Origin of the sequence: Planococcus rifietoensis (assembly GCF_001465795.2) — a bacterium.
Lineage (GTDB): Bacteria > Bacillota > Bacilli > Bacillales_A > Planococcaceae > Planococcus > Planococcus rifietoensis.
On sequence record NZ_CP013659.2, the window covers coordinates 934,648 to 992,318 of the forward strand.

At 48.8% G+C, this 57,671-nt stretch carries 45 protein-coding genes, 20 tRNA genes, 3 rRNA genes, 1 riboswitch and 1 other annotated feature (2 of these 70 only partly in view); of the genes, 51 read left to right on the forward strand and 17 right to left on the reverse strand.

What is annotated here, in order from left to right; all coding sequences use genetic code 11:
* Together AUC31_RS04475 and AUC31_RS04480 are read right to left on the reverse strand one after the other, a co-directional pair.
* On the reverse strand, nt 1–369 hold the 5' end (the start) of the coding sequence (locus AUC31_RS04475) for a Na+/H+ antiporter subunit A (RefSeq protein ID WP_058381183.1). 2,046 nt of this gene lie to the left of the window's left edge; the window shows 369 of its 2,415 coding nt (coding positions 1–369); its start codon is at nt 367–369; its stop codon lies off the left edge, out of view.
* Between the two features lie 234 nt (nt 370–603).
* On the reverse strand, nt 604–1,836 hold the full coding sequence (locus AUC31_RS04480) for an MFS transporter (protein WP_058383663.1): 1,233 nt from the start codon (nt 1,834–1,836) through the stop codon (nt 604–606).
* A 131-nt stretch (nt 1,837–1,967) separates the two neighbouring features.
* Between AUC31_RS04480 and AUC31_RS04485 the strand changes: the two genes are divergently transcribed.
* Nucleotides 1,968–2,663, forward strand: coding sequence for a peptidylprolyl isomerase (locus AUC31_RS04485; protein ID WP_058381182.1), 696 nt, complete (start codon nt 1,968–1,970; stop codon nt 2,661–2,663).
* A gap of 49 nt (nt 2,664–2,712) precedes the next feature.
* Here the strand turns inward: AUC31_RS04485 and AUC31_RS04490 are convergent, their stop codons facing one another.
* Nucleotides 2,713–3,882, reverse strand: coding sequence for a MalY/PatB family protein (locus tag AUC31_RS04490; protein ID WP_058381181.1), 1,170 nt, complete (start codon nt 3,880–3,882; stop codon nt 2,713–2,715).
* Nucleotides 3,883–3,957: 75 nt separating this feature from the next.
* On the opposite strand from AUC31_RS04490, the gene AUC31_RS04495 reads away from it, so the two are divergent.
* Nucleotides 3,958–4,218, forward strand: coding sequence for a DUF1871 family protein (locus AUC31_RS04495; RefSeq protein WP_058381180.1), 261 nt, complete (start codon nt 3,958–3,960; stop codon nt 4,216–4,218).
* Nucleotides 4,219–4,262: 44 nt separating this feature from the next.
* On the opposite strand, the gene AUC31_RS04500 is transcribed toward AUC31_RS04495, so the two are convergent.
* Both AUC31_RS04500 and AUC31_RS04505 read right to left on the reverse strand, forming a co-directional pair.
* Nucleotides 4,263–4,478 carry a helix-turn-helix domain-containing protein gene (locus AUC31_RS04500; protein WP_171900955.1) on the reverse strand — a complete coding sequence of 72 codons (216 nt, stop codon included), beginning with the start codon at nt 4,476–4,478 and terminating at the stop codon, nt 4,263–4,265.
* 101 nt (nt 4,479–4,579) lie between these two features.
* Nucleotides 4,580–5,917: a sodium-dependent transporter gene (locus AUC31_RS04505; RefSeq protein WP_058381178.1), complete on the reverse strand. Its 1,338-nt coding sequence runs from the start codon at nt 5,915–5,917 to the stop codon at nt 4,580–4,582.
* A 196-nt stretch (nt 5,918–6,113) separates the two neighbouring features.
* Here AUC31_RS04505 and AUC31_RS04510 point away from each other — a divergent pair, with 196 nt between their 5' ends.
* Together AUC31_RS04510 and yugI are read left to right on the forward strand one after the other, a co-directional pair.
* The gene (locus AUC31_RS04510; RefSeq protein WP_157073459.1) at nt 6,114–8,609 is read left to right on the forward strand and encodes a hypothetical protein; all 2,496 of its coding nucleotides are present in this window, start codon (nt 6,114–6,116) and stop codon (nt 8,607–8,609) included.
* Between the two features lie 86 nt (nt 8,610–8,695).
* Nucleotides 8,696–9,070, forward strand: a complete 375-nt coding sequence (gene yugI / locus AUC31_RS04515; RefSeq protein WP_058381176.1) for a S1 domain-containing post-transcriptional regulator GSP13 — start codon at nt 8,696–8,698, stop codon at nt 9,068–9,070.
* A gap of 24 nt (nt 9,071–9,094) precedes the next feature.
* Here yugI and AUC31_RS04520 read toward each other — a convergent pair whose 3' ends face one another.
* On the reverse strand, nt 9,095–10,405 hold the full coding sequence (locus tag AUC31_RS04520; RefSeq protein ID WP_058381175.1) for a sigma 54-interacting transcriptional regulator: 1,311 nt from the start codon (nt 10,403–10,405) through the stop codon (nt 9,095–9,097).
* 139 nt (nt 10,406–10,544) lie between these two features.
* Between AUC31_RS04520 and pruA the strand changes: the two genes are divergently transcribed.
* The 4 genes from pruA to AUC31_RS04540 all read left to right on the forward strand — a co-directional run bounded on the left by pruA (nt 10,545) and on the right by AUC31_RS04540 (nt 16,036).
* A complete protein-coding gene (pruA, locus tag AUC31_RS04525) occupies nt 10,545–12,089 on the forward strand; it encodes an L-glutamate gamma-semialdehyde dehydrogenase (protein WP_058381174.1) in 1,545 nt (514 codons plus the stop codon).
* Between the two features lie 153 nt (nt 12,090–12,242).
* Nucleotides 12,243–13,436 carry an ornithine--oxo-acid transaminase gene (locus AUC31_RS04530; RefSeq protein WP_058381173.1) on the forward strand — a complete coding sequence of 398 codons (1,194 nt, stop codon included), beginning with the start codon at nt 12,243–12,245 and terminating at the stop codon, nt 13,434–13,436.
* Nucleotides 13,437–13,517: 81 nt separating this feature from the next.
* Entirely contained in the window at nt 13,518–14,762 is a 1,245-nt protein-coding gene (locus AUC31_RS04535; RefSeq protein WP_058381172.1) for a Glu/Leu/Phe/Val family dehydrogenase, read from the forward strand.
* Between the two features lie 110 nt (nt 14,763–14,872).
* A complete protein-coding gene (locus AUC31_RS04540) occupies nt 14,873–16,036 on the forward strand; it encodes an iron-containing alcohol dehydrogenase (RefSeq protein ID WP_058381171.1) in 1,164 nt (387 codons plus the stop codon).
* Nucleotides 16,037–16,078: 42 nt separating this feature from the next.
* On the opposite strand, the gene AUC31_RS04545 is transcribed toward AUC31_RS04540, so the two are convergent.
* Together AUC31_RS04545 and AUC31_RS04550 are read right to left on the reverse strand one after the other, a co-directional pair.
* Nucleotides 16,079–17,068: a cation diffusion facilitator family transporter gene (locus AUC31_RS04545; protein WP_058381170.1), complete on the reverse strand. Its 990-nt coding sequence runs from the start codon at nt 17,066–17,068 to the stop codon at nt 16,079–16,081.
* A gap of 13 nt (nt 17,069–17,081) precedes the next feature.
* Complete coding sequence (locus tag AUC31_RS04550; protein ID WP_058381169.1) at nt 17,082–17,813, reverse strand: MgtC/SapB family protein; 732 nt, start codon at nt 17,811–17,813, stop codon at nt 17,082–17,084.
* Between the two features lie 94 nt (nt 17,814–17,907).
* On the opposite strand from AUC31_RS04550, the gene AUC31_RS04555 reads away from it, so the two are divergent.
* The 24 genes from AUC31_RS04555 (at nt 17,908) to AUC31_RS04670 (ending at nt 25,840) form a co-directional block, all read left to right on the forward strand.
* Entirely contained in the window at nt 17,908–18,810 is a 903-nt protein-coding gene (locus tag AUC31_RS04555; RefSeq protein WP_058381168.1) for a DMT family transporter, read from the forward strand.
* Nucleotides 18,811–19,088: 278 nt separating this feature from the next.
* Nucleotides 19,089–20,639 (forward strand): 16S ribosomal RNA (locus AUC31_RS04560).
* Between the two features lie 189 nt (nt 20,640–20,828).
* Nucleotides 20,829–23,761 (forward strand): 23S ribosomal RNA (locus AUC31_RS04565).
* Between the two features lie 137 nt (nt 23,762–23,898).
* Nucleotides 23,899–24,014: ribosomal RNA gene (rrf, locus tag AUC31_RS04570) — 5S ribosomal RNA — on the forward strand.
* Together the 16S, 23S and 5S rRNA genes with 20 tRNA genes alongside form the textbook arrangement of a ribosomal RNA operon.
* A gap of 8 nt (nt 24,015–24,022) precedes the next feature.
* Nucleotides 24,023–24,098: transfer RNA gene (locus AUC31_RS04575), tRNA-Val, on the forward strand.
* 12 nt (nt 24,099–24,110) lie between these two features.
* Nucleotides 24,111–24,186 (forward strand) — tRNA-Thr (locus tag AUC31_RS04580).
* A gap of 9 nt (nt 24,187–24,195) precedes the next feature.
* Nucleotides 24,196–24,271, forward strand: a tRNA-Lys gene (locus AUC31_RS04585).
* Nucleotides 24,272–24,292: 21 nt separating this feature from the next.
* Nucleotides 24,293–24,377 (forward strand) — tRNA-Leu (locus AUC31_RS04590).
* Between the two features lies 1 nt (nt 24,378).
* Nucleotides 24,379–24,453 (forward strand) — tRNA-Gly (locus AUC31_RS04595).
* A 23-nt stretch (nt 24,454–24,476) separates the two neighbouring features.
* Nucleotides 24,477–24,565: transfer RNA gene (locus AUC31_RS04600), tRNA-Leu, on the forward strand.
* A gap of 25 nt (nt 24,566–24,590) precedes the next feature.
* Nucleotides 24,591–24,667: transfer RNA gene (locus AUC31_RS04605), tRNA-Arg, on the forward strand.
* A gap of 25 nt (nt 24,668–24,692) precedes the next feature.
* Nucleotides 24,693–24,769, forward strand: a tRNA-Pro gene (locus tag AUC31_RS04610).
* A gap of 6 nt (nt 24,770–24,775) precedes the next feature.
* Nucleotides 24,776–24,851 (forward strand) — tRNA-Ala (locus AUC31_RS04615).
* Between the two features lie 21 nt (nt 24,852–24,872).
* Nucleotides 24,873–24,946, forward strand: a tRNA-Met gene (locus AUC31_RS04620).
* An 8-nt stretch (nt 24,947–24,954) separates the two neighbouring features.
* Nucleotides 24,955–25,031: transfer RNA gene (locus tag AUC31_RS04625), tRNA-Ile, on the forward strand.
* A 15-nt stretch (nt 25,032–25,046) separates the two neighbouring features.
* Nucleotides 25,047–25,139 (forward strand) — tRNA-Ser (locus tag AUC31_RS04630).
* Nucleotides 25,140–25,180: 41 nt separating this feature from the next.
* A tRNA-Met gene (locus tag AUC31_RS04635) sits at nt 25,181–25,257 on the forward strand.
* Nucleotides 25,258–25,260: 3 nt separating this feature from the next.
* Nucleotides 25,261–25,336, forward strand: a tRNA-Asp gene (locus AUC31_RS04640).
* A 15-nt stretch (nt 25,337–25,351) separates the two neighbouring features.
* Nucleotides 25,352–25,427 (forward strand) — tRNA-Phe (locus tag AUC31_RS04645).
* 4 nt (nt 25,428–25,431) lie between these two features.
* A tRNA-Gly gene (locus tag AUC31_RS04650) sits at nt 25,432–25,505 on the forward strand.
* A gap of 5 nt (nt 25,506–25,510) precedes the next feature.
* Nucleotides 25,511–25,587 (forward strand) — tRNA-Ile (locus tag AUC31_RS04655).
* 4 nt (nt 25,588–25,591) lie between these two features.
* Nucleotides 25,592–25,666 (forward strand) — tRNA-Asn (locus AUC31_RS04660).
* Between the two features lie 4 nt (nt 25,667–25,670).
* Nucleotides 25,671–25,762 (forward strand) — tRNA-Ser (locus AUC31_RS04665).
* A gap of 6 nt (nt 25,763–25,768) precedes the next feature.
* Nucleotides 25,769–25,840, forward strand: a tRNA-Glu gene (locus tag AUC31_RS04670).
* A gap of 11 nt (nt 25,841–25,851) precedes the next feature.
* On the opposite strand, the gene AUC31_RS04675 is transcribed toward AUC31_RS04670, so the two are convergent.
* The gene (locus AUC31_RS04675; protein ID WP_058381167.1) at nt 25,852–26,832 is read right to left on the reverse strand and encodes a DMT family transporter; all 981 of its coding nucleotides are present in this window, start codon (nt 26,830–26,832) and stop codon (nt 25,852–25,854) included.
* A gap of 139 nt (nt 26,833–26,971) precedes the next feature.
* A complete protein-coding gene (locus tag AUC31_RS04680; protein ID WP_058381166.1) occupies nt 26,972–27,886 on the reverse strand; it encodes a 1,4-dihydroxy-2-naphthoate polyprenyltransferase in 915 nt (304 codons plus the stop codon).
* Nucleotides 27,887–28,046: 160 nt separating this feature from the next.
* On the opposite strand from AUC31_RS04680, the gene AUC31_RS04685 reads away from it, so the two are divergent.
* The 6 genes from AUC31_RS04685 to menC all read left to right on the forward strand — a co-directional run bounded on the left by AUC31_RS04685 (nt 28,047) and on the right by menC (nt 35,337).
* On the forward strand, nt 28,047–29,438 hold the full coding sequence (locus AUC31_RS04685) for an isochorismate synthase (RefSeq protein WP_058381165.1): 1,392 nt from the start codon (nt 28,047–28,049) through the stop codon (nt 29,436–29,438).
* Nucleotides 29,425–31,122 (forward strand): 2-succinyl-5-enolpyruvyl-6-hydroxy-3-cyclohexene-1-carboxylic-acid synthase, encoded by a 1,698-nt coding sequence (menD, locus tag AUC31_RS04690; protein WP_058381164.1) that lies wholly within the window; start codon nt 29,425–29,427, stop codon nt 31,120–31,122. The genes AUC31_RS04685 and menD overlap by 14 nt, the downstream gene beginning before the upstream one ends.
* Entirely contained in the window at nt 31,119–31,940 is an 822-nt protein-coding gene (gene menH / locus AUC31_RS04695) for a 2-succinyl-6-hydroxy-2,4-cyclohexadiene-1-carboxylate synthase (RefSeq protein WP_058381163.1), read from the forward strand. The genes menD and menH overlap by 4 nt, the downstream gene beginning before the upstream one ends.
* 1 nt (nt 31,941) lies before the next feature.
* Nucleotides 31,942–32,763 carry a 1,4-dihydroxy-2-naphthoyl-CoA synthase gene (menB, locus tag AUC31_RS04700; RefSeq protein WP_058381162.1) on the forward strand — a complete coding sequence of 274 codons (822 nt, stop codon included), beginning with the start codon at nt 31,942–31,944 and terminating at the stop codon, nt 32,761–32,763.
* A 91-nt stretch (nt 32,764–32,854) separates the two neighbouring features.
* The gene (locus tag AUC31_RS04705) at nt 32,855–34,285 is read left to right on the forward strand and encodes an o-succinylbenzoate--CoA ligase (protein ID WP_058381161.1); all 1,431 of its coding nucleotides are present in this window, start codon (nt 32,855–32,857) and stop codon (nt 34,283–34,285) included.
* Complete coding sequence (gene menC / locus AUC31_RS04710; RefSeq protein ID WP_058381160.1) at nt 34,276–35,337, forward strand: o-succinylbenzoate synthase; 1,062 nt, start codon at nt 34,276–34,278, stop codon at nt 35,335–35,337. Before AUC31_RS04705 ends, menC begins: the two co-directional genes overlap by 10 nt.
* A gap of 29 nt (nt 35,338–35,366) precedes the next feature.
* Here menC and AUC31_RS04715 read toward each other — a convergent pair whose 3' ends face one another.
* Both AUC31_RS04715 and yidD read right to left on the reverse strand, forming a co-directional pair.
* The gene (locus tag AUC31_RS04715; protein WP_058381159.1) at nt 35,367–36,392 is read right to left on the reverse strand and encodes a metal ABC transporter solute-binding protein, Zn/Mn family; all 1,026 of its coding nucleotides are present in this window, start codon (nt 36,390–36,392) and stop codon (nt 35,367–35,369) included.
* A gap of 108 nt (nt 36,393–36,500) precedes the next feature.
* Nucleotides 36,501–36,731 carry a membrane protein insertion efficiency factor YidD gene (gene yidD, locus AUC31_RS04720; protein ID WP_058381158.1) on the reverse strand — a complete coding sequence of 77 codons (231 nt, stop codon included), beginning with the start codon at nt 36,729–36,731 and terminating at the stop codon, nt 36,501–36,503.
* A 111-nt stretch (nt 36,732–36,842) separates the two neighbouring features.
* Here yidD and AUC31_RS04725 point away from each other — a divergent pair, with 111 nt between their 5' ends.
* The 3 genes from AUC31_RS04725 to AUC31_RS04735 all read left to right on the forward strand — a co-directional run bounded on the left by AUC31_RS04725 (nt 36,843) and on the right by AUC31_RS04735 (nt 38,614).
* The gene (locus AUC31_RS04725; protein WP_058381157.1) at nt 36,843–37,289 is read left to right on the forward strand and encodes a Dps family protein; all 447 of its coding nucleotides are present in this window, start codon (nt 36,843–36,845) and stop codon (nt 37,287–37,289) included.
* Nucleotides 37,290–37,356: 67 nt separating this feature from the next.
* Entirely contained in the window at nt 37,357–37,809 is a 453-nt protein-coding gene (locus tag AUC31_RS04730) for an NUDIX domain-containing protein (protein ID WP_058381156.1), read from the forward strand.
* A gap of 10 nt (nt 37,810–37,819) precedes the next feature.
* Nucleotides 37,820–38,614, forward strand: a complete 795-nt coding sequence (locus AUC31_RS04735) for an alpha/beta hydrolase family protein (protein ID WP_058383662.1) — start codon at nt 37,820–37,822, stop codon at nt 38,612–38,614.
* 75 nt (nt 38,615–38,689) lie between these two features.
* Here AUC31_RS04735 and pckA read toward each other — a convergent pair whose 3' ends face one another.
* A complete protein-coding gene (pckA, locus tag AUC31_RS04740; RefSeq protein WP_058381155.1) occupies nt 38,690–40,279 on the reverse strand; it encodes a phosphoenolpyruvate carboxykinase (ATP) in 1,590 nt (529 codons plus the stop codon).
* A gap of 237 nt (nt 40,280–40,516) precedes the next feature.
* A riboswitch (SAM riboswitch) is annotated at nt 40,517–40,627 on the forward strand.
* 204 nt (nt 40,628–40,831) lie between these two features.
* On the opposite strand from pckA, the gene metK reads away from it, so the two are divergent.
* A complete protein-coding gene (gene metK, locus AUC31_RS04745) occupies nt 40,832–42,028 on the forward strand; it encodes a methionine adenosyltransferase (RefSeq protein WP_058381154.1) in 1,197 nt (398 codons plus the stop codon).
* A 33-nt stretch (nt 42,029–42,061) separates the two neighbouring features.
* On the opposite strand, the gene AUC31_RS04750 is transcribed toward metK, so the two are convergent.
* The gene (locus AUC31_RS04750) at nt 42,062–42,571 is read right to left on the reverse strand and encodes a gamma carbonic anhydrase (RefSeq protein ID WP_058381153.1); all 510 of its coding nucleotides are present in this window, start codon (nt 42,569–42,571) and stop codon (nt 42,062–42,064) included.
* 99 nt (nt 42,572–42,670) lie between these two features.
* Between AUC31_RS04750 and AUC31_RS04755 the strand changes: the two genes are divergently transcribed.
* From AUC31_RS04755 to AUC31_RS04770, 4 genes are all read left to right on the forward strand, one after another.
* Nucleotides 42,671–43,471, forward strand: coding sequence for an alpha/beta hydrolase (locus AUC31_RS04755; RefSeq protein ID WP_058381152.1), 801 nt, complete (start codon nt 42,671–42,673; stop codon nt 43,469–43,471).
* 48 nt (nt 43,472–43,519) lie between these two features.
* The gene (locus tag AUC31_RS04760; protein WP_058381151.1) at nt 43,520–44,530 is read left to right on the forward strand and encodes an LLM class flavin-dependent oxidoreductase; all 1,011 of its coding nucleotides are present in this window, start codon (nt 43,520–43,522) and stop codon (nt 44,528–44,530) included.
* A gap of 120 nt (nt 44,531–44,650) precedes the next feature.
* Nucleotides 44,651–46,249, forward strand: coding sequence for a pyruvate oxidase (locus AUC31_RS04765; RefSeq protein WP_058381150.1), 1,599 nt, complete (start codon nt 44,651–44,653; stop codon nt 46,247–46,249).
* Between the two features lie 60 nt (nt 46,250–46,309).
* Nucleotides 46,310–47,332: a zinc-binding alcohol dehydrogenase family protein gene (locus AUC31_RS04770; protein ID WP_083509227.1), complete on the forward strand. Its 1,023-nt coding sequence runs from the start codon at nt 46,310–46,312 to the stop codon at nt 47,330–47,332.
* Nucleotides 47,333–47,688: 356 nt separating this feature from the next.
* On the opposite strand, the gene mnmM is transcribed toward AUC31_RS04770, so the two are convergent.
* Complete coding sequence (gene mnmM / locus AUC31_RS04780) at nt 47,689–48,249, reverse strand: tRNA 5-(aminomethyl)-2-thiouridylate-methyltransferase MnmM (protein ID WP_058381147.1); 561 nt, start codon at nt 48,247–48,249, stop codon at nt 47,689–47,691.
* Nucleotides 48,246–49,199, reverse strand: coding sequence for a tRNA modification radical SAM protein MnmL/YtqA (gene mnmL / locus AUC31_RS04785; protein ID WP_058381146.1), 954 nt, complete (start codon nt 49,197–49,199; stop codon nt 48,246–48,248). Before mnmL ends, mnmM begins: the two co-directional genes overlap by 4 nt.
* Before the next feature lie 173 nt (nt 49,200–49,372).
* Between mnmL and AUC31_RS04790 the strand changes: the two genes are divergently transcribed.
* The 3 genes from AUC31_RS04790 to leuS all read left to right on the forward strand — a co-directional run bounded on the left by AUC31_RS04790 (nt 49,373) and on the right by leuS (nt 53,466).
* Nucleotides 49,373–50,059, forward strand: coding sequence for a CoA transferase subunit A (locus tag AUC31_RS04790; protein WP_058381145.1), 687 nt, complete (start codon nt 49,373–49,375; stop codon nt 50,057–50,059).
* A gap of 18 nt (nt 50,060–50,077) precedes the next feature.
* Nucleotides 50,078–50,731: a 3-oxoacid CoA-transferase subunit B gene (locus AUC31_RS04795; protein ID WP_058381144.1), complete on the forward strand. Its 654-nt coding sequence runs from the start codon at nt 50,078–50,080 to the stop codon at nt 50,729–50,731.
* Between the two features lie 44 nt (nt 50,732–50,775).
* Nucleotides 50,776–50,970: a binding site (T-box leader), on the forward strand.
* Between the two features lie 84 nt (nt 50,971–51,054).
* On the forward strand, nt 51,055–53,466 hold the full coding sequence (gene leuS, locus AUC31_RS04800) for a leucine--tRNA ligase (RefSeq protein WP_058381143.1): 2,412 nt from the start codon (nt 51,055–51,057) through the stop codon (nt 53,464–53,466).
* Nucleotides 53,467–54,466: 1,000 nt separating this feature from the next.
* On the opposite strand, the gene AUC31_RS04805 is transcribed toward leuS, so the two are convergent.
* Nucleotides 54,467–55,753, reverse strand: a complete 1,287-nt coding sequence (locus AUC31_RS04805; protein ID WP_058383661.1) for a BaiN/RdsA family NAD(P)/FAD-dependent oxidoreductase — start codon at nt 55,751–55,753, stop codon at nt 54,467–54,469.
* Between the two features lie 131 nt (nt 55,754–55,884).
* Between AUC31_RS04805 and AUC31_RS04810 the strand changes: the two genes are divergently transcribed.
* Nucleotides 55,885–57,489, forward strand: coding sequence for a putative polysaccharide biosynthesis protein (locus AUC31_RS04810; RefSeq protein ID WP_058381142.1), 1,605 nt, complete (start codon nt 55,885–55,887; stop codon nt 57,487–57,489).
* An 11-nt stretch (nt 57,490–57,500) separates the two neighbouring features.
* A protein-coding gene (locus AUC31_RS04815) for a pseudouridine synthase (protein ID WP_058381141.1) crosses the window boundary here: on the forward strand, nt 57,501–57,671 show its beginning. The gene runs 543 nt beyond the window's last position; 171 of the gene's 714 nt are visible here — the first part of the coding sequence; it begins with the start codon at nt 57,501–57,503; its stop codon lies beyond the right edge, outside the window.

The following is a 57,671-nucleotide window of genomic DNA, read 5'->3' on the forward strand; positions in this document are numbered from 1 at the left end:
AAGCATGGCGCTCATGAAGATCAATAGATACACATAGAAGTTATGTAATTGTTCGCGGTGCTTGTCCAAATAAAAAATTGAGTACAGCACAACGAGTGCGCCGATTCCGGTGATCAGCAAGGTAAACAGTAAACTCAACCCATCGAGATACGCGACAAAGGCGATATCGAGGGAAGGGATCCAGGAAAGTTCGGATACGTAAGTGCCACCTTCCATGACTGAGGGAAGGCGGGTAGCATAGTATAAGAACAACGCTGCCGGAACCAGCAAAACGAACCAGCCTGTGTGAATCTGGCCGAGTCGTTTGAATAGCAGCGGAATAAACAGCGCTGCAAGGATCGGTATGAAAATCAGAAATACAAGAGACAAATGAATCCTCCTTCCAAAGTGGTACGTGATGAGTTTCTAATTAAAAAGTATAACGCATTCAGAGCGGTTTTGCACCGTACACCCTTGCAGCTAGGAGGAAGAGCGTAAAGATTTCATGTATTTTGTAATAGGAAGAAACTCTATAAACAGAATATTGCGAATTTAAAAAGTGTACACAAAAAACACTTGCTGAAAGAAGGACTCTCTATCCAACAAGTGTTTTTTTGGAAGATGTTAGGAGTGTTTCAGCTCTTGTTCCAAGAGTACATCTTCGAAATCCTGGTCCGGTTGTTTTTTTGTATACCAGAGGAAAACGAAGGCGAAAACGAATAATGATCCGGTTACAACGAAGACGGAAGAAATTCCGATAAACCCACTGACGATGCCGCCGAACATCGGCCCGACGATATTCCCGAGAAAGCGGAAGCTGGTGTTATAGCCCATCACTTCGCCTTGGATATCGATTGGTGCTTCGCGGCGCATCAGGGCAGTCGTTGTCGGAATCATGCCGCCGACCGCTACCCCAAAGAACAAGCGCAGAACGATCAGCTGCCAAAGCTCGGTGACAAAGGCTTGTGGGATGATGAACACAAACGCCAGCAGCAACAGCAAGCCGAGGATCTTCTCATAGCCGACCGAATCCCCGAGCCGCCCCCAGAGCCTAGCGAACAGCAAATTGCCGACGCCTGTCGCACTGAAAGTGACGCCTGCGAGAAAGGCTACTTGTGCAGTGCCTTCCGTCAATTCCGCCACATATAAAGACAATAAGGGCTGGATGCTGAAATTGCCGATTTGAATCAAAGCTGTGATGATCATGACATTCAGCAGCAAACGGTGGTGCAAGATGCCGTGAATCACGGTGCTGCGCGCATAGACATGGGCACCTTTTCGTTTCGGCTTGCGGATTTCTTTCAGCCCGAAGACGACAAACAATGCGGCGATGCCAATGATGGTGGCTGTGATGAGGAAGGTGTATGTGAAACCGAACGCATCCGCCATTAAGCCGCCGATCACCGGGCCGAACAAGGTGCCTGATACACTGCCCATTTGAAGCGTGCCGAGCGTCTTGCCGGCTGTCTCCTTGGACGTTTGGGAACTGACGAAAGCAAGGGAAGTCGGGATGAATCCCGTAACGACCCCCATGAACAAGCGGATCATGAACAATCCGAGTACGGAATCGGCCGTCCCCATCAAAAAGATGCTCGTGGCAATCCCGAAGCCATTGATAATTAGGATCGGCTTAAAGCCGTATTTGTCGGCGATGCGTCCCCATACCGGCGACATGAACAACGCGGCAACAAAGGTCACGCCAAATACCAGCCCTGACCAGCGCTGCACATATTCATCCGAAAAATTGCCGAGTGATTCGATGTACAGCGACAAAAACGGCATAATCATCGTCGTGCTGCCGGCGACCAGGAAATTGGTAAACATGATGATATAGAAATTTCTTTTTTGAGTATCCAGTTGGAACCCCTTCTTTCTAAAAACCAAAACTCTACCTATATTATATAATAGTTCGTTACCCGAAAAAAGCAGAATAAATTACCACTGTATTCTGAATTATTCTATGCTAGAATAAAGCGGGGTGAAACGAAATGAAAAAAACTTTATGGTCAGTAATGCTACTGTTCTCTGTCGTTACGTTAGCAGCTTGCGGGAGCTCAGGAGAACAACAAGAGACAGGCAGCACGGAGCCTGCTCCAACAGAAGAATTGCAAGGCTATCCGCAGCTTGAACCAGGTATAACGGAAGAAACGGTTGTGGATATGAATACATCAGAAGGCACGATCCGCATCCGGCTATTCCCGGAAATCGCGCCAAAAGCGGTAGAGAATTTCCTGGGGCATGCCGAATCTGGTTATTATGACGGCGTTATTTTCCACCGCGTCATAGAAGACTTCATGTTGCAGACCGGTGACCCGACCGGCACAGGAGGCGGGGGCGAAAGCATTTACGGTGAGCCTTTCGAAGATGAATTCAGCGACCGGCTATTCAATTTCCGCGGCGCTTTGTCGATGGCAAATGCTGGGCCGGGAACGAACGGCAGCCAGTTCTTTATCGTGCAGGCAAAAGAAATAAAAGAAGGAAGTGCCTCTGATTACCCGGAAGAAATCACGGCAGCTTACGAAGAAATGGGCGGAACGCCTTGGCTTGACGGGATGCATACAGTCTTCGGGCAGGTCGATGAAGGCATGGATGTCGTCGACAAAATCGCAGCTGTCGAAAAAGGCGCAAATGATAAACCGCTTGAAGACATCGTCATCGAATCGATCGACATCATCGAGCAATAAGAAAAAGCTATCGCAGCGGGCGATAGCTTTTTTCTTTTTTCCAAACATATCAACGGAGTGCGCGGATGACTCGGCTGACACCATCTTCTAAGGTCTGTGTTGGGCACGCGATATTCATTCGCAAGAAACCGCGGCCGGCTTCACCGTATTTCGATCCCGGTTCAAGCGCCACTTTGCCTTTTTCAAGCAGGCGTTTCATCACTTCGTCTTCGGTGAAACCGAGCGCCCGGTAATCGATCCACAATAAATATGTCGATTGCGGTCTGCGGATCTTCAAGCCAGGCAATTCGCCTTCGAGCCGTTCCACCGCATAATCGATATGGTGTGCTAACACTTCGAGCAATTCATTCAGCCACGGTTCACCTTGTTCGTATGCGGCTTTCCATGCAACAGGCGCAAATGCATTCAAAGAGCCGGTGCCATGTGCTTGCATATGCTGTTCCAAACGAGAGCGTTTATCGGAATCGGGAGAAACGATCATCGCCGCTTGAATTCCTGCCAGGTTAAACGTTTTTGTCGGGGCGATGCACGTGAAGATGCGGTTTCGCTCGCTGCCGGCAACCGACAGGAGAGGGGTATGGGTTTCCCCAGCATGGATTAAGTCACTGTGGATTTCATCCGAAAGAATCAACACATCATGGCGTGTGCACAACTGGACGATGTTCTCCAATTCAGCAGGTGTCCATAATTTGCCTCCGGGGTTATGCGGATTACACAAAATGAACAACCGTGCTTTTTCAAGCTTGGCTTCGAAATCAGCCCAGTCGATGGTGTACTCGCCGTCTTGCTCTGTCAATTCGGAGTACAGGACCCCGCGTCCAAGATTTCTAGGGATGGAGAAAAATGGCGGATAGACAGGCGGCGTCACCAGCACTGAATCGCCTACTTCAGTAAAGACATCGATGATGCTGGCCATGGCCGGGATAACCCCTTGATGAAACAGCATCCAATCCGTTTGGACGATTAAGCCATGCCGCTTTTCCAGCCAGTCCGCGGCTGCTGTTTTACATTCTTCGCATATGTATGAATAACCGAAAATCGGATGTTCCAATCGTTCTCGCAAAGCGTCAGTCACTGGAGGCGGAGCCGGAAAGTCCATATCCGCAACCCACATCGGCAATATACCGGATGCATCCTGGATTCCATAGACTGACTCCATCCGCCCCCATTTCACCGAACGGCTGTCCCGCCTGTCATGTGTTTGTTCGAACAAATTCAAAGCAATCTCCTCATTTCTTTTTGGTTTCTATGATATTATAGCTGTTAACGATACAGGAATGATAGGTGAAAACGAATGGATACGGTGGACATGGATAAAAGAGCGCTGAGGATTATGGAAGGGTGGGACCCATTTTCTGTCGGCACTGGCGAGTACCACACAGAAGCGAATGATGTCATCGACAGGCTGCACGATATCGACCATCCATCAGATTTAGCGAAAGCGATCCAAGGCATATACGAATCAAGCTTCAAGCAATGGATTCCGCTTGAGAAATGTGTGGAAGTTTCCTATAAGCTATTGGCCGTAAAGTATGAAGCAAAACACATCATTTGAAAAAAGCCGAAATAAAAAAGCTCCGGCACATTGCCGAAGCTTTTTTATTTTGTAGTTTCCAATCCGTCAAGCAAGTTGGAAGCAGGTACTTCGAGTGCATTTGATAGCACAAGGATCGTTTGGACGGACGGTACTTCTTCGCCGCTTTCATAGGATTCAAGGCGCGCTGTGCCGATGCGTGTCTTTAAAGACAAGTCATCGAGCGACAAATTGCGTTCTTCCCGCAGCATTTTCAATTGGGTGTGCAAATCTTTTTTCAAAGTCATACACTCCTTTTCTTAAAGACTTCCTTCTAGCTCTATCATACCACGCGGGAGTGTTTTCTTACATAAAGAGTTGTGGCATTTTTCGAACAATGGAATCAGGTGAAGATATCGATCATGCCGTTGATAAAGACGATGATGATAGCGGCCGGTGCGACGTAGCGGACTAGGACACGCCATACTTCGACCCATGTCTTTTGCTGTGTCAATTCATCGTGCGCATCTTTATTGCTCAGGACATATCCCGCAAACAGGGAGATGAACAATGCTCCGAGCGGCAAGCCGATGCGGCTCGTCAAGATATCCACGAAGTCAAAGAACGTATAGCCGAAGAAAACGGGCTCGCTCATGACGCCGAACGATAGGGCGCTTGGGATGCCGACTACAAAGATCGCCAAGCCGATAATGAATGCCAAACGGCGGCGGCGGTCGTATTTGTTCTTCACGGCGATTGAGACGGTGATCTCAAGCATCGAAATGGATGAAGTCAAAGTCGCGAACAATAAGAGGATGAAGAAAATGATGATCAGGAATTGCCCCATGAACAATTGGTCAAAAATGGCCGGCAAGATAATGAAGACAAGGCCTGGCCCCTGATCCGGCAAGTAATCAAGTGCGAATACTGCAGGGAAGATAATCAATCCAGCCATGATGGAAATGACGATGTTTAGAGTCACCACGCTTACAGCTGATCGCGTCAAATTCTCGGATTTCTTAAGGTAAGATGCATAAGTGATCATTCCGGCGACGCCGACGCTCAAGGAGAAGAACGCTTGCCCGAGAGCGACAAGTGCCGTTTCGAAATTGAAGAACGACCAGTCAGGCACGAACATAAAGCGGACGCCTTCCATTGCCCCGTCAAGTGTCAACGAACGGATCATCAAGATGACGAAGAAGATGAGCAAGGCTGGCATCATGATTTTGCTGGCGCGTTCAATGCCGGCCTTGATGCCGCCTTGGACGATCCAGATGGTTAGTCCCATGAACGCTGCTTGAGCGATCAGCACTTCCCATGGATTGCTGATAATGCCGCCGAACAACTCGGCAAAATCTGCATCGCCTAGCCCCGACAATTGCAAGGTAACGGCGCGTACGAGATATGATAGCACCCAGCCGCCGACTACACTGTAAAAGGAAAGGATCAAGAAAGAAAAAATAAATCCGGACCAGCCGATCAAATACCACGGCTTTCCGGGTGCTTGTTTTTTGAGTCCGCTGACAGCATCTGCCTGTCCGCGGCGCCCGATAACGAATTCAGCAAGCAAAATCGGCAAGCCGATCAAGACAGTGCTCAGGATGAACAGCAAAATAAACACGCTGCCCCCGTTCGCTCCGGTTTCGTATGGGAACTTCCAGATCGCCCCGAGGCCGATTGCACTGCCGGCTGCTGCGAGTATGAAACCGATCTTGGACGTCCATTGTTCACGTGCTTTCATAATTGGTTCCTCCTAAATCGATTAGATTTTACTATTTTACACGAGCCTTTCAGAAAAAAATAGAATTATTTAAAAATACCATGAAATTCTTCTGTATAATAGAAATAAAAGGAAATTCACGAGAAAGAGAGCTGATGGAGAGATGGATGAAAACAGCAATCCAGTAAGCGGGAATAGTCGAAACGATGAACGGGACATGGCCCAACTGATAGAAGCGCTCAGGCGATTTGCTTATCAAAATGGCATGGCGGCCGAACAGACGGATGTCTTTACCAGGCAGGTCCAGGAACGTGTAGTTAAAACGGATATTACGGGCGATCAGGAGATAAATCTCTATCGTGCCGCTGCAGCGCAATTAGCGCAATTTCCCGATCTGCAAAACGACGGCAATTTGATTGGCTTTCAAGAAGATCGTGAAAGCCATTTGGCGCTGCAATCACTTCCGGTCAATAAGCGCATGGCAGCTGTTCTCCATTTGGTAAATGGCCATAAAATATCTTTTGCATCACGAGTGCTGCAACTGGAAGAACAAGAGATGCTCGGTTACATAGACAGCGCAAAAAGCGAATTGGCAAAAAAGTTGGCCATAGAAGATCAACAAGAACTGACGCAACGGCTCGAATTCCTGGCTAAATCCATCAAGCGGGTCAAGCTTCCAGATCGGGAAGCACCGATTGAAGAAAGCCCGGTTATTGATGAACAGCAAAAAGAGCAAGTACCGAAAGTGAAAAAACCGGCCATCTGGCTTGTTGCAGCATCGATCGCTTTGCTTGCCGGAGTCGTCGGGGCATCCTTTTTCTTCGACAGCTTCCGCCTGCCATCTGCCTCGGAAGCATCAGAAGGGCAGCTGACGCAGGAAATGGCAGATGAGATGGAACAGCAATACGAGGAAACGAGGGAAAATGCCAAACAACGCTTAGGGGTGGAAGAAGGGCAATTTGCGGAGTTCACCTTTGTAGCTAACGCCGATCAAGAAAAAGACGAGCTGTTCAGCCGCAGCGAGCTGCAACAGCACAAAGACGACGCGGAACTTTTCACTCAACAGATGGAAGAGTTGATCTGGATGATCGAAACGCCGAAAGGAATGGGCGAATCCTTAGCGAACTCAGGCCATATGCCAATCGATGAAATGGACCGTTTTATAGAACTGTATTTGATGAAAACAAATGAACTGCAGGATTTTGCAGAAAACATTTTAAAAAATAACGAAGAACAATTACCCGCTGCATCCGAACATTATGGCGAGCCGCAGTTATTAATAGAAGATATCCCGGACGCATCTGCTGAACTGGAGCAATTGCTTGCTGCATGGCCAGAATACGGGCTGCGCTTCCGTCTGTCAGATCCTGACAGGATGCATTTGTTGACGAAGGATACGGAATCATTGCAATGGCTTCCGCAATTCCAGTCGCACCCATTTGCGAGTATGTATCTGGAAATTTTTTCTTACTACCCTTATTTTGATGAGCAAGGCTGGCTTATAGAGCCATTCCAACTCTCCCACGAATTTTACAAGATGCTCTACGTGTTGGTCGAAGAACCGACCGATAGTGAACTAAAGGCCGAAATCGAAGTCATATATGAGCAAACCGTCTGGCAAATCACCAAAGGCGCGGAACAGGAGATTTATGCAGAAGGTGTTGTCAAACCCGAAATCCGCGAACTTTGGAAAATGCTGACCCTTTATGACCCATTGGCTGCAATCTTAGTGCCGGTGATCGATGAAATGGAAGACAGCGGCTGGCAGCAATCCGACTCTTTGGATCGCTTGGAGTATGGAGACAGCCTGAAGATGCTCAAGCTGGAACAGCAAGGGCAGCTGAGTTCAACCTTGCCAAACGGTGATTTTCCATTAGAGTCGGAATTGGTAGACTTGGCGGACTTCGATTACGATCGCGTCAAGGAACTGTATGCGCGTTTCAAACAATCCTATGATATGGATTTGCTAGCCGGCGTGCAACCGCTGGATATTTACTTCCTTTATTTTTATGCCAACCAGGAGAAAGACCCGGCAACGATGTATCATCTTTTGGCGGACAGCAAACTTAAGCCAAGCCTGGAGAAGTATAAGGCAGACTGGGAGCAGATTCCTGAATTGACGGAAAATGCACTTTGGGTAGAAATTCAGCAAGAAATGACGCAGCGCATCTACAAGAAAGTGATGATCCAACCGATGGTGATGTACGAAGAGCAAGATATCGGATTCCACCGTGCCAATCCGCTGCAACCGGCTTTAGTGACGGAGCGGGACCGTATCTGGCTCGTTCAATACCAGCAGCAAGAATTCTCTCAAGCGCCGGATCCGGAGTTGCAGAAACAGGGTATGGAGGCGTTTAAAACATTGGCGAATCAAGAGAAACTGCCTAAAAATACGTCGCCGCTCGTCGTCACCTATGCCTTATTGCATGCAATCGATCAAGAAGACGCAGCGGTCGCCAATGCCTTGCTGGCCCCCGGGACCGAGGGTCAGGAAATCGAGTTTTGGCGCAATTTTGCCGGAAGTCATCAAGTCGCAGGTTTCGATAATTTGAGGTCAGTGTCATTCACGGCAACGGATTTAAATATCGAAAATGAAGTGGATGCCAGTCTTGAAATTTTATATGAAATAGAGGACACCAGTGAATGGTCCGAACATTTGAATATGAAGAAAACGCCCGATGGATGGCGCTTCGAGTTGTTTCCTAGTTACTGATTTTACTCTTATAAGGAACCTGTGCTATAATATACAGATGCCAATAGGTGTACAGTAATTTAGATAAAGACTAGGAGCGGTTAACTATGACAAAAACGTATCAAACAGGAGATAAAGTCTCCGGCAAAGTAACAGGAATCCAGCCATACGGTGCATTCGTTGCACTTGACGACCAAACACAAGGACTTGTCCACATTTCAGAAATTACGCACGGTTATGTGAAAGAAGTCAGCGAATACTTGTCTGTTGGACAGGAAGTAGACGTGAAAGTATTGGACGTCGATGCTAAATCGAAAAAAATCAGCTTGTCGATCCGCGCGTTGCAAGAACAGCCGCCGGCAGCTCAAAAAAGCGAAAAACCACGTCAATCTCTTCAATCACACGTGAATGAGAATGATTCTGAAGGATTCAACTCCTTGAAAGACAAAATGCAGGAATGGATCAAACGTTCCGGCCAATAAGCATATTAAAACGCACAACCGACGTTAAGTCGATTGTGCGTTTTTTTTGATTTTCCGCAAACGGTATTGAAGATTCTGGCGGCTCATGCCAAGCGCCTGGGCTGCTTTTGTCACATTGCCTCCGTATAGATCCATCGCTTTTTCCAAATAGTACATTTCCGCTTCCTGCAAATACTCCTCGAGCGGCAGCAAGTCCTTATCGGAGCGGACCAGAAAATCCTCCGGCTGAAGCGACCCGCTTTGGGTTTTTAGCTTGAAATGGTGCGGGAGCATGGAAGCCGTCACTACTTCCTGTGTCGTAACGAGCGACGTGATTTCATCCAACAGCAATTCGAGTTCTTTCAGGTTGCCCGGCCAGTCATAGCTGAGGAATAATTTCTCCACTTCTTCTGACAAAGAGCGTATGACCGATCCGACTTTCATGCGGTGCCTGGAGAAATAATCATCGACAAACGGCAGGATGTCTTCTTTCCTGCGGCGCAATGGTTCCACTTTGATGGTCATGGCCGAGAAGAAATAATATAAATCTTTTACTAGAGTATTAGAAGAGATCAGCTCGACGGGATCGTCACCGACGCTTGCAACAAAATAACAATCGCCTGCCGCATGCCGTTCAACCACTTCAAGCAATTGCATCTGCAAGGCGCGCGGCAACAAGTCGATGCGCTCACAATAAATCGTGCCGTGCTGCATGCGTTCGATTTCCTTATCCAACTCATCAATCAACCGGCTATCGGTACCATGACAATACAGAATATGCATTGGAAGCTCAGAAGCATGGGCGGAATGGATGGCTTCTGCGAGCAGCTCTTTGCCAGTTCCGGATTCACCGACCAATAATACCGGAAGTTTGGCGGCGGCAGCTTTTTCTGCACGGGCAATAATGTTTTTCATGCTCGCCGATACGGCAGTCAAGCTCGCGAATGTAATCGGTTCCTCGTACTTTTTTAATGGCTGGTAGATAACCCGCTCCAAGGTCGTGACATCCCGTGCGAGTTCAATCGCGCCGATCAGCACTTCGCCTTCAAAGACCGGATAACTGTCGTTGATGGTGGTGATCTCCTGCCCTTTACGGTTCCAATAGGTTTGCTTGATATTCAATATTGGGGTTCCACTCGTCAGCACTTGAAGCAATGTGCTCTGCGTTTGGTCGAAACGGAACATCTCCAAAAGCGACCGGTCCGTTAATTCCTGAAAATCAAAGCCTTCGATTTCCCGCATCTTGCGGTTATATAAAATGGTTTTCCCTTTGCTGTCGATAGCGTGTATCCCTACAGCCACGTGATCTCCAGCGAATTTATAAAAAGGGGCCAAGTCTATTTGCTGTTCGTTCATGGCCATCACCTCAAAATTATTTTGACTTTTTAGATTAAAATGCTTGAAAAACGCAACAATCTTTTGCATTATTATAAGTGGAAACAGATTAAGAGTGCAAATTTTTTTTGCGCTCGCTCAATTAGAAGGAGGATTCCCAATGATTCCCTACAAACATGAACCATTCACAGATTTCTCGATCGAGGAGAATCGCAAAGCATACTTGGAAGGCCTGAAAACGGTTGAAGGATACCTTGGCCAGGATTACCCGCTAATTATCGGCGGAGAACGCGTAACGACTGAAGACAAAATCGTTTCATTCAATCCGGCGGATAAAGAAGAAATCGTTGGGCGCGTCTCCAAATCAAATAAAGAACTCGCAGAAAAAGCTATGCAAGAAGCGGACGCTGCCTTTAAAACATGGAAAAAAGTGAAACCTGAAGTACGTGCAGATGTGTTGTTCAGGGCAGCTGCGATCATTCGCCGCCGTAAACACGAATTCTCTGCGCTACTTACTAAAGAAGCAGGCAAGCCTTGGAATGAAGCAGATGCAGATACTGCAGAAGCAATCGATTTCCTAGAATACTACGGCCGCCAAATGCTGCGCCTCAAAGACGGCATGCCAATGGAAAGCCGCCCTGGCGAATACAACCGCTATGACTATATCCCACTTGGCGTCGGCGTCGTCATCTCTCCGTGGAACTTTGCATTCGCGATCATGGCGGGTACAACAGTGGCAGCGATGGTAGCAGGGAACACGGTACTATTGAAGCCAGCTTCAACTACTCCGGTTGTCGCTTATAAATTCATCGAAGTATTGGAAGAAGCAGGCATGCCAAAAGGCGTCGTCAACTATATTCCTGGACCGGGAGCTGAAGTCGGCGACTATTTGGTCGACCACCCGAACACTCGCTTCATTTCATTCACAGGTTCAAAAGAAGTGGGCTTGCGCATCGCAGAACGTTCTTCGAAAGTGAATGAAGGACAAATCTGGATGAAACGCTTGATCGCTGAAATGGGCGGCAAGAACACAATGGTCGTCGACAACAACGCAGACCTTGAGCTTGCTGCACAATCCATCGTCAAATCCGCTTTCGGCTTTAGCGGACAGAAATGTTCTGCCGGATCACGTGCTGTCATCGTAGAAGATGTCTACGACGAAGTACTTGAGCGCGTAGTGGAATTGACAAATGAACTAACGATCGGCAACACAGTTGACCAGTCGAACTTCATGGGTCCTGTCATTGATGGAAACTCATACAAAAAAATCATGGATTACATCGAAATTGGCAAAGGCGAAGGCCGCCTAGTTGCTGGTGGAGAAGGCGACGATTCCACAGGATTCTTCGTGAACCCAACAGTCTTCGCTGACTTGGATCCACAAGCCCGCATCATGCAGGAAGAAATCTTCGGGCCGGTTGTTGGCTTGATGAAAGCAAAAGATTTCAAAGAAGCGATTGATATCGCCAACAACACAGAATACGGCTTGACTGGCGGCGTCATCACCAACAACCGTGAACACCTTGAGTATGCACGCGACGAGTTCCATGTTGGTAACTTGTATTTCAACCGCGGCTGCACAGGCGCAATCGTCGGTTATCAATCATTCGGCGGATTCAACATGTCCGGTACTGACTCAAAAGCAGGCGGACCAGACTACTTGGTTCTTCACATGCAAGCTCAAACAACTTCTGAGATGTTTTAATTATTCGTTTAATGGTATAATGATGCGCAAAAGGCAGACTTCGTGTCTGTCTTTTTTTAAAAAAGGTACCGTTAAGCGCATTCATCTAGAGGCAATATTTCACGAAACTTTCAGGCTCAGCGGGTCTCGCCTTAATTTAAGGAGGAATTTGGAATGACACAAACACAGTCAATTATTGAAAAAACAGAACAGTACGGGGCAAAGAACTACCATCCACTGCCAATCGTTATCTCGAAGGCGGAAGGCGTATGGGTCACGGATCCAGAAGGCAATAAATTCATGGACATGCTCTCTGCTTATTCGGCAGTGAACCAAGGCCATCGCCACCCGAAAATCATTCAGGCATTGAAAGACCAAGCCGACCGTGTGACTTTGACGTCGCGCGCTTTCCACAACGACCAATTGGCGCCATGGTATGAAATGATTTGCAAGATTTCAGGGAAAGAAATGGCTTTGCCGATGAACACGGGAGCGGAAGCTGTCGAAACAGCCATCAAAGCCGCACGCCGCTGGGCATACGACGTTAAAGGCGTTGAAGAAAACAAAGCAGAAATCATTGCATGCGAAGGCAACTTCCATGGCCGGACGATGACTGCCGTCTCACTTTCATCTGATCCTGAATACCGCAGAGGCTTCGGCCCGATGCTTCCTGGCATCAACATCGTTCCGTTTGGTGATTTGGAAGCATTGAAAAATGCCATTACGCCAAACACTGCAGCCTTCCTCATCGAGCCGATCCAAGGCGAAGCCGGGATCATCATGCCGCCAAAAGGCTTCTTAAAAGCAGCGCGCGAACTTTGCCGAGAAAACAATGTCTTGTTCATCGCTGACGAAATCCAGTGCGGCCTTGCACGTACCGGCAAAATGTTCGCTTGCGAATGGGAAGATGTAGATCCGGATATGTACATTCTTGGGAAAGCACTTGGTGGCGGAGTATTCCCGATCTCTTGTGTTGTTGCAGACCATGAAGTACTTGGCGTCTTTAACCCAGGTTCACACGGTTCCACTTTCGGCGGCAATCCGTTAGCGTGCGCCGTATCCATCGCTTCCATGCAAGTCATCCAAGATGAAAACCTCACTGGACGCTCGCAGGAGCTCGGCACTTACTTCATGGATGAACTGAAAAAACTAGACCATCCTGTAATCAAAGAAGTCCGCGGACGCGGCTTGTTCATCGGGATGGAATTGACTGAAGCTGCGCGCCCATACTGCGAACAGCTAAAAGAACTCGGGCTTTTGTGCAAAGAAACGCATGATACAGTCATCCGTTTTGCACCACCATTGATCATCACGAAAGAAGAGCTAGACTGGGCACTTGAGCGCATTCACCAAGTGTTCACAAAATAACAATCGATGTGGCAAATGAAAGTTTGCCATGTTACACTAGATGCGAGTAATTACTAAAATACAAAGAGGCGAAACTAAACAATGGCTGAAAACTTGAACTTGTTGACGTCAACGCAGGATGTCATTAAAATTGCATTGGATAAACTTGGATACGAAGATTCGATGTATGAACTTCTGAAGGAACCGATGCGGATCTTGGAAGTGCGTATCCCGATCCGGATGGACGATGGGAAAACCAAAGTGTTCACGGGATTCCGTGCGCAGCATAACGACGCTGTCGGCCCAACTAAAGGGGGAGTTCGTTTCCACCCTGATGTGAACCGCGACGAGGTTATCGCGCTTTCCATGTGGATGACATTGAAATGCGGAATCGTGGACTTGCCATATGGCGGCGGTAAAGGCGGCATCATTTGCGACCCGCGCGAAATGTCCATGCACGAAATCGAAAAGCTGAGCCGTGGCTATGTACGCGCCATTAGCCAGATTGTCGGGCCGAACAAGGACATCCCTGCGCCGGATGTATTCACAAACTCGCAAATCATGGCCTGGATGTTCGACGAATACAGCAAGATTGACGAATTCAACTCACCAGGATTCATTACAGGTAAGCCGATTGTGCTGGGCGGCTCACAAGGCCGTGACAAAGCAACTGCACAAGGCGTTACGATCGTGATCAATGAAGCAGCGAAAAAACGCGGACTTGACATGAAAGGCGCACGCGTCGTTATCCAAGGATTCGGCAACGCAGGCAGCTTCTTGGCGAAGTTCCTTCACGATGCAGGAGCCAAAGTCGTTGGTATTTCCGATGCTTACGGTGCACTGCACGACCCAGAAGGTTTGGATATCGATTACCTTCTCGACCGTCGTGACAGCTTCGGTACCGTTACAACGCTTTTCGACAATACCATCACCAATAAAGAATTGTTCGAAATCGACTGTGATATCCTGGTGCCGGCAGCAATCGCCAACCAGATCACAGAAGAAAATGCACACGATATCAAAGCTTCTATCGTAGTCGAAGCTGCAAACGGGCCAACAACGGCTGAAGCAACGAAAATCTTGACAGATCGCGGAATCTTGCTGGTCCCTGATGTGCTTGCGAGTTCAGGCGGTGTTACGGTTTCTTACTTTGAATGGGTGCAGAATAACCAAGGTTATTACTGGACGCAGGAAGAAGTTGACGAGAAGCTCGAGAAGAAATTGGTGGAAGCTTTTGAGAACGTATACAATGTAGCTACTAACCGCAATATCGACATGCGCCTTGCCGCTTATATGGTTGGTGCAAGAAGAACTGCAGAAGCCTCACGCTTCCGTGGATGGGTATAAAAAACAACCGCTCGGCTGATGCCGAGCGGTTTTCTTATGCTCAATGTTTTGCTTTTTCAGGATTGAAAATTCATAATGAAATCTGAACGTATATCGGAGGAGGAGATTAGATGAACGCATTTTCTTTCTATAACCCAGTCAAATTGATTTTTGGCAAAGGGCAATTGGAAGCATTGAAAAACGAAGTGCCGAATTATGGCAAAAAAGTATTGGTTGTATACGGCGGAGGCAGCATCAAGAAAAACGGCCTTTACGACGAAGTTATGGCCACACTAAATGACATGGGCGTTGAAATCCATGAACTTTCTGGCGTAGAGCCAAACCCGCGCCTTTCAACAGCAAAACGCGGAATTGAAATCTGCAAAAAAGAGAATATCGATATGCTGCTAGCAGTTGGCGGCGGTTCTGTCATCGATTGCACGAAACTCATTGCAGCAGGAGCTAAGTACGATGGCGATGCATGGGATTTTGTTACACGCAAAGCAACGCCTGAAGAAGTATTGCCTTTCGGAACAGTCTTGACGTTAGCAGCAACAGGCTCTGAAATGAACGCCGGTTCTGTTATCACGAATGAAGAAACAGAAGAAAAATACGGCTGGGGCAGCCCGTTAACATTCCCTAAATTCTCTATTTTGGACCCAACATACACGAAATCCGTCCCACGCGACCATACAGTATACGGCGTGGTGGACATGATGTCGCACATGTTTGAACAGTATTACCACAATGCAACGAATACACCGGTACAGGACCAGATGATCGAGGGCGTGCTGCGTGCAGTGATTGAGACAGCTCCGAAGCTCATGGAAGACCTTGAAAGCTACGAGCACCGTGAAACGATTCTTTTTGCCGGAACGATGGGTCTTAACAACTTCCTGCAAATGGGCTATAACGGAGACTGGGCATCGCATAATATCGAGCATGCGGTCTCTGCGATTTACGACATTCCACATGCAGGCGGCTTGGCCATTCTATTCCCGCAATGGATGCGCCACAATGTACCAGTCAATCCAGCGCGATTTGCACAGATGGCTACTCGCGTGTTCGGAGTCGACCCGTCAAACAAATCTGAAGAACAAATCGCAAACGAAGGAATCGACCGTCTCGTTGAATTCTGGACGTCGATTGGGGCTCCAAGCAGCCTGAAAGATTACGACATCGATGATTCCCGTTTCTCGGACATCGTTGACAAAACATTAGTCTATGGCGAGTTCGGCAATTTCAATAAATTGAACGGGGAAGATGTAGAAAAAATTCTACAAGCTTCGTTGTAATATAGAAAAAATCCCGATGCCTCTTAGGCATCGGGATTTTTTTTATTCGGGTTTCTTCAATGAGTCGGGGCGCTTGCTTACATGCACCCAGTGTTTTTCACCATCGTCTGCATCGAGTGAGACGATTACATCATCTACGCTAGGCTGGCTCAAAATAAGTTCAGCCAAACGATTCTGCAACTCGTCCGCTTCTTTGACGGTCAGGTTCGGGTCAACCTCCACTAAGGTTTCAACGTGAAGGAATTCACCCTCTTTGACTACTTCCAGTTCACGGATGTCTTTGACGGAAGGTCGATCGGAAAGGAGATGTGCAATATGGTTAACCATTTGTTCATCCGTTTCTCCAATGACACCACGTGCATTATCCAAGAAGATTTTCGTCACGACGTAGAACATCATCAAGCCGATTGCGATGGATGCTGCGCCTTCAATTTGCAGGAATCCGGTATAATGTGCGACCAGGACAGCAATTAGGGCCAGCAAACCACCAGAAGTTGCAACTAGATCTTCTAAGAAAACAAGTTTAGTAGCTGGTTTTGCACGGTTTAAATGTGTGAAACTTGTAGTAAGCGGGGCAAGGGCGCCGCCTTTCACACCAGCTTCATGCAGAACTTCTTTGCCAGCTTTGTATAGTACAAACAATTCAAGTAAAATTGCAATCGATAGGACGACAACGCTAATAATAAAGCCTTCAGCTTCAACCGGGTGCAACATCTGGTGCCAGCCCTCACGAATGGTTTCATAAGCCATGATTCCCACAATAAGAACGGCTGCAAGCAAAACTAAGTTTAACAGGCGGCCAAAACCATTCGGAAACCGTTTGGTTGGAGCTTTTTTCGATAATGCAGAGCCAATGAAAACAAAATATTGGTTTGCCGCGTCACCGATCGAGTGCATTGTTTCTGCGAACATGGCAACATTTCCGGTAAAAGTAAAGGCAACGCCTTTCATAATAGCAATAAACGTATTAATAAGTGCTGCATAAAGAGATGGTTTATTTCCTCCCTTTAACAATCCAAAAAATTCTCCCAAAAAAATTCCCCCTTTAATTAATCATTTCGATATCCACTTGTTTTACGCTACTAATAGAAGAAATCTCCCTATACAGGTCGATGGTTTCTTTTCCATGTGCGTAAGACATGCGAATCGAAAGTTTGTAATACAAATTTCCATTTTGCTGTTCAGGATGAAGAATCGACAAGTCTTCAATGGTCATACCGCTGTGTTTAAGCTCTTCCAACACTTCACTGATAGCTTCCTCTCCAGAAACAAAAATAGTCAGTCTAGCTTCTGTTTGTCTTAAACGCTTAGGGCCAAAACGAAAAAGGAGGGGAGGTATCACTTCGATGCCAATAAGAACTAGCAAGACAGCGGTCAACGCCTCAATGTAAAAGCCGGCGGCTACGGCAATACCAATTCCGCCAGACCCCCAAATCATTGCTGCTGTGGTTAATCCTGAAATGGAATCATTCCCTCGCTTCAATATAACTCCGGCTCCTAGAAACCCGATACCTGAAACAATTTGTGCTGCAAGTCGTAGCGGATCCATTGTGATGTTTACACCTTCATTGCTGCTCGACTCTGCAATATAAGCAGATTCAATTGAAATAATAGTCAACAGGCAGCTAAATGTGGCAATGACCATACTTGTCTTCAAACCGACAGGCTTCCTTTTTAATTCCCTTTCCAACCCTATAACTAAACTTAAAACGGCGGCAATCGTTAATTTCATAAATGTCTCGAATGAAGAGATTTCGAGAGCGCTGAAAAATTCCAAGATCACAACCTCCATTCACTTTGCGGTTGAATGTGGAGCCGGCAAATGGCAAACTGAAAAGTGATGTTAAAATCTAATGCAGTAGAGGTGCCGAATGGAAAAACCTACGATTCATCCTTATATACCCATTTTGATTGGAGTTATCTCAGTAGCGATGTCTGCAATCTTTGTAAAAATGACAACAGCTGATGCAGGTGTCACTGCCTTTTACCGAATGTTATTCTCTATTCTATTAATGTCTCCTGTATTCCTCTATAGCTATCTGCCTGAAATAAAGAAACTAAATAGAAGAGACTGGGTATTTTCAGCAATCGCTGGCATCTTCTTGGCTTTTCATTTTATTCTTTGGTTCGAATCACTTAATTATACTTCTGTAGCGAGTTCTACAGTTCTCGTAACATTGCAGCCCCTTTTTGCATTTGCCGGCACATATTTTTTCTTTAAGGAGCGCCTCTCTGCAAAAACCTTAATATCTGGGATAGTTGCAATTACGGGGAGTGTCGTAATTGCTTATGGAGACTTTCAGGTAAGTGGAAGTGCTTTATTTGGCGACATATTGGCGCTCATTGCTTGTGCATTGATTACTGCATATTTATTATTCGGCCAAGATGTAAGGAAACGATTATCTTTAGTAACATATACATTTATTGTCTATGGTTTTAGTACAGTAACGCTATTTTTCTATATTATTGCTAAGGGAGAGTCATTTGGTCCTTATCCTAAAGAAGAGTGGATGTGGTTTCTTCTATTAGCTCTTATCCCTAATCTTCTTGGACATACTTTGTTTAATTGGGCAGTGAAGTGGGTGAGTACAAACGTCATTTCCATTGCTATTTTGTTTGAGCCTGTTGGCGCAGCGATCTTGGCGTATTTTATACTTGGAGAAATGGTTAGTAAATCACAAATTGCTGGTGGGAGCATCGTAATTGCAGGGTTATTATTTTTCGTTACTGATTATAAAAGAATTAGAAAAATCTTTTTTCGAAAAAGCTCTTGATTTTTCTTAACAGGCGGTTTATAGTTGTAAATGTCCTCGAAACAAGCCGGTAAAAATATTTCGAAATAGTATTGACATCGGGTTTTAAAAAGGATATAGTAATCAAGTCGCCAAAACAAGGCGCACAACATGAACCTTGAAAACTGAACAGCAAAACGTCAACAATACAGCCGCGAGTGATCGCGGCAAACTTACTGATCAGCTTCGGCAGATCAAGCGAATCGCGCGTCTTTTAGACGGCGATACGCCAGCAACTATTGAGCAATCAATACTACTCTATAATGGAGAGTTTGATCCTGGCTCAGGACGAACGCTGGCGGCGTGCCTAATACATGCAAGTCGAGCGGAGATAGTGGAGCTTGCTCCATTATCTTAGCGGCGGACGGGTGAGTAACACGTGGGCAACCTGCCCTGCAGATCGGGATAACTCCGGGAAACCGGTGCTAATACCGAATAGTTTGCGGCCTCTCATGAGGCTGCACGGAAAGACGGTTTCGGCTGTCACTGCAGGATGGGCCCGCGGCGCATTAGCTAGTTGGTGAGGTAACGGCTCACCAAGGCCACGATGCGTAGCCGACCTGAGAGGGTGATCGGCCACACTGGGACTGAGACACGGCCCAGACTCCTACGGGAGGCAGCAGTAGGGAATCTTCCGCAATGGACGAAAGTCTGACGGAGCAACGCCGCGTGAGTGAAGAAGGTTTTCGGATCGTAAAACTCTGTTGTGAGGGAAGAACAAGTACCAAGTAACTACTGGTACCTTGACGGTACCTCACCAGAAAGCCACGGCTAACTACGTGCCAGCAGCCGCGGTAATACGTAGGTGGCAAGCGTTGTCCGGAATTATTGGGCGTAAAGCGCGCGCAGGCGGTCCTTTAAGTCTGATGTGAAAGCCCACGGCTCAACCGTGGAGGGTCATTGGAAACTGGGGGACTTGAGTGCAGAAGAGGAAAGTGGAATTCCACGTGTAGCGGTGAAATGCGTAGAGATGTGGAGGAACACCAGTGGCGAAGGCGACTTTCTGGTCTGTAACTGACGCTGAGGCGCGAAAGCGTGGGGAGCAAACAGGATTAGATACCCTGGTAGTCCACGCCGTAAACGATGAGTGCTAAGTGTTAGGGGGTTTCCGCCCCTTAGTGCTGCAGCTAACGCATTAAGCACTCCGCCTGGGGAGTACGGCCGCAAGGCTGAAACTCAAAGGAATTGACGGGGGCCCGCACAAGCGGTGGAGCATGTGGTTTAATTCGAAGCAACGCGAAGAACCTTACCAGGTCTTGACATCCCGCTGACCGCCTAGGAGACTAGGCTTTCCCTTCGGGGACAGCGGTGACAGGTGGTGCATGGTTGTCGTCAGCTCGTGTCGTGAGATGTTGGGTTAAGTCCCGCAACGAGCGCAACCCTTGATCTTAGTTGCCAGCATTCAGTTGGGCACTCTAAGGTGACTGCCGGTGACAAACCGGAGGAAGGTGGGGATGACGTCAAATCATCATGCCCCTTATGACCTGGGCTACACACGTGCTACAATGGACGGTACAAAGGGCTGCAAACCCGCGAGGGGGAGCCAATCCCAGAAAACCGTTCTCAGTTCGGATTGCAGGCTGCAACTCGCCTGCATGAAGCCGGAATCGCTAGTAATCGCGAATCAGCATGCCGCGGTGAATACGTTCCCGGGCCTTGTACACACCGCCCGTCACACCACGAGAGTTTGTAACACCCGAAGTCGGTGGGGTAACCCTTACGGGAGCCAGCCGCCGAAGGTGGGACAGATGATTGGGGTGAAGTCGTAACAAGGTAGCCGTATCGGAAGGTGCGGCTGGATCACCTCCTTTCTAAGGATAATATCGGAACCGATTCTCACGAATCGGGTTGACGTTTTGCGTTCAGTTTTGAAGGTTCACTCCGCAAGGATTGACTTTCAAACTTGTTCTTTGAAAACTGGATAGATCGACATTGATTAAGAAACAAGCATCAAGTAGCGTGATCGCTTTGCGATCAACTTATTTTTTTTGACCCTCAGTGGTTAAGTTAATAAGGGCGCACGGTGGATGCCTTGGCACTAGGAGCCGAAGAAGGACGGCACTAACACCGATATGCCTCGGGGAGCTGTAAGTGAGCTGTGATCCGGGGATTTCCGAATGGGGAAACCCACTGTTCGTAATGGAGCAGTATCCATGTGTGAATACATAGCACATGAGAAGGCAGACTCAGGGAACTGAAACATCTAAGTACCTGAAGGAAGAGAAAGCAAATGCGATTCCCCAAGTAGCGGCGAGCGAAACGGGATCAGCCCAAACCAGAAGGCTTGCCTTCTGGGGTTGTAGGACACTCTATACGGAGTTACAAAGGAACGGATTAAGCGAAGCGACCTGGAACGGTCCGCAAGATAGGGTAATAGCCCCGTAGCTGAAAGTTCGTTCCCTCCAGAGTGGATCCTGAGTACGGCGGAACACGAGAAATTCCGTCGGAATCCGGGAGGACCATCTCCCAAGGCTAAATACTCCCTAGTGACCGATAGTGAACCAGTACCGTGAGGGAAAGGTGAAAAGCACCCCGGAAGGGGAGTGAAATAGATCCTGAAACCGTGTGCCTACAAGTAGTTAGAGCCCGTTAATGGGTGATAGCGTGCCTTTTGTAGAATGAACCGGCGAGTTACGATTGCATGCAAGGTTAAGGTGAGAAGCCGGAGCCGCAGCGAAAGCGAGTCTGAATAGGGCGAGTGAGTATGCAGTTGTAGACCCGAAACCAGGTGATCTACCCATGTCCAGGGTGAAGGTAAGGTAACACTTACTGGAGGCCCGAACCCACGCACGTTGAAAAGTGCGGGGATGAGGTGTGGGTAGCGGAGAAATTCCAATCGAACCTGGAGATAGCTGGTTCTCTCCGAAATAGCTTTAGGGCTAGCCTCAAGATAAGAATCCTGGAGGTAGAGCACTGTTTGGACTAGGGGCCCATCCCGGGTTACCGAATTCAGACAAACTCCGAATGCCAGTGATTTATGCTTGGGAGTCAGACTGCGAGTGATAAGATCCGTAGTCAAGAGGGAAACAGCCCAGACCACCAGCTAAGGTCCCCAAATATCCGTTAAGTGGAAAAGGATGTGGCGTTGCTTAGACAACCAGGATGTTGGCTTAGAAGCAGCCATCATTTAAAGAGTGCGTAATAGCTCACTGGTCGAGTGACACTGCGCCGAAAATGTACCGGGGCTAAACGGATTACCGAAGCTGTGGATGGACATCGTAGATGTCCGTGGTAGGAGAGCGTTCTAAGGGCGTTGAAGTCAGACCGGAAGGACTGGTGGAGCGCTTAGAAGTGAGAATGCCGGTATGAGTAACGAAAGACGGGTGAGAATCCCGTCCACCGAATGCCTAAGGTTTCCTGAGGAAGGCTCGTCCGCTCAGGGTTAGTCGGGACCTAAGTCGAGGCCGATAGGCGTAGACGATGGACAACAGGTTGATATTCCTGTACCACCTCCCCGCCGTTTGAGCAATGGGGGGACGCAGAAGGATAGGGTGAGCGTGCCGTTGGTTGTGCACGTCCAAGTTGTGAGATGAGAAACGAGGCAAATCCCGTTTCTAGATAACATCAAGCAGTGATGGCAAGAGGTTTACCTCAGAGTCCCTGATTTCACACTGCCAAGAAAAGCCTCTAGCGAGGCGGGAGGTGCCCGTACCGCAAACCGACACAGGTAGGCGAGAAGAGAATTCTAAGGTGAGCGAGTGAACTCTCGTTAAGGAACTCGGCAAAATGACCCCGTAACTTCGGGAGAAGGGGTGCTCTGGTAGGGTGTTACAGCCCGAGAGAGCCGCAGTGAATAGGCCCAGGCGACTGTTTAGCAAAAACACAGGTCTCTGCAAAACCGTAAGGTGACGTATAGGGGCTGACGCCTGCCCGGTGCTGGAAGGTTAAGGGGAGTGCTTAGCGCAAGCGAAGGTGCGAACCGAAGCCCCAGTAAACGGCGGCCGTAACTATAACGGTCCTAAGGTAGCGAAATTCCTTGTCGGGTAAGTTCCGACCCGCACGAAAGGCGTAACGATCTGGGCACTGTCTCAACGAGAGACTCGGTGAAATTATAGTACCTGTGAAGATGCAGGTTACCCGCGACAGGACGGAAAGACCCCGTGGAGCTTTACTGTAGCCTGATATTGAATTTTGGTGCAACTTGTACAGGATAGGTAGGAGCCAGAGAACCCGGAGCGCCAGCTTCGGGGGAGGCGTCGGTGGGATACTACCCTGGTTGTATTGAACTTCTAACCCACAAGCCTTAGCGGCTTGGGAGACAGTGTCAGGCGGGCAGTTTGACTGGGGCGGTCGCCTCCTAAAGAGTAACGGAGGCGCTCAAAGGTTCCCTCAGAATGGTTGGAAATCATTCGCAGAGTGTAAAGGCACAAGGGAGCTTGACTGCGAGACGGACAGGTCGAGCAGGGTCGAAAGACGGACTTAGTGATCCGGTGGTTCCGCATGGAAGGGCCATCGCTCAACGGATAAAAGCTACCCCGGGGATAACAGGCTTATCTCCCCCAAGAGTCCACATCGACGGGGAGGTTTGGCACCTCGATGTCGGCTCATCGCATCCTGGGGCTGTAGTCGGTCCCAAGGGTTGGGCTGTTCGCCCATTAAAGCGGTACGCGAGCTGGGTTCAGAACGTCGTGAGACAGTTCGGTCCCTATCCGTCGCGGGCGCAGGAAATTTGAGAGGAGCTGTCCTTAGTACGAGAGGACCGGGATGGACACACCGCTGGTGTACCAGTTGTTCTGCCAAGAGCATCGCTGGGTAGCTATGTGTGGCCGGGATAAGTGCTGAAAGCATCTAAGCACGAAGCCCCCCTCAAGATGAGATTTCCCATTGCGCAAGCAAGTAAGATCCCTCAAAGACGATGAGGTAGATAGGTTCGGGGTGGAAGCGTGGCGACACGTGCAGCTGACGAATACTAATCGATCGAGGACTTAACCAACAAACTGAAACGCAAGTTTCCCCAATGTCGATTTATCCAGTTTTGAAAGAACAAGAATTTTTGCCTTCTGGCAAAAAAAGACTTGTAAAACTCACCAGAGTTGGTATAATAAAACTTGTCTTTCAAAAACCTTATAGTCCAGTGATGATGGCAAAGAGGCCACACCCGTTCCCATCCCGAACACGGAAGTTAAGCTCTTTTGCGCCGATGGTAGTTGGGGGTTTCCCCCTGTGAGAGTAGGACGTCGCTGGGCATACATACGGAGGATTAGCTCAGCTGGGAGAGCATCTGCCTTACAAGCAGAGGGTCGGCGGTTCGATCCCGTCATCCTCCACCATTTTTTCTCCATGCCGGAGTAGCTCAACTGGTAGAGCAACTGACTTGTAATCAGTAGGTTGAGGGTTCAAGTCCTTTCTCCGGCACCACTCATGTTTGAGCCATTAGCTCAGTTGGTAGAGCATCTGACTTTTAATCAGAGGGTCGAAGGTTCGAATCCTTCATGGCTCACCATTTTAATTTCATAATTGCCACGCGGGTGTGGCGGAACTGGCAGACGCACTAGACTTAGGATCTAGCGCCTTCGGGCGTGGGGGTTCGACTCCCTTCACCCGCACCAAGCGGAAGTAGTTCAGTGGTAGAACGCCACCTTGCCAAGGTGGAGGTCGCGGGTTCGACCCCCGTCTTCCGCTCCAATTTTTTATCTGTCCAATGCCCCGCCGGGGTGGCGGAACTGGCAGACGCACAGGACTTAAAATCCTGCGGTAGGTGACTACCGTACCGGTTCGATTCCGGTCCTCGGCACCAACTGTTTTATAAAATTTTATATTATGCGCCCGTAGCTCAATTGGATAGAGTACTTGACTACGAATCAAGCGGTTAGAGGTTCGAGTCCTCTCGGGCGCGCCATATTTTTGTCATCATCCTATTTAGTCGGGAAGTAGCTCAGCTTGGTAGAGCACTTGGTTTGGGACCAAGGGGTCGCAGGTTCGAATCCTGTCTTCCCGACCACTTTATGGGGCCTTAGCTCAGCTGGGAGAGCGCCTGCCTTGCACGCAGGAGGTCAGCGGTTCGATCCCGCTAGGCTCCACCAACTATACTATTTAAAGATCCTGGCGGCGTAGCTCAGCTGGCTAGAGCGTACGGTTCATACCCGTAAGGTCGGGGGTTCGATCCCCTCTGCCGCCACTTTTTTAGGACCTTTAGCTCAGTTGGTTAGAGCAGACGGCTCATAACCGTCCGGTCGCAGGTTCGAGTCCTGCAAGGTCCACCATTCAATGTTTATCACGGAGGAATACCCAAGTTTGGCTGAAGGGATCGGTCTTGAAAACCGACAGGGGAGTCAAATCCCGCGGGGGTTCGAATCCCTCTTCCTCCTCCATTTTTAAAAAATGAGTGGACAATCTTATTAAATATTATTATCGCGGGGTGGAGCAGTTCGGTAGCTCGTTGGGCTCATAACCCAAAGGTCGCAGGTTCAAATCCTGCCCCCGCAACCAAATGGTCCCGTGGTGTAGCGGTTAACATGCCTGCCTGTCACGCAGGAGATCGCCGGTTCGATCCCGGTCGGGACCGCCATTTTTATAAATATGTGGGTCAGTAGCTCAGTCGGTAGAGCATTAGATTGAAGCTCTAAGTGTCGGCGGTTCGATTCCGTCCTGACCCACCATATTGCGGGTGTAGTTTAGTGGTAAAACCTCAGCCTTCCAAGCTGATGATGAGGGTTCGATTCCCTTCACCCGCTCCAATAATGGGCCTATAGCTCAGCTGGTTAGAGCGCACGCCTGATAAGCGTGAGGTCGGTGGTTCGAGTCCACTTAGGCCCACCATTGTTCCGAAGTAGCTCAGTGGTAGAGCACCGCACTGTTAATGCGATGGTCGTAGGTTCGAGTCCTACCTTCGGAGCCATACTGGGGAAGTACTCAAGTGGCTGAAGAGGCGCCCCTGCTAAGGGTGTAGGTCGGTAACACCGGCGCGAGGGTTCAAATCCCTCCTTCTCCGCCAGTATTAGGCCCCTTGGTCAAGCGGTTAAGACACCGCCCTTTCACGGCGGTAACACGGGTTCGAATCCCGTAGGGGTCATATTAAAAGCGTCATGCATTCATATGCATGACGCTTTTTTCATTTTCTGAATTTTGTTCATTGTGTGAAGCGAAACTATGTATTCCCATTCCTAGTATTACCATGATTAAGCCAATTAATGCGATTGGTGAAGGAAATACGATGCTCAATAGAAAAAATTCACCTATTAATGCAAATATGACTTCCATAGATTGTGTTGCTTCAACAGCAGCAAGTTTTGACATGTTGTTTCTGACCATATCGGTCGCCATAAAGAATAGAACAGTCGCTACCACTCCGGAACTGATGGCAACTATCAAAGACTGATAAATTTGAGAGTTAGAAGGCAACCCAGTTGTCGAGAAACCATAAATGGAGAGAACGAACCAAAGCGGGAGACTGGAAATCGTCATCCCAAGCACGCGTTGATATGCGTCTAGACGACCTTCGCAAACCTGCATCATTTTACGGTTCCCAAGGGGATAGGCAAAAGCTGCTATCAAAACCGGTATTAATCCGAGAAGCAATGTGGGAACAGTAACATCGGTTAAGTGGTCAAGTTGAAGAAGGGCTATTCCAGCTAAGATAATGGTTGAGAACAATAAGCCTTTAATAGGTATACGTTGCCTTTGTATTACGGTTTGCCCAGATATGTGAATTTTAACTAAGAAAAGAGGAGCCAGTAAAGTTCCAGCGATGATTGTAAATTGCCAAGTTCCGGCTATTAACCATCCCGGAGAATAGGCTGCTGCAAAACATAGGGGAGCATAAAAAAGGCCAAATCCAACGAAGCTCCACAACAGCCATTTTACTTTACGGTTTCTCATTTCCTGAAGTAGGGGGCGCAAATTGCCCCTAATAATTACAATTAATAAGAGGAAAGGGATCATAAATAGATAACGCAGGGACGCGCTCCATACCCAATGGCCTCCTTGCGCTTCCATTAAAGCATTAACAACAAAGGTGACTGCAAAAAACATTGCTCCGGCAAGTCCTAATATAATTGGTTTCATAAGAAAACCCCTTTTGTATATATTAGATACAATATATCGCACTGGCGGCGTTTTCACCACTGTTATTATATGAGAAATTTCTCTGTGATTATTACTAAAATAAAAAGCTGACGGCCTCGTGGCCATCAGCTTTTAGGTATTAAGATAAAAAGTAGTCAACCAGTAGACCGATGGCCAGTAGGAAGTTGAACAAAGTGTTTGTAATCCCCGTGTCTTTCATGGCAGGCATAACTTGCAAAGGTTCAGTGTAGTGCTTAAAAGTCATAATTACCTTCAAGGGCTTAATAACACTCAGTAACACCAACAAAGCCCATGGAGTGACAATGCTGAGCAATACCAATAAAATAATCCAAGCATAAGATAAGATAAAGAACCACATGAAGATGGTAACTGCAGCCGGTCTGCCAGCCAATATAGCCAAAGTGCGCCGACCGCTTTTTTTATCTCCGACCATGTCGCGGATGTTATTGGCCATCATAATTGCGGCTACGAGTAATGTGCTGGGTACAGCTAACATAACAGCGGTAGAGGTAATTGTTTCTGTTTGGATATAAAAAGCTACGATCACTATAAGGAAGCCCATGAACAATCCTGAAAACAATTCACCTAATGGCGTGTATGCGATCGGGTATGGCCCACCGGTGTAAAAATAACCGACTAGCATACCAATGCCACCAACTGCCAATAGCCACCAACTGGTGGAAGCTGCAATATAAAGTCCTAATACAGCAGAGATAGCGTAAAGCAGGAATGCCAGAACAAGAACGGTTTTCGGTGAAACACCATTCCGGACGATAGCGCCACCAATGCCAACGGATTCTTCAGTATCGAGCCCTCTCGCGTAATCATAGTATTCATTGAACATATTGGTTGCTGCTTGAATCAGTAGGCTTGCGATCAGCATGGCTAAGAACAGCGCCCAATTTAAAGCGGTATAATGGATTGCGATCATTGTCCCTAGGAACACTGGGGCAAAAGATGCCGTTAAAGTATGGGGCCGGGTGAGCTGCCACCAGACGCGCCATCCACTATCAGCTTGTATGGAATGTGTCATTTCTATCTCTCCTATTCATTTCTATCCAACCTATATTGTACTTCAAAACACAGAGATTTACAGCATATGTTGTGCTGAATTCCGGAGAAAGGGGTATGATAGAAGGTAGAGATAAAATGTATCGCAGTGAATTGAAGCTGCAGTAAACGGAGGTAATCCGGTGAATTCACAATCGTATTCATCAACTGAACAAATGGAAGCGAATCGCTTTAGAGGCTATCGCTTTTATACAGAAACAATCGAAGTATCAACCATGTCTGCTCTAGCATTTTTTGAAGCTGGGCAGGAACAATATGAAGGCAAGCGCATGTTTTGGCAGAACCGTGAGAAGTCCTTTACGATGGTGGGCCTGGGACATGCTTATGTGCTGACGGCTGACGATTATAAAGGACGATTCAGCAGCATTCAGAAGGACTGGAAAGCGCTGAGTTCCCAATTAGTGAATGAAGAAACAGCCGTTCAGCCAGTGCTATTCGGCGGTTTTTCATTTGATCCTTTGAACGATCAGCCGAGCGAGTGGCGAAATTTCCCGCAGGCTTATTTTGCTGTGCCGACATTTCAGCTTATTATCAAGGGAGAGCAGGCGTATGTCAGTGTCCACTTGATTACTAAGCAGCCAAACAGCTTTATGGATTTTGAAGTGTTGCGGAAAGAACGCGACCGGTTGATCCATGGCGCGCAAGTTTCCGAGCCGAAAGTGTATCAAAAACCTCAAGTTTCAGAAAAGAAGGAACTGAAAAAAGACGAATATATGCGGTCCATTGGAAAAGTGACAGACGTAATCCGTGCAGGCGAAGTCGATAAGGTGGTTATCGCAAGAGCGCTGGAACTTCGTTTTAAGGAAGCTTTAGCACCGGCCTCAGCACTTTACCAAGCAGCGAATGAACAGCCAGAAAGCTTTTTGTTCGGGCTGGAAGCTGGCGAACAATTCTTTTTCGGGGCGACTCCAGAGCGCCTCGTTAAAGTGGAGCAGCAAAGAGCATTGTCTACTTGTTTGGCGGGTTCTACCCCACGCGGTCAATCCGTTGAACAGGACGAAGCGCTGGGACAAGCTTTATTAAATGATTCAAAAAATCGTTCCGAGCATCAGTATGTTGTCCAGATGATCGGTGACGTGTTCGAGGAGCATTGTTCGGATCCGCGCATTCCGCAAAATCCCAAGCTGATGAAAATTCGGGATATTCAACATTTGTATACACCGGTGGAAGGCAAGCTGAAAAAAGGCAGTTCGTTACTGGATCTTGTTGAAGCGCTACATCCGACACCCGCACTCGGCGGCGAACCGAAGTTACAGGCGCTTAGCTTGATCCGCTCTTATGAACCTCTGAATAGAGGATATTATGCAGCGCCGATCGGCTGGATTGACGCAAAAGGCGATGGTGAATTCGCTGTGGCGATCCGTTCCGCTTTGCTTGATGGAGATAAAGCGTATTTATTCGCAGGCGGCGGCATTGTGGCAGATTCTACACCAGAAGCCGAATATGATGAGACATGGGTGAAGTTCCGCCCGATGCTTCGTGTGCTGGGAGGAAATTTGCATGACGAATCGTGAGTTTTTAACTGAATATGTTTCGGCATTTACACATTCGCTGTTACATGCAGGGGTGAAAAAGGCGGTTATCAGTCCGGGTTCGCGTTCGACGCCTCTTGCCTATGCTTTCATGAAACAAGAGGGGATAGAGACGTACCGACAAATCGATGAACGATCGGCAGGTTTTTATGCGCTCGGTTTGGCCAAAGCTTCAAGCAGCCCAGTTGTTTTGATTTGTACATCAGGGACTGCGGCAGCCAATTATTTTCCTGCGATTGTGGAAGCCTATTATGCGCGTGTGCCACTTCTCGTGGTGACAGCGGATCGTCCTCATGAACTTCGTGATGTCGGAGCTCCACAAGCAATCAACCAGATCAATTTATTTGGTACCCATGTCAAATGGTCGGCTGATTTGCCGTTGCCGGAGCAAGGCAACCGTTTAGAGTTTTTGAAGCGCCATTTGGGGCGTGCAGCAGCAATGGCTGAAACCGCGCCGAAGGGACCGGTTCATTTGAACGTGCCATTCCGTGAACCGCTTGGCATCGATTTCGAACAGCCTTATGAAAGCGAAAGAGAGCTATACCGTTTTGAAAGCGGCCAGCAGCTGACTGATGATGCTGCGGCATTTTTACGAGGAGTGTTCAGCCATTCACGGGGCTTGCTGATCGCTGGTGAAAATACGGCTCGGGTTTCATCGGAGCAATGGGAGTTTATCCGCCGCCTCGGTTGGCCAGTGCTTGCCGATCCGTTGTCGAATCTGCGCTCGAATGTACCTGATGACCTAATGGGTGTCATCGTCGATTCGTATGATGCCTTGTTGAAGAATGAGAAATTTGCTGACAGTGTAGCGCCGGACGTAGTGGTAAGGATTGGACCTCAGCCTGTGTCCAAGCCGCTCAGCCTGTTTTTAGGGAAAGCCGAGCCTGCAAGTTATGTCGTTCTCGATGAAAGCCCGATGCTCAGAGACCCGCAATCTGCTGTCACGCATCACATCCAACAGCATGCTTCTGCCCTATGGAAGTTGAGTTTGGAAGCGAAATCGTCGAATCCGTATCTCGAACAATGGATAAAAGCAGGGGAATTGGTGCAGGAGACGATGTCTATCCATTGCCAGCAAGAATTGGATGAAGGCGTATTGGCGAAAGCCTTTTTTGATGAGCTCGACGGGTGTGATTTATCTGTGAGCAGCAGTATGCCGATACGGGATGCAGATACGTATTTCCAGGTGACGCAACGGGACGTCCGGATTTATGCCAACCGCGGCGCCAATGGCATAGACGGAGTGGTATCGACTGCTTTCGGGATCCAGGCAGCGAATAAACGGCCTAGCTATCTATTGATCGGTGATTTGGCTTTGCTGCATGATATGAACGGTTTGCTTGCATCGAAACTGCAAGCTGCCGATATGACGATCGTTGTCATGAACAATGATGGAGGCGGGATATTTTCTTATTTGCCGCAGTCAAAAGAAGAGCGCTATTACGAGGAACTTTTCGGCACGCCGACAGGAATCCAGTTCAAAGCAGCAGCTGAAATGTACGATGCGGAATATTACTCAGCGAAGACTGTGGAAGAATTGCAGTCGGCGCTTAGAACACCGAAAGACAAACCGGTGCGCATCATTGAAGTGGCAACAAACCGCGTCAATAACGTAACGGTTCACCGGAAATTGTGGGGCCGGCTCGATGAGGTGCTAAATACATGAAATTGATAGCGAATGGTGTCCGCTACCATATTGAAGTAGTGGGAGATAGAGCCCATCCTGTCCTGGTTTTGCTTCACGGCTTTACGGGCAGCACTGCTACATGGAAAACGGCCATTGAAAACTGGAGAGACTATCGGATAGTGGCGATCGACTTGATTGGGCATGGCCAGACAGAAAGCCCGGCAGACGAAAGCCGTTATGCGATGGAGCGGCAACTGGATGACCTTGATTTCATTTTTAAGGAAATGAAGTTGGAGAAATTCACATTGCTCGGCTATTCAATGGGCGGTCGCACGGCGCTTGCCTATGCATGTGAATTTCCAGACCGCATTGACCAGCTTATTTTGGAAAGTGCTTCACCTGGCTTGAAATCAGAAGTTGCAAGAGAAGAGCGGCGAGAACGGGATGCTCAGCTAGCCACTAATATCCTTGATGGTGGACTAGAGCAATTCGTTGAGAAATGGGAGAATATCCCGTTGTTCGACAGCCAGAAATCATTGCCTGAACATGTGCGGCAGCAAGTAAAACAAGAACGATTGGCACAGACTGTACAAGGTTTGGCGAATAGCTTGAAAGGCATGGGCACAGGTTCACAGCGATCTTATTGGGACTGTTTGCCGAAATTGGATATGCCGATTTTGCTGTTGACCGGAGAACTAGATCTGAAGTTTTGCGCCATCGCGCGTGAGATGGAGGAGTTATTGCCGAACGCGGAACATCGCATCATTTCAGCGGGACATGCGATTCATGTGGAAAAACCGGCTGAATTTGCTACAATGGTTATGGAACGATTAAATGGAATTAATGAGGAGGACTAGTATGTCAACACGTCAATGGGTTACAGAACTTACATATGAAGACATTAAATACGAAACATATAATGGGATTGCAAAAATCACCATTAACCGTCCGGAAGTGCGCAACGCATTCCGCCCGAAAACAGTCCATGAATTGATCGACGCGTTTTCACGCGCGCGCGACAACTCGGATGTCGGCGTCATCGTCTTGACAGGCGAAGGCGAAAAAGCATTCTGTTCAGGTGGCGACCAATCCGTCCGCGGACATGGCGGCTACGTTGGGGAAGATGAAATTCCGCGCCTTAACGTCCTGGACTTGCAGCGTTTGATCCGCGTCATTCCAAAACCGGTTGTTGCAATGGTTGCTGGATTCGCGATCGGCGGCGGACACGTGCTTCACGTTGTTTGTGATTTGACGATTGCTGCAGACAACGCACGCTTCGGACAAACTGGACCGCGCGTCGGTTCATTTGATGCAGGCTATGGCTCCGGCTATTTGGCACGCATCATCGGACATAAGAAAGCTCGCGAAATCTGGTACTTGTGCCGCCAATACGATGCACAGGAAGCGCTTGATATGGGCCTTGTCAACACAGTGGTACCTTACGAGCAGTTGGAAGACGAAACCGTTAAATGGTGTGAGGAAATGCTCGAAATGAGCCCGACTGCATTGCGTTTCGTCAAAGCAGCAATGAATGCGGATACGGATGGCCTTGCTGGACTTCAGCAAATGGCTGGCGACGCGACTTTGCTTTATTACACAACGGATGAAGCGAAAGAAGGCCGCGATGCGTTTAAAGAAAAACGCAAACCGGACTTCGGCCAATTCCCGCGTTTCCCTTGATTATATGAATGAATTGAGCTGTCTTCTTCGAAGGCAGCTTTTTTCAATCAACGGCTAATAAATGAACTTGCTTGAGGAAAGGATTTTGAAAATGACATATCCGAATTGGCTTTCGCAGCGTGCTTACCTGACGGGAAATCAATTGGCTTTATCGTTCGGCGAGGATGAATGGACGTTTGGGGAAGTGAACAAAATAGCGCTCGATTATGCCGGGAAGCTGGCCCATTTTGGCATTACGGAACATTCGCGTGTGGCCTTGCTCGCTAGATCGAATGCCGAAGCTGTTTTTGTCATGTACGGCTGCCTGCATATCGGCTGTGAAATGGTCATGCTTAATGAACGGCTGGCGGGAGCGGAACTTGCTTACCAAATCGAAGATGCCAAGGTGGACCAGGTATTTGCAACTAGTGAACTCTGCGAGAAGGTGGCAGCATCACAGCCAGTTTCTTTTGAACAATTGAGACAGGCGCCATCTGTGGACTTTACATTAAAAGCGGAATGGGCGAAGGACTGCACCGTGTCTATCATGTATACTTCGGGTACGACGGGCAATCCGAAAGGGGTCAGGCAGACAGCTGAAAACCATTTTTCAAGCGCAGTGTCTTCTGCGCTTAACTTAGGTGTGTCTCCTGACGATGTCTGGCTATGCATGGTGCCTTTGTTCCATATTAGCGGATTCTCGATTTTAATGAGGTCGCTCGTCTACGGGATGGGTGTCCGGCTTTACGAGAAATTCGACCCCGCGGTGTGTGCGGATGAATTGTGCAAAGGGCAAGTGACGCACAGTTCGATGGTCGCTGTCACACTTGACCAAGTACTGCGGGAAATCGAGCAGCGCGAACTGAGCGTTTCAGCTCGCTTCAAGCAGATCCTGGCGGGGGGCGGCCCCGTGCCGGTGTCTTATTTGCAGCGGGCGGAAGCGCATGGCATTCAAGTGCTCCAAACCTATGGCATGACCGAAACGTCCTCGCAGACGACAACTTTGCAGCCGGCTGATGCGAAAACGAAGATCGGTTCTGCCGGCAAGCCACTATTTTTATACCAAGTAAAAATTGACGGCGCAAAGACAGAGGAAGCAGGAGAGATCCTCATCAAGGGGCCTCAAGTGACTCCTGGCTATATCGGCAAGTTCAAAGAACGGGACGTGCAAAAAGACGGCTGGCTCGCAACAGGTGATATCGGTTATGTGGATGCAGAAGGATTTTTATTCGTCGTCGACAGGCGCTCGGATCTGCTCGTTTCTGGCGGGGAGAACGTTTATCCGGCAGAAATCGAGAAGGTTTTGATGGCACATCCATCCGTCCGAGAAGCCGGGGTTTGCGCAATGGCAGACAGCACATGGGGAGAAGTGCCAGCTGCATTTGTCGTGCTCGATGATCCTGCAGTGTTGGATGAGCTGGCGGAATTTTGCCGTGGTCAGCTGGCCGGCTATAAAGTGCCGAAACTGTTCCGTGTGGTGAATGAGCTGCCTCGGAACGCGTCGAATAAATTGCTCAGAAGGGAATTGAAGACATGGCTGTAATTGCCGGTATTGAATTCCATAAGGTAAAGCAGCCTTTGAACCAGCCTTTCATCACTGTCTTGCAGAAAGTACGGGAACGGGAAGTGACGATAGTGATTGTACGGGATACCCAAGGGCGCGAAGGCTACGGTGAATGTGTTGCTTTTGATACGCCTTGGTATACCGAAGAGACCGTAACGGGCAGCCGCTTTGTGATGGAACAGGTGCTGGTTCCGCTATTGCTGAATGAACGTTTGGAGCATCCGACAGAGCTGGAAAGATTATTTTCCGAAGTAAAAGGCAATCATATGGCTAAAGCCGCTGTAGAAATGGCTGTATGGGATTTATTTGCGAAACGTCAAGGCGTGCCGCTGCATGAATTCATCGGGGGAGTTCGGAAAACAATCCCTGCAGGTGTGGTTGTTGCAGGAGAGAGCGATGAACTGGCACCCAACGTAAAAGCAGCGATCGGCAGAGGTTATCGGCGCATCAAACTGAAAATTTCACCTGAAACCGATGCGGATTTATTGAAAAGCTTGGTTGCGGCCAATCCAGAGATTTCGTTCTATGCCGATGCCAATGGCAGTTTTTCAGGGCGGGCATTGGAAGAGCTGCTGGCATTCGATCAGGCCGGTTTTGCGTTGATCGAGCAGCCCTATAGCGAACAGGAGTGGGCAGCCCATAGTGCTGCACGTTCAAAAATGACGACGCCGATCTGCCTGGATGAAAGTATCCATAGCCTCGACGATGTGAAACGCATGGCAGAACAGCAAGCAGGGGACATTATCGTCTTGAAAATGGGGCGTCTTGGCGGCTGGTCGGAAACCTTGAAAGTTGTCGAGTTCTGCAGAAATGAACAGATCGGAATGTGGGTCGGTGGCATGATCGAGTTTGGCGTCTCGAAAGCTCATAATTTGGCGCTTGCCTCGCTGCCGGAAGTGAAACTCACTGGGGATTTTTCAGATTCAGGCCATTTTTGGCAGACAGATATCGTCTCTCCGGAAATCTGTGTGGAGCACGGAAAAATCAAATTAAGCGAAAGCCCAGGAATCGGATATAAGCTGAACATATAAAAAACTCGCCGATCATTCGGCGAGTTTTTTTATTTCAAGACTGTTTCGAGTGCTTGAAGATTTTTTTCCATCAAGGTGAAATACGTTTCATCGTTGTCGATGTTTTCTTGTGTCAGCACTCCGAGGTTATGCATCTCGATCGCTTCGGCGCCTACTTCGTTTTGGATGACTTCCGTCAAATTCGACGAGACGTTTTGTTCGAAGACGATGTATTGAATGTCTTTTTCACGCGCCATGTCGACGATTTCCGTTAACTCTTTCTGGGATGGTTCGTCTTGGCTATTCAAGCCCGCGACGGCCACTTGCTCAAATCCGTAAGGTGCTGCAATATAGCCGAATGCTGAGTGGGACACGAAGAAGGTGTCACGTTCGACTTTTTCGTCCAAGTTTTGGAATGATTCATCAAGCGCTTCTAGTTCAGCGACGAGTTCTTCGTAATTCTTATCGAATTCCTCAGCGCCTTCCGGATCTTTTTCCGCTAAAGCATCACGGACAGAAGCGGCGAGTTCCTGGCTCAGGACAGGTGAGATCCAGACGTGTGGATCAGTGGAGCCGTGATCATGACCTTCGTGGCCTTCTTCCTCTTCATGGTTCTCCTCGTCGCTATGTCCATCTTCTTCGTGCCCATGCTCGTCTTCACTATGTGCCTCAGTTTGTGCACCAGCTGCCGCTTCAAGTTGTTCATCGGTGATTCCGTCTGCCGTAGCGACAAATTCGAGATCTTCATTTTGCAGCGTTTTTTGTGCGCTGTCGATAAAGCCTTCAAGCCCTAAACCGACATAAAAGAGCAGATCGGCGTCCGCCATATTGATCATGTCTTTTTGAGTTGGTTCAAAGCTATGCTCGTTGGCGCCAGCCGGGTAAACGGATTTGACGTCGACACGCTCGCCGCCGATGCGTTCTGCAAAATAGACGAGCGGATAAACCGTTGCATATACGTCGAGTTTTCCTTCTGCCGCTTCGCCTTCAGCCCCGCTGTCGGTTTCTGTGTTGCTGCCGCACGCAGCCAATAATAAAATGAGTGCTATTCCTGCAAATAATGCTAGTTTCTTCATAAAATGTCCCTCCAAATTTAATGCGTGTTCATAAAATGTAATCGTTACGTTTTGTTGACTCTTAGAATCATACAATACAATCCGATTGAACACAAGAAAAAAACCCGCCTATTTTTTAGGGGGCCATTCTTCCGGGACAAAGTCCACTCCGCCTTTATGGAACGGGTGGCAGCTCAATATGCGGCGGATGGCAAGATAGCCGCCTTTTAATGCGCCGTGTTTTTCCACCGCTTCAATCCCATAATGGGAGCACGTCGGATAGAATCTGCAGCTCGGCGGCGACAGTGGGGAGATGAAGCGTTGATAGAAACGGAACAGCTTCACTAATGCGGTTTTCATCGTGATTCCACTCTTTTCTAGTTTGGTTGCGGTTCGTTGATGTTTATTGTAGGGCTTTTAGAGGTAATTATAAAGCAGAAGAGCTTATCAAAAAATGGAGAGTGATGAATTGTGTCAACAGCATTAAACGAAGAATTGAACGTACAAGTCGCTACATGGTCAGTGGTCTATACGAAACTACATAATTTCCATTGGTATGTCAAAGGGCCATCTTTCTTTACCTTGCATGTAAAGTTTGAGGAGCTGTATAACGAAGCGACGCTCCATATGGATGAAATTGCGGAGCGCCTGCTAGCACTCGGTGGCAAGCCGGTAGCGACAATGAAAGAGCAGCTGGAATTGTCGGTTGTAGATGAAGCGACCAGCAGCGAAAGCGCGGAGCAGATGGTCGATACCATCGTTTCCGATTACGATAAGATCATGAAATCCTTGAAAAAAGGCATGGAACTTGCTGCTGAAGTCGGCGATGACATGACAGAGGATATGCTGAATGCCATCCATCAAAACTTAGAGAAGCATTCGTGGATGCTGTCTGCATTTCTCGGCGAAAAGAAGTAGAATAGAAGAAATGGGCGTACGACCGTTAGCCGGTTGTACGCTTTTTCTGAAGCCGGGAGGATGTTTGATGGAATATAAAGACTTGAACGGCTGCGCTTGCCGCTTATTTTTTGAAAAAGGACAGTCACAGATTGAAAGCCGGCATGTGTTGGTGATAGGAAAATATAATGGCAACTGGCTGTTGACGAGCCATTCCGTGCGCGGCCTTGAATTTCCCGGGGGCAAAGCCGAACCAGACGAATCGCTGGAGCAGGCGGCGAAGCGGGAAGTATTCGAAGAAACCGGAGCCAGCGTGAATAAATTAAAATGGCTAGCGGAATATACGGTTTATACCGATAAAGCTTTCAGTAAAACGGTATTTACAGCCACTATTGAGAGCGTGGAGAAAGTAGCATGGATGGAAACTGACGGTCCGGTGCTTGTGCCTGAACTTGTGATCGATGAAAATTACAGCTTCCTGATGCGCGACGAAGGCATGGAAGCGATTATAGAGAAGGTGAAGACTGTTGAGAAATGGTGATATTGAATCAATGAGATGGTATCCGTCACCGAATCCGAACGTACGCTTGCGGGAAGTGACGTATTGGTCTGAAGGCTTGCGTATCAAAGGTTTGCTGGCGCAGCCGAAAACAGATGATGCCGAAAGTGCCATCTTGTACCTGCGCGGAGGCATACAGTCCATCGGCATGGTGCGGCCGGCACGGATCGCGCAATTTGCGGGAATGGGATTTACCGTTTTCGCCCCTTATTACCGCGGCAACCGCGGCGGCGAAGGGAAAGATGAGTTTGCCGGTGGCGACCGCTATGACGCCGTAAATGCCGTGGAAGTGCTGAAAAAATTCAGTGCAGGACCAGTGCATTTGCTGGCATTTTCAAGAGGCGGAATCATGGCGCTATGGACCGCAGTGCTGAGAAACGATATTTGTTCCGTCGTGACATGGGCAGGTGTCACAGACACGGTGCTTACATATAAAGAACGGCTGGATATGCGCCGCATGATGAAGCGTCTATACGGCGGCACGCCGAATACTGCGCTTCCGGCATATGAAGAACGCAACCCTCTGATGCGCATCGGGGAAAGCGATGCCGCTTATTTGATCATTCACGGCTTGAAAGACGACAATGTTTCGCCCCAGCAAGCCTTCCTGTTGGAAGAAGCGTTGCACCTTAACCATCAGCCGTGTGAAACGTGGTATTTCCCGGAGTACACGCATTTTTTCCCTCCTACGGCTAATCGCAAGACTGCAAAGGCGCTGACGCTATGGATGAAAGAGCAGGAGAAGCGCAAAGAAGATTTAACCGAAGCTGTCTGCAATAATGCATAAGCTTAACGCGGTAGTTGAGAATAAAAAAAGGATGGAGAGAAATCATTGATTTCTCTCCATCCTTTTATGATGTAATTAATTATGGGTAGGGCCGCCTTTTTGGCTAATGCCAGCATCCACAGTGCCGAATTTTTCAAAGTTGTCTTTGAACTTCTTCGCCAATTCCTGTGCTTTTTGATCATAAGATTCTTTGTCAGCCCATGCATTGCGCGGGTTCAATACTTCAGTCGGAACGTCTGGGATTTCTTTTGGCATGTTCAAGCCGAAGACGGATTCGTGTTCCATTTCCACGCCGTTCAAGTCGCCGCGAATTGCCGCGCGGACCATTGTGCGAGTGTATGACAGTTTCATGCGGCTTCCGACGCCGTAAACCCCGCCAGTCCATCCTGTGTTTACTAGGTAGACGTCTGCGCCGTGCTCATCGATTTTATCGCCAAGCATTTCAGCGTAAACTGTCGCGTGAAGCGGAAGGAATGGTGAGCCGAAGCATGTCGAGAATGTCGCTTCCGGTGAAGTGACGCCGCGTTCTGTGCCGGCCAGTTTTGATGTGTAGCCGCTAAGGAAGTGGTACATCGCTTGTTCTTTCGTCAATTTGCTGATTGGAGGCAATACGCCGAATGCGTCCGCAGTCAAAAAGACGATCGTTTTCGGGTGTCCTGCAACAGAAGGGATGACGATATTGTCGATGGCATCGATCGGGTAGGCTGCACGCGTGTTTTCAGTCAACGATCCATCATCGTAGTCCGGGATGCGTGTGTCTTCGTCAACAACGACGTTCTCAAGGACAGAGCCGAAACGAATGGCATCGAAAATCTGTGGTTCATTTTCACGAGACAAGTTGATCGTTTTTGCATAGCAACCGCCTTCGATGTTGAAGACGCCGTTATCGGACCAGCCGTGCTCATCATCGCCGATCAATTTACGGTCTTCGTCTGCCGACAAAGTCGTTTTGCCTGTGCCGGAAAGGCCGAAGAACAAGGCAACGTCATCGTTTTTGCCAACGTTCGCTGAGCAGTGCATCGGCAGGATGCCTTTTTCAGGAAGGATGTAGTTCATGATCGAGAAGATGGACTTCTTCATTTCGCCTGCATATTCCGTACCACCGATCAAGATGATTTTCTTTTCCATCGAAACGATGATGAATGTTTCGGAATCCGTTCCGTCCACCGCAGGGTCTGCGTGGAAAGTCGGGGCGTAAACAACAGTGAATTCAGCTTCATGCGCCTTCAGTTCTTCCGCAGTCGGGCGGATAAACAATTGATGGGCGAACAAGTTATGCCAAGCGTATTCGTTGATTGTCTGAATCGCCAGGCGTGACTCAGGATCTGCGCCAGCAAAGCCTTTGAAGACATACAAAGCGTCTTTTTCTTTCAAATGATTGAGGACTTTAGCATATAGGTTTTCAAAGATTTCAGAGGAAATCGGGCGGTTGACGCTGCCCCAATCAATTTTATCTTTCGAAATCGCCTCTTCTACCATATACTTGTCTTTAGGCGAACGGCCCGTGTATTTGCCTGTTTCCGCTTTGACTGCGCCTTCACGCGTCAACACTGCCTCCCCGCGGGATGTTGCAGCTTCCACCAATTGTGGAACGGATAGTTGCGTATTAATATTCGAGCCGTTCAAAAGCTCTTTCAAATCATTTGCTAGGTTCACTGAAGTCATATATATGTACCTTCCTTTTCGTTTATTCCCAAATGAATGGGGAAGATGTATATTCGAACATTAGTATAACACATTGACGCGATTAGTCTATACTAATAACTAGAAATCTGTCAATGTTAACGATTTGTGCTGTTTCAATAGTAGAAAAAGATGCATGCTTAAAAGTCTGACAATCGTTTCCGTTAAAAACGTTGACAGTGCTTGTTGCATTCCGTATGATGGGAAATTGAACGGATACTCTTATTCCGAGCTGGTGGAGGGTGCAGGCCCAATGAAACCCGGCAACCTGCTGCAATTGCAGCGATGGTGCCCAACCTGAAGCAAGGCGAATGCCTTGGACGATAAGAGTGAAAGGTGCTTATGATGATTATTCCTTTCCTCATTGCTTGAAGATGAGAGAAGGGATTTTTTTATGGAATGCCCTTAATCCTCGTGTGCAGGCTGAAAAAGCTGGAAGTTCAATTCCTATAAACGGAAACGGACTTGACATGGGAAAACGAGTACCGTATCAATTTCGAGAGCAATCTCGCAGGATATAAGGAGGAACTTTTTTTGACAAACCGTCGATTATTCACATCAGAATCAGTAACAGAGGGCCATCCGGATAAAATTTGCGACCAAATTTCAGACGCAATCCTGGATGCGATCCTGACAGAAGACCCGAATGCGCGTGTCGCATGCGAAACGACTGTAACGACAGGGCTTGTTCTTGTCGCAGGCGAAATCACAACATCCACGTATGTAGATATTCCAAAAGTGGTCCGCCAGACCGTTAAAGAAATCGGCTATACACGTGCGAAATACGGCTTCGATTCCGAGACAAGCGCAGTGTTGACAGCAATTGATGAGCAGTCGGCAGATATCGCTGCAGGCGTCAACGTGGCTCTAGAAGCGCGTGAAGGCCAGATGACCGATAAGGAATTGGATGAGATCGGGGCAGGCGACCAAGGTTTGATGTTCGGGTATGCGTCAAATGAAACAGAAGAATTGATGCCATTGCCAATCAGCCTGGCGCACAAACTCGCACGCCGCTTGGCAGAAGTGCGCAAAGAAGAAATCTTGCCGTATTTGCGCCCTGATGGCAAAACGCAAGTAACGATTGAATATGATGAAAACAATAAACCGGTGCGTGTCGATACGATCGTCATTTCAACACAGCACCATCCGGAAGTGTCTTTGGAGCAAATCCAGCGCAACTTGAAGGAATACGTCATCAATGCCGTTGTACCGGCTGAATTGCTTGACGCTGAAACGAAATACTTCATCAACCCGACAGGCCGCTTCGTCATCGGCGGACCTCAAGGAGATGCAGGGCTTACAGGCCGCAAGATCATCGTCGATACGTACGGCGGTTATGCACGACACGGCGGTGGGGCATTCTCCGGTAAAGACGCGACAAAAGTCGACCGTTCCGGTGCTTATGCAGCACGCTATGTGGCGAAGAATATTGTTGCTTCTGGCCTCGCCGATAAATGTGAAGTGCAGCTTGCTTATGCAATCGGCGTAGCACATCCGGTATCGATTGCTGTCGATACGTTCGGCACTGGGAAAGTCAGCGAAGACAAATTCATCGAACTTGTCCGCGCAAACTTCGACTTGCGCCCAGCAGGTATCATCAAGATGCTCGACCTGCGCCGCCCAATCTACAAACAGACAGCGGCTTACGGCCATTTCGGCCGTACGGATGTCGATCTTCCATGGGAACGCACAGACAAAGCGGATGCTTTGAAACAACAGGCTAACGCATAATAAAAAGCAGGCGGATTTTTCCGCCTGCTTTTTCTATTGAAGTGATTTATAATAAGCTGCTTTTTCTGCGTATTCCCGAACAATGCGCTCCATATCTTGTTTGTCCGCTTCGTTCAGTTCACGCACCACTTTTGCGGGGCGGCCGAATGCCAGTGTGCCTGCTGGGATTTTCTTTCCTTGCGCGACAAGGCTGCCTGCGCCGATGAAAGCTCCTTCGCCAATTTCAGCACCGTCCAGAATGATCGAGCCCATGCCGACGAGAGCGCCTTTTTTGATTTTACAGCTGTGAAGCGTTACTTGATGGCCGATGGTGACATCGTCTTCCAAGATGAGCGGATTGTCCGGGCTTTGGTGGAGCATCGACAGGTCTTGGATATTGGTGTTTTTCCCGATAATAGTCGGTGCCACGTCGCCGCGGATGACGGTGTTGAACCAGACAGAAGAATTCTCGCCGATCGTCACATCGCCGGTGACGGTCGCATAATTGGCAATGAATGCCGATTTGTCAATCTTTGGTGATTTGTCTTTATATGGATAGATCATGGCAAAGCTCCTTTATCATTGATAAGATGTAATTAGTTCTAATCGTATCAAAACAACGGAAAAGGTCAATCGATCAAGCTGTATAGGGAGGCGCGGATTATGTGGAAATGGCAAGCGGAAGGCGAGGCAACAGGCGTTATCGTGTTGATCCACAGTGCATACGAGGAGCATAAGCGCTATGCATGGCAAATCGAGAAATGGCGCAGGAGCGGGTTTCACGTCTATATGGGCGATTTGCCGGGACATGGGACACAAGCAGCAGCTGATTCGGTACACCGTGAACCATTTTTCGAGTATGATAAAACAGCCGCTGAGCTGCTGCGCCTGGCAGCGGAAAATGACTTGCCAATTGTACTCGCGGGACATGGGCTCGGCGCAGCGATCGCTATCCATGCCCTTAGACAAAATCGCCATCCTATAGCAGCGCTTATTCTCACGTCGCCATGGTTTGAATTGCAAAAAGTGCCGAGCAAGCCAACACTTGCCTTGTCCGGAATCAGCAAGCTTACCGGGAAAGGGAAAATCGACCATGGCATCGAATTGCGCCATTTGACGAGACGCAAATTCCACGATGAGTCGGCGGGTGCCGAGCGAGCGATCAAGTCACTCAGTTCACCGGTCTGGTGGAAGGAATTGCAAAGTTATTTGGAGCAAGCCGCTCAAATACAGCTTCAGGATACTCCAATCATGCTCCATGTGGGCCAGCGGGATTTGATAACACGAACCGCTGCTGGGCGTACTTGGCTGTCTAAGCAAGCCGTGAACGAATTCCAATTCAAGGAATGGCCATTTTGCTACCACGATCTGCTGCAGGAACCGGAGCGGGATGAAATATTCAAGGCTGCGTTGTACTTTGCCGAATCGGCAGCGGAATCCGAAAAAATACGCCGCAGCCAATAACACTTCATGATCAGCAATTACATCAAAGAATAGAAAGGAACGATCAAGATGCCACTACGTTTCAGCATATTAGACCAATCCCCAATCTCACAAGGCCAAACAGCCCGTGAAGCTTTGGCCGATACGGTCCAGTTGGCGCAACACGCAGAACAATGGGGCTACACACGCTTTTGGGTATCGGAGCATCACGATGCCAAAACTTTGGCGGGCTCTTCGCCAGAAATCCTCATCAGCCATATCGGCGCCAAAACTTCATCGATCCGCCTGGGTTCTGGCGGTGTCATGCTGCCGCATTATTCGGCGTTTAAAGTGGCAGAGAACTTCAATTTATTGGAGAACCTGTACCCCGGACGTATTGATGCGGGTGTTGGCCGCGCACCAGGGGGCATGCCGAGAGCATCGTTCGCTTTATCGAATGGCCGTTTGCGGGATGCGGGGCGCTTTCCTGAACAGCTGGATGAGCTGCGCATGTATTTGGAAAACAGCATTCCGGAAACACATGATTATTATGGAATGAACGCAACCCCGGTGCCGCCGGAAGCGCCGCCGATCTGGATGCTCGGCTCAGGGAAGGGATCTTCGCAATTGGCCGCCCAAAAAGGCTTGCCGTATATGTTCGCCCATTTCATCAACGGCGAAGGCGGACAACGATTTGCAGCCAACTACAGAAAAAATTTCATTCCCCATAAAGGCAATGAACCGTATACCGGTTTTGCGATTTTCGCGGTTTGCCAGGAAACTCGTGAACAGGCGGAATATGTTGCGTCTTCACTCGACCTGTCACTTGCGATGGGCGCACAGGGTATGCCGTCTGACGGTACGCCGCCTCCAGAACAGGCAGCCGCTTACGAATACTCGAAGTTCGAAAAACTGCTCGTTGCGGATAACCGCCGGCGCATGGTCGTCGGCAACCCTAAGCAAGTGGTGGATCAATTGGAAGCACTCGGCTCAGAATATGGCGCCGATGAAGTGATGATCGTTTCCGTCGCCTATGATTTCAATGATAAGTTAACGACGTACCGATTGATCGCAGAAGAAATGACTAAAAGAATATCCTAAAAAAGCAGCAGGCTGAAAAAATGGCCTGCTGCTTTTTTGCATGTTTGCCGAAAAAGGTTTACAGATGAGCTGGAGGGATAAAGAGATGGAACAGCAGAAATAAGGAAAGAGGGAATGTATATGTTTGAACGCACCGCAGGCAGCCATGTAGTAGAGCTGTTGAAGCAATGGAATGTAGACCATATTTACGGAATGCCGGGGGATTCCATCAATGAATTAATGGAAGAACTGCGCAAAGTGGATATCCGTTTTATCCAGATACGCCATGAAGAGACAGGGGCGCTCGCCGCTTCAGCTTATTCGAAATTGACCGGGCGCATTGGCGTATGCCTGTCGATCGCAGGACCTGGGGCAATCCATCTGCAAAACGGTCTATATGATGCGAAAAAGGACAAAACCCCGGTACTCGCGATCGTCGGGCAAGTTACCAGCAGTGCTGTTGGGACCGATACTTTCCAGGAGCTGAAATTGGAATCGATGTTTGAAGACGTTTCGGTCTATAACCGCCGCGTGCAAAATGCTGAGCAATTGCCGGATATGCTGAATCAGGCGGTGCGTGCAGCCTATGCGGAAAAAGGTCCAGCTGTTCTCGTGGTGTCGGACGATCTATTTAGCACGAAAATCAAGCGGGAAAAGGAGATGACCTCGCCGGAATATTCCGTGCCGCATATCCGGGCGGCGGAAGAAGATTTGAAGGAAGCGCTGAAGCTATTGGAGACTGCGAAAAAGCCAGTCATCTTGGCAGGCAAGGGCGCACAGGACGCACCTGGCGAAGTATTGGCATTTTCGGAAAGGCTGAAAGCGCCAATCATTGCATCGCTTCCGGCTAAAGGTCTGATTCCTGATGATCACCCGAATAACCTAGGACAGCTTGGGCAACTCGGGACGGAGCCGGCTGAAGAGGCGATGAAACAAGCTGACTTGGTGATCCTAGCCGGTACAGCCTACCCGTACAGGGAGTATTTGCCGGACAAAGCGCCTGCCATCCAAATTGATCTCGAACCGCGCGTGATCGGCAAATACTATCCCGCAACGGTAGGCGTAGTCGGGGAACTTGGGCCGGCACTTGCCTCGTTGACAAGCAAGCTCGGCGAAAAAGATCCAGCATTCTTGAATCAATTTCAGGAGAAACGACGTGCTTGGCATGACAAGCTGCGTGAAGATGTCGATAAGCAAACCGACATGCTTCAACCTCAGCAAGTGCTGGGCGAAATCCAGCACATCATGGAGCGGGACGCTGTCATTTCACTTGATGTCGGCAGCATCACCATCTGGACGGCGAAATACTTGCAGTTGAGCGGACACAAATTAGTTTTATCATCTTGGCTTGGCACGATGGGCTGCGGTTTGCCTGGAGCGATAGCGGCAAAACTGGCGTATCCAGATAGACAGGCCATCGCTATCGTCGGGGACGGCGGATTTTCAATGGGCATGCAGGATTTTGTCACTGCAGTTAAATACAAACTGCCGATGATCATCGTCGTTTTCAATAACCAGAAGCTTCAATTGATCGAAGACGAGCAAAAAATGGCAGGCAATAAGCCGACTAATGTCGATCTTGCCAATATCGACTTTGCGGCCTTTGCCATTGCTTGCGGAGGTGAAGGCTACACAGTCAAAACACGTGCCGAATTGCAAGACGCTTTGTCGAAAGCGAAAGCAAGCAAACAGCCGGTCGTCATCGATGCATACGTCGAAGACATCTCGGCTGTATTATAGAAGGAATTGTAACAAGGATATGAATAGACGAAAGGAAGGCGAAATGGATTGACTTCGAAAATGATCGCACTAGGATTTTACAAACCTGGAAATACAGAACAACCGCCCGAATTCGAGGCAGTAGAATTGGACAAGCCAGAGCCAAAAGGACACGATTTGCTCGTGGAGGTAAAGGCGGTATCGGTCAATCCGACAGACTACAAAACACGTGATTCGAAAAAGCCGGACGATGACTCCTTGACGATCGTCGGAAGGGACGTTGCCGGAGTGGTCGTTTCCGTTGGCAGTGAGTGTTCATTGTTTAAAGAAGGCGACGAAGTGTTTTATGCCGGCACCAATGTCCGGGAAGGCGGGCATAGCGAATTCCATTTGGTCGATGAGCGCATTGTCGGCCACAAGCCGAAAAACTTGAATTTCGCGCAGGCGGCTGCTTTGCCGTTGACGGGATTGACCGCAATGGAAGCCCTGTTTGTGCGTTTGGGCATTTCGAAAAACCCGCTGGACAATGAAGGCAAGAACATCCTGATCATCGGCGCTGCGGGAGGTGTCGGTTCGATCGCTACGCAGATCGCCAAATTAGCAGGGCTCAACGTAATCGGAACCGCGTCGCGTCAGGAAACGATCGAGTGGGCCAAAGATCATGGCGCGCATCACACGATCAACCATCACCAGGAATTGCTTCCTCAATTGAAGGAACTGGATATTGACGGCGTGGACTATATTTTCTGCCTGACCAATACCGATGACCATATGGCAGGCATGGCGGACGCGATCCGGCCTCAAGGCAAGATTTGTTCAATCTTACCGGCGTTCGAACCGCTCGCTCCGGCCTTGTTCGGAAAAAGCGTGACCTTCGTTTACGAATTGATGTACACGCGTTCGATGTTTCAGACAGAAGACATGATCGAGCAGCATCAGTTATTGAACGAACTATCGGAGTGGGCAGACAGCGGCAAGGTTCAGTCGACACTCAATGAAACGATGGCGCCAATCAATCCGGAAAACTTGAAAGAAGCCTACGGAAAACTGATGTCTGGCAAGACGATCGGGAAAATTGTTCTCGAAGGTCCTGTCGAGAAATAGAAAAAAGTGCTGTCTCTAAGGTGCATGAAACATGCGCTTTTTGTGCAGCCCTTTTTTTGGATCCAAAAGAGATGGCAGATGTCCATTACGACGGACGCTTTCCGCGGGCACGGCTTCAGCCGCTTCCCTCGCTGCGCTCAGTCCAGGGTCTTCAGCTCGCGTCGCTCCGTCGCAAGGCTCCGTCACTGCTCCCGCAGGAGTCGCCGTCTCCATTCCCATCTGCTGTTGTGAATCCTAAAATTTAAAGAAGTTAGTTCACAATTAAAATAACCGGAGAAAAAGAATCTCTTTTTCTCCGGTTATTTCGTTTTAGAAGCTTATGGCATAGCCCTTTTTAAATTTAGCTATCATTTCTTCTAGCGTTGCTGTTTTTTCTCGATCGCGACTAAAAATGGGGGCGAATGCTGTTGGTTGACGAATTCATATTTCAGGACGTCATACTCGACTTGCGGCAATTTCTTGACGTAATCCATCACGGCGTCGCGCTCTTCGCTGCCGCCCTCGTGGCCGGAGTAAATGACGGCTAACACCAAGCCGCCAGCTTTCAAACGTTCGAGGCATTGCCCGATTGCCTGCAAAGTGCTGTTGGCTTTGGTGATGATGGTGTGGTCGCCTTTTGGCAAATAGCCAAGATTGAAAACGGCAGCCGAAATCGGTTCCGCTACGTATTGAGAGATTTTCGCATGGCTGTCGCAAATCAATTCGACATGACGAAACGCTTCTGTGCGCTGCCTGGTCGCTTCGATTGCTTGTTGCTGGATATCGAATGCATAGACTTTTCCGGAGTCACCGGTAAGCCCAGCCAGGAAATGGGTATCATGCCCGTTTCCGGCAGTGGCATCCACTACTGTATCTCCTTTTTGGACAACTTGTTCGAGCAAGGATTTGGTGAAAGGCAAGACGCGTTGCAAGGTCATAATGCCACACTCCCCGCATAATGCTTGCCTTGCCAACTGCCGCGAGTTTCGAGTTCTTTATCGATGCCGTTTAGCACTTCCCATTTATTCGTGCTCCACATCGGGCCGATCATCAAATCGATCGGGCCGTCGCCGGTGATGCGCTGGACGACCATATCGGGCGGGATGATTTCCAGCTGGTCGGCGACGAGTTGGATATAGGCATCTTTTTCCATAAAATCGACCATGCCTTTTTCATATTGTTTAACCATCGGCGTACCGTTGAGTAAATGCAGCAGGTGGATCTTGATTCCTTGGACGTCGAGTTTTGCGACTGTCTGTGCCGTTTCCATCATCATGTCTTTGTCTTCAAGCGGCAAGCCGTTGATGATGTGGCTGCATATATTGATGCCGTGTGCGCGCAGTTTGTTGACACCTTCTTTGTAAGTGTCAAAATCATGTGCACGGTTGATGAGCTGCGCAGTGCGCTCATGAACAGTCTGCAGGCCGAGTTCCACCCATAAATACGTGCGTTCATTGAGTTCAGCTAAGTATTCAACAACTTCATCCGGCAAGCAGTCGGGCCGTGTGCCGATGCTGATGCCGACCACATTTTCCTGTGCGAGTGCCGCTTCGAATTGTCTTTTAATGACGTCAATCGGTGCATGGGTATTCGTATAGGCTTGAAAATAGGCGATGTATTTGGCGTCTTTCCATTTGCGGTGCATTTTCGCTTTCACCTGCTCGAATTGCACAGGGATCGGGTCGACACGGTCTCCGGCAAAATCACCGGAACCGGCGACCGAGCAAAACGTGCAGCCGCCAAAAGCGACTGTGCCGTCGCGATTCGGGCAGTCAAATCCGGCGTCCAGCGAGATTTTCATGATTTTTTCGCCGAATTGCCCGCGCAAATGGCGGTTCCATGTATAATAAAGCTTCCCGTCACTCGGGAAGGGGAATTCATTGTCCATAATAAAACCACTCCTTAGCTGTCATTATAACACGCAGTTGCCGGCCGAAAAGCCGACAAAAATCGTGTGCCCATTGTCCTTGTTGCGTTTCCCATGGAGTTTTGGTTAAATTGTTAATGGAAGCGTTTTATTGAATTAAAATTCAGTTAATGTTGCAGAGGGGGAAATGCGCGATGAAACCGATTTACAATTCTGCCAAAGAGGCAGTCGAACCGATACAAGACGGAGCCACCATCATGGTTGGAGGATTCGGGCTGGTCGGCATTCCAGAACAGCTGATCCTAGCGCTTGTCGATAAAGGGGTAAAAGATCTAACAATAATTTCCAATAACTGTGGGGTCGACGAATGGGGCCTTGGCTTATTGCTGAAAAACAAGCAAATCAAGAAAATGATCGGCTCGTACGTCGGCGAAAATAAAGAATTCGAACGCCAAGTGTTGTCGGGCGAAATCGAAGTGGAGCTCACGCCTCAAGGCACGCTTGCTGAAAAAATGCGCGCAGGCGGAGCCGGAATTCCGGCGTTTTTCACACCGGCAGGCGTCGGCACAACCGTCGCTGAAGGCAAGGAAATACGCGAATTCGATGGCAAGGAACACGTGCTTGAAATGGCGTTGAAAGCGGATTTCTCACTCGTCCGTGCATATACTGCAGATAAAATGGGCAATCTCGTCTACAACAAGACTGCACAGAACTTCAACCCGCTAGCGGCAGCTGCCGGGAAAGTGACGATTGCGGAAGTCGAGCATATAGTGGAAATCGGCGATATCGACCCGAACCACGTGCAAACGCCGAGCATTTACGTACAAGGCTTGCTGCAAGCAGACCAAGAAAAACGAATCGAGCGTTTGACGACGCGTTAAGAAAGGGTGGGGACAGAAGTGGACAAACAGGCTATCAGAGAACGAATCGCAAAACGAGCGGAAAAAGAAATCAACGATGGAGATTACGTCAACCTTGGCATCGGCATGCCGACTTTGGTTGCGAACTTCATTTCCGATAATAAGCAAGTCGTCTTGCAGTCCGAAAACGGATTGCTCGGCATCGGGCCGTATCCGACAGAAGACCAAGTCGATCCCGATTTAATCAATGCCGGAAAAGAAACCGTCACGACGATCCCGGGCTCCGCATTTTTCACCAGCGCCGAGTCATTCGCGATGATCCGCGGCGGGCATATCGATGTCGCCATTCTTGGAGGCATGGAAGTCGCAGAAAACGGCGATCTAGCCAACTGGATGATCCCAGGGAAAATGATCAAAGGCATGGGCGGCGCGATGGATCTTGTCCATGGCGCGAAAAAAGTCATCGTCATCATGGACCATGTATCAAAAGACGGTTCAGCGAAAATCAAGAAAGCATGCGAATTGCCGCTGACGGGGAAAGCGGTCGTCAATTTGATCATCACAGAACGAGCGGTGATTGAAGTGACGGATACTGGCCTCGTGTTGAAAGAAGTATTCGAAGGCTTCTCGGTCGACGACGTCGTCGCTGCAACCGATGCCGAGTTGAATACCGATAGCGTCAAAGTACACTGAGCTATTGCATAAAAACAGGCGCTCAGCTAAAATGAAATCAATAGCAAATGGCCGTGAAGAGGAGCAGTAGGACATATATGCATAAAAGAGAGCCGGCGGATGGTGCGAGCCGGCATGCAGGATGTCTGAACTCGCCTTGGAGTCTGCGCAATGATTGCGCCGTTTTCCGCGTTAAGGAATCAAGTTGAGCGCCTGAGCGCTAATTTGGGTGGTACCGCGGGAAAAATCCCGTCCCTTAGTTTAAGGGGCGGGATTTTTTTATTTTGCTGAAAACTTGTTACGCTAGCGGACATCCGCTTGTATTTAGAGGAGGAAAATCGGAAATGTCTTTTAACCACAAAGAAATCGAAAAGAAATGGCAGCATCATTGGCAAGAAAACAAAACCTTTAAAACGGAGAACACGCCGGGCAAGGAAAAATTCTATGCGCTCGATATGTTCCCGTATCCATCAGGTGCCGGGCTTCACGTCGGGCATCCGGAAGGCTACACGGCGACCGATATCTTGAGCCGACAAAAACGCATGCAAGGCTATGATGTGCTTCATCCGATGGGCTGGGATGCATTCGGTTTGCCGGCAGAACAATACGCGCTCGATACCGGCAATGACCCTGCGGAATTCACGGCGAAAAACATCGAGACCTTCAAGCGCCAAATCCAGGAACTTGGCTTCTCGTATGATTGGGACCGTGAAATCAACACGACCGACCCAAACTATTATAAATGGACGCAATGGATTTTCATCCAGCTTTACAATAAAGGCTTGGCATATGTCGATGAAGTAGCGGTCAACTGGTGTCCGGCACTTGGCACCGTCTTGGCCAATGAAGAAGTGGTTGATGGGGTTTCTGAACGCGGGGGCCATCCGGTCGAACGCCGCCCGATGCGTCAATGGGTGTTGCGGATCACTGAATACGCAGACCGCTTGCTGGAAGACTTGAACGAACTCGATTGGCCGGAAAGCTTGAAGGACATGCAGCGCAACTGGATCGGCAAATCCGAAGGCGCGGAGCTCGAATTCAAGATTGATGGCACCGGGCTTTCATTCCGTGCATTCACGACGCGCCCGGATACAATTTTTGGCGCGACTTACGCGGTACTTGCCCCAGAGCATAAATTGGTTGGGGAAATTACGACATCTGATAAGAGCGAAGCGGTAGCTGAGTATATCGACAAAGTAAAAACGAAAAGCGATTTGGAGCGTACGGATCTCGCGAAAGATAAAACGGGCGTCTTCACTGGTGCTTATGCGATCAATCCGGCAAGCGGCGAGAAAATGCCAATCTGGATTGCCGATTACGTCCTTGCAACATACGGAACAGGCGCAATCATGGCCGTGCCGGCACATGACGAACGTGATTATGAGTTCGCGAAACAATTCGACTTGCCGATCGTCGAAGTCGTCTCAGGCGGCAACATCGACGAAGAAGCCTACGCTGGCGACGGCGAACTCGTCAACTCCGGTTTCCTTGACGGCTTGAACAAAACCGAAGCGATTGGAAAAGCGATCGACTGGCTCGAACAACAAGGTGTCGGCGAGAAGAAAATCACCTACCGTTTGCGCGACTGGTTGTTCAGCCGCCAGCGCTATTGGGGCGAACCGATCCCGATCATCCACTGGGAAGACGGCACGATGTCTCCTGTCGATGATAAGGACTTGCCACTCGAACTTCCTGTCACAACGGATATCAAGCCGAGCGGAACAGGCGAATCGCCGCTTGCCAATATCGAGGAATGGGTTAATGTCACGCATCCTGAAACCGGCATGAAAGGCCGCCGCGAAACGAACACGATGCCGCAATGGGCAGGCAGCTGCTGGTATTATTTGCGCTTTATCGATCCCGTTAACGACGAAGCCATCGCAGATCCGGAATTATTGAAACGCTGGCTGCCGGTTGATGTCTATATCGGCGGTGCAGAACACGCCGTCCTTCACTTATTGTATGCGCGTTTCTGGCATAAAGTATTGTACGACCTTGGCGTCGTGCCGACAAAAGAACCATTCCAGAAATTATTCAACCAAGGGATGATCCTCGGTGAAGGCAACGAGAAAATGTCGAAATCCAAAGGCAATGTCGTCAACCCGGACCAAATCATCGAAAGCCACGGCGCGGATACGCTGCGCATGTACGAAATGTTCATGGGGCCGCTCGAAGCGTCCATCGCCTGGTCGACAAACGGACTCGACGGATCTCGCCGTTTCCTTGACCGCGTGTGGCGTTTGCTGATTGAAGACGGAACGATTTCGAGCAAAGTCAGCGACCAAAATGACGGCAAACTGGAGAAAGTCTACAACCAGACCGTCAAGAAAGTGACTGAAGACTTCGACGGCCTTCGCTTCAATACAGCGATTTCGCAAATGATGGTATTCATCAATGAAGCATACAAAGCCGAGAGCTTGCCGAAAGAATATATCGAAGGCTTCGTGAAGATGCTGTCGCCGATCGCGCCGCATTTGGCCGAAGAGCTTTGGAATAAACTTGGGCATAGCGAGACGGTAACGTATGAAGCATGGCCAACGTTCGACGAGTCGAAACTGGTCGATGATGAAGTTGAAATCGTCGTCCAAGTGAACGGCAAAGTGAGAAGCAAGCTGACTGTCGCAAAAGACAGCACGAAAGAACAACTGGAAGAAGCGGCGCTCGCCGACGAGCACGTTCAAAAGGCGGCAGAAGGCAAGCAAGTACGCAAAGTCATCGCCATTCCAGGTAAATTAGTTAATATCGTTGTAGGATAAATAATGAAAGCCGCCAGGGAAATTTCTCTGGCGGCTTTTTGTGATACTAAATTAGAGAATTAAATAGTTTCTGTTATTCGACGGCACTCCAATGGCTGCTTGGGGCTCGCAGGATGCGAGTCATGCAGTTGATGCGACAGAAAGATAAATGAAGTGAATAGAATAGCTTCCGCAATTCGACTGCGTTTCAGGGGGCTGCTTGCCGTGGGGCGGGTGTTGAGCCAACGTGTCGCAAAGTGCGCGACACGTTTGTCTCGCCAGCCCGCGCGGTCCCACAGGCGTCAGCCCCCTTCCACTCCGTCTCTAGTTTTAGAGCGGAAGATCTTTTTTCGACTTTAATTAATGAGCCTTGTAGAAATGCATCATATTTTGCAATGTTTCATGCTGAAAAACATGTCGCTGGTTACCCCACACTAAATGCAACAACATGCTGTTCGACCGCTTCTTGGGAAGCGATTCCCCCACTAGCCAGCAACTGGCTACAGAAGCAGAGCCGATTAAACAGTCTTCAAACAACGAAATCGCTCAGCCGCCAAGCGCCCAGGGTGAGCCGACGCAATAAGACAGGTGTTATTTCTGGCTTATTGCCAAAGGCCAACCCAAAGCCGGGCGGCGACTATTAAGGGAAACTGTACTTTGATGTTCAGTAACATCTCCACAAAAAACACTCACTATCCTATTCCACGCTCAACTAGGGAAGCGATTTCCCCGCTAGCCGGCAACTGAATAAAGAAGCTAATCTGCTTAAACCGTCTTCACACAATGAAATCTCTTAGCCGCCGAGCGTAAAGGGGTGAGCCGACGCAATAAGACAGACGTTCTTTCTGGCTTATTGCCAAAGGCCAACCCAAAGCCGAGCGGCGACTATGAAGGGAAACTGTACTTCAATATTCAGTAACATTTCCACGAGAAAACTCCCGCTATCTTTGATTCTGTCTACTTTAAGAAGTGAGTTCTCATTTGCTCTTTCAATTTCATTCCAAAGAAAAAAGCCCATTGCTTAAGCAATAGGGCTTTCGGTTTGATAAGAAGCAGCGAACTCGGCTGCGTTTTTTCCTGCGACGTGTCCGGTGACAAGGGCGGACGTGATATTATAGCCGCCGGTGTAGCCGTGGATGTCGAGGATCTCGCCGCAGAAGAACAAGCCGGGCTTTTTCTTCGAATGCATCGTCTTCGGCTCGATTTCCTTGATCGACACGCCGCCGCCTGTGACGAACGCTTTTTCGATCGGCTGCGTGCCGGAGACGGTCATCGTGAATGCCGTCATTTCAGCAGCGAGCGCACGGACTTTATCGGATGGAAGTTCTGCACCGGTCAGCTGCGGGTCGATGCCTGCACGGTCTAATAGGAACAGTAGCCAGCGTTCTTGCGCCAGGCTTTTCCAAACGTTTTTCAACGCTTTTTTTGGTTCGTCTTTCATTAGCTTGTTCAGCAGCTGGAACGCAGATTCTGCATTGTCATCCGGCATGGAGTTGATGCGGACGGTGACCGCTTGGCCGCCGTTTTTCTTCATTTCCTTGACGACATATTGGCTGCAGCGCAGGATGGCAGGCCCGCTCAAGCCGAAATGGGTGAACAGCATATCCATCTGGTGCGTGACGAGCGCTTTGCCTTTTTTATTGAGCACCGTGACGGCGACATCGCGCAGGGCAAGTCCTTGCAGGTCGCGTGATTTGATGAACGGTTCATTCGACAACAAAGGAACTTCCGTCGGATAGAGGTCGGTGACAGTGTGTCCCGCTTTTTCTGCCCACGGGTAGCCGTCTCCGGTCGATCCGGTTTGCGGCACCGCTTTTCCGCCGACCGCGACCACGACTGCGTGAGCTGAGAATTCTTCACCAGAATGCAGGCGGATGCCGGTCACTTTTTCGTCGTTCATCAATAAGCTTTTGACGGGGGAATCGAGTTTTCGCTCGACGCCGAGCCGGTCCATCTCGCCAAACATCGCATCCGCGACGTCTTGTGCGCGGTTTGACACAGGGAACATGCGGCCGTGGTCTTCTTCTTTCAAGGCAACGCCAAGGTTTTCGAAGAACTGGATGATGTCCTCGTTATTGAATACCGAAAACGGGCTGTACATGAAGCGGCCATTTCCGGGAATGTGGCGGACGATTTCTTCCAAAGGCAGGCGGTTTGTCACATTGCAGCGGCCGCCGCCGGAGATGATCAATTTCTTGCCGAGCTTTTTGCCTTTTTCGACGAGCAGTACACGCTTGCCGTTCGATGCGGCAGCAATGGAGGCCATTAAGCCGGAAGGGCCTCCGCCGATGATGATGATGTCATACATATAATAAAAACTCACTTTCGTTTTTCTTTTCAGTATACACGATGAGGCAAAACACGTTGAGTAATTTTGTCTATAGGTGTAAACTATCGTGTAGATTGCTTTTTATTTTGAACAAAGTCAGGGAGTGCAAAATGTCCTCATTAATTAAAGGTACCGCCATTTTAACTTTAGGTTTATTTCTGTCGAAAGTGCTCGGCGTCATCTACATCATCCCGTTCTACAGTATGGTGGGAGCAGATAATATCGGACTTTACCAGTATGCATACATACCGTATAACTTGATGCTTGCACTGGCGATATCCGGTGCGCCGATCGCGTTTTCCAAGTTCACGGCTAAATACAATTCACTCGGTGATTACGAAACCGGGAGGCGATTATTGCGTTCAGGTTTGCTGACAATGATGGTCACGGGCATCGTGTCGTTCTTGGCGCTTTATGTGCTGGCTGAACCGCTCGCACGGATTACTATTTCAGAAGATGAGATCCTCTACTCGGTAGATGATATCGCGGACGCCATCCGTTGGGTCAGCTTTGCCTTGATCGTCGTGCCGTTCATGAGTCTTTGGCGCGGCTTTTTCCAAGGCTATAATTATATGATGCCAACCGCCGTGTCGCAATTGGTCGAACAGATTGTCCGCATCATCTTCCTGCTCGGCGGCGCGTTCGCTGTCATTTATCTTTTTGATGGCACGCCGAAGACCGCCATCCAGTTCGCCGTTTTGTCGGCTGCAGTCGGGGCGCTTGGCGGGCTTGTCACTTTGTATTATTTCTGGCGCAAAAAGAAGCCGGAATACAATCATTTACTCGCCACATCCGTTGAATCCTATGATGTGCGTTTGCGGGATATGTACCGGGAAATCCTATTATATGCCGTGCCGGTCATTTTCCTTGGGATCGCCAACCCGTTGTTCCAATTTGTCGATTTGATGACTTTCAATCGGGCGATGGCAGCAGGGAATCACATCATGGAGACAGACCTTCTCGGAATCTTGAATTTGACTGCCCATAAGCTGGTCATGATCCCAGTTATGCTCGCGACAGGCTTCTCGATGGCGCTCATCCCGCTTATCACGAAGCATTTCACGCGCAACGAACACTTGCAAGTAACCAAAACATTGGACCAGTCGTTCCAGTTGATCTTGTTTTTGACCTTGCCAGCAGTGATCGGCATGACGATGCTGTCAGATGAGCTTTATCACGTCTTTTATCAAGTAAGTGATATTGGTTCTGAGATTTTGTCGCATTATTTGCCAGTCGCGATCTTGTTTGCTGCATTCCCTGTGACAGCTTCTATCTTGCAAGGGATCAACAAACAAAAATGGATCATCATCAACTTACTGATCGGTCTCGGGCTTAAAGCCTTGCTGAATACGCCGTTGATTATTTTATTCGAGACGGACGGTGCGATTGCTGCAACGATCATCGGTTATGTCGTCGCGATCACGATGAACATGATCGTCATTTCGAAGGCGATGAATTACCGCTCGAAAATGGTATTCCGCCGCATTTTGCTTATTCTCATCTTGAATGCCGTCATGGCGTTCGCGGTGTATTTTGCAATGAATGGCCTCGATTACATTATTGGCATGGATAATAAATTCTTGTCGATGATCCGCATCATCTTGATCGGTGGGGTCGGCGCTATTGTTTACGGATACCTCAGCTTGAAGACAGGGCTTGCCCAGAAGCTGCTCGGCGCGAGAATTACGCGCATTACAAGACGCTTCGGCTTCTAGGAGGAAATGTTATGAGAATCGATAAATTATTGTCGAATTCAGGATTCGGCTCAAGAAAAGAAGTGAAAATCTTACTGAGATCGAAAGCGGTGGAAGTGAACGGCGAAACGGTACGTGACCCGAAATTTCATGTCGATGAGAAAATAGATGAAATCTCGGTCGCCGGTGAACCGGTCGTCTAC

Bases quoted from the DNA above. Each gene is read 5' to 3' on its own strand.
- AUC31_RS04485 (WP_058381182.1), top strand. From the start codon at position 1,968: ATGAAAAAAACTTTATGGTCAGTAATGCTACTGTTCTCTGTCGTTACG.
- AUC31_RS04495 (WP_058381180.1), top strand. From the start codon at position 3,958: ATGGATACGGTGGACATGGATAAAAGAGCGCTGAGGATTATGGAAGGG.
- AUC31_RS04505 (WP_058381178.1), bottom strand. From the start codon at position 5,917: ATGAAAGCACGTGAACAATGGACGTCCAAGATCGGTTTCATACTCGCA.
- AUC31_RS04510 (WP_157073459.1), top strand. From the start codon at position 6,114: ATGGCCCAACTGATAGAAGCGCTCAGGCGATTTGCTTATCAAAATGGC.
- yugI (WP_058381176.1), top strand. From the start codon at position 8,696: ATGACAAAAACGTATCAAACAGGAGATAAAGTCTCCGGCAAAGTAACA.
- AUC31_RS04520 (WP_058381175.1), bottom strand. From the start codon at position 10,405: ATGAACGAACAGCAAATAGACTTGGCCCCTTTTTATAAATTCGCTGGA.
- pruA (WP_058381174.1), top strand. From the start codon at position 10,545: ATGATTCCCTACAAACATGAACCATTCACAGATTTCTCGATCGAGGAG.
- AUC31_RS04530 (WP_058381173.1), top strand. From the start codon at position 12,243: ATGACACAAACACAGTCAATTATTGAAAAAACAGAACAGTACGGGGCA.
- AUC31_RS04535 (WP_058381172.1), top strand. From the start codon at position 13,518: ATGGCTGAAAACTTGAACTTGTTGACGTCAACGCAGGATGTCATTAAA.
- AUC31_RS04540 (WP_058381171.1), top strand. From the start codon at position 14,873: ATGAACGCATTTTCTTTCTATAACCCAGTCAAATTGATTTTTGGCAAA.
- AUC31_RS04555 (WP_058381168.1), top strand. From the start codon at position 17,908: ATGGAAAAACCTACGATTCATCCTTATATACCCATTTTGATTGGAGTT.
- AUC31_RS04675 (WP_058381167.1), bottom strand. From the start codon at position 26,832: ATGAAACCAATTATATTAGGACTTGCCGGAGCAATGTTTTTTGCAGTC.
- AUC31_RS04680 (WP_058381166.1), bottom strand. From the start codon at position 27,886: ATGACACATTCCATACAAGCTGATAGTGGATGGCGCGTCTGGTGGCAG.
- menD (WP_058381164.1), top strand. From the start codon at position 29,425: ATGACGAATCGTGAGTTTTTAACTGAATATGTTTCGGCATTTACACAT.
- menH (WP_058381163.1), top strand. From the start codon at position 31,119: ATGAAATTGATAGCGAATGGTGTCCGCTACCATATTGAAGTAGTGGGA.
- menB (WP_058381162.1), top strand. From the start codon at position 31,942: ATGTCAACACGTCAATGGGTTACAGAACTTACATATGAAGACATTAAA.
- AUC31_RS04705 (WP_058381161.1), top strand. From the start codon at position 32,855: ATGACATATCCGAATTGGCTTTCGCAGCGTGCTTACCTGACGGGAAAT.
- menC (WP_058381160.1), top strand. From the start codon at position 34,276: ATGGCTGTAATTGCCGGTATTGAATTCCATAAGGTAAAGCAGCCTTTG.
- AUC31_RS04715 (WP_058381159.1), bottom strand. From the start codon at position 36,392: ATGAAGAAACTAGCATTATTTGCAGGAATAGCACTCATTTTATTATTG.
- yidD (WP_058381158.1), bottom strand. From the start codon at position 36,731: ATGAAAACCGCATTAGTGAAGCTGTTCCGTTTCTATCAACGCTTCATC.
- AUC31_RS04730 (WP_058381156.1), top strand. From the start codon at position 37,357: ATGGAATATAAAGACTTGAACGGCTGCGCTTGCCGCTTATTTTTTGAA.
- AUC31_RS04735 (WP_058383662.1), top strand. From the start codon at position 37,820: ATGAGATGGTATCCGTCACCGAATCCGAACGTACGCTTGCGGGAAGTG.
- pckA (WP_058381155.1), bottom strand. From the start codon at position 40,279: ATGACTTCAGTGAACCTAGCAAATGATTTGAAAGAGCTTTTGAACGGC.
- AUC31_RS04750 (WP_058381153.1), bottom strand. From the start codon at position 42,571: ATGATCTATCCATATAAAGACAAATCACCAAAGATTGACAAATCGGCA.
- AUC31_RS04755 (WP_058381152.1), top strand. From the start codon at position 42,671: ATGTGGAAATGGCAAGCGGAAGGCGAGGCAACAGGCGTTATCGTGTTG.
- AUC31_RS04760 (WP_058381151.1), top strand. From the start codon at position 43,520: ATGCCACTACGTTTCAGCATATTAGACCAATCCCCAATCTCACAAGGC.
- AUC31_RS04765 (WP_058381150.1), top strand. From the start codon at position 44,651: ATGTTTGAACGCACCGCAGGCAGCCATGTAGTAGAGCTGTTGAAGCAA.
- AUC31_RS04770 (WP_083509227.1), top strand. From the start codon at position 46,310: ATGATCGCACTAGGATTTTACAAACCTGGAAATACAGAACAACCGCCC.
- mnmM (WP_058381147.1), bottom strand. From the start codon at position 48,249: ATGACCTTGCAACGCGTCTTGCCTTTCACCAAATCCTTGCTCGAACAA.
- mnmL (WP_058381146.1), bottom strand. From the start codon at position 49,199: ATGGACAATGAATTCCCCTTCCCGAGTGACGGGAAGCTTTATTATACA.
- AUC31_RS04790 (WP_058381145.1), top strand. From the start codon at position 49,373: ATGAAACCGATTTACAATTCTGCCAAAGAGGCAGTCGAACCGATACAA.
- leuS (WP_058381143.1), top strand. From the start codon at position 51,055: ATGTCTTTTAACCACAAAGAAATCGAAAAGAAATGGCAGCATCATTGG.
- AUC31_RS04805 (WP_058383661.1), bottom strand. From the start codon at position 55,753: ATGTATGACATCATCATCATCGGCGGAGGCCCTTCCGGCTTAATGGCC.
- AUC31_RS04810 (WP_058381142.1), top strand. From the start codon at position 55,885: ATGTCCTCATTAATTAAAGGTACCGCCATTTTAACTTTAGGTTTATTT.